The 54,412-nt window shown below is 74.4% G+C and carries 55 protein-coding genes and 1 pseudogene (1 of these 56 cut by a window edge); 19 read left to right on the top strand and 37 right to left on the bottom strand.

The features are described from left to right. Together GEV43_RS00280 and GEV43_RS00275 are read left to right on the top strand one after the other, a co-directional pair. A protein-coding gene (locus GEV43_RS00280) for an exonuclease SbcCD subunit D (RefSeq protein WP_160818991.1) crosses the window boundary here: on the top strand, positions 1-1,089 show its 3' portion. 54 nt of this gene lie to the left of the window's left edge; 1,089 of the gene's 1,143 nt are visible here — the last part of the coding sequence; its start codon lies beyond the left edge, outside the window; it ends in the stop codon at positions 1,087-1,089. After that, positions 1,086-4,121 (top strand): AAA family ATPase, encoded by a 3,036-nt coding sequence (locus GEV43_RS00275; protein ID WP_160818990.1) that lies wholly within the window; start codon positions 1,086-1,088, stop codon positions 4,119-4,121. The genes GEV43_RS00280 and GEV43_RS00275 overlap by 4 nt, the downstream gene beginning before the upstream one ends. A gap of 132 nt (positions 4,122-4,253) precedes the next feature. On the opposite strand, the gene GEV43_RS00270 is transcribed toward GEV43_RS00275, so the two are convergent. Then, on the bottom strand, positions 4,254-5,732 hold the full coding sequence (locus tag GEV43_RS00270; RefSeq protein ID WP_160818989.1) for an MFS transporter: 1,479 nt from the start codon (positions 5,730-5,732) through the stop codon (positions 4,254-4,256). A gap of 110 nt (positions 5,733-5,842) precedes the next feature. Here GEV43_RS00270 and GEV43_RS00265 point away from each other — a divergent pair, with 110 nt between their 5' ends. Next, a complete protein-coding gene (locus tag GEV43_RS00265) occupies positions 5,843-6,556 on the top strand; it encodes a TetR/AcrR family transcriptional regulator C-terminal domain-containing protein (protein ID WP_160818988.1) in 714 nt (237 codons plus the stop codon). On the opposite strand, the gene GEV43_RS00260 is transcribed toward GEV43_RS00265, so the two are convergent. Further along, a complete protein-coding gene (locus tag GEV43_RS00260; RefSeq protein ID WP_160818987.1) occupies positions 6,469-7,347 on the bottom strand; it encodes an SAM-dependent methyltransferase in 879 nt (292 codons plus the stop codon). The two genes, GEV43_RS00265 and GEV43_RS00260, sit on opposite strands and share 88 nt — an antisense overlap. Before the next feature lie 119 nt (positions 7,348-7,466). Then, positions 7,467-7,838, bottom strand: a complete 372-nt coding sequence (locus tag GEV43_RS00255) for a PH domain-containing protein (RefSeq protein ID WP_160818986.1) — start codon at positions 7,836-7,838, stop codon at positions 7,467-7,469. Positions 7,839-8,602: 764 nt separating this feature from the next. Here GEV43_RS00255 and GEV43_RS00250 point away from each other — a divergent pair. After that, positions 8,603-9,352, top strand: a complete 750-nt coding sequence (locus GEV43_RS00250) for an iron-containing redox enzyme family protein (RefSeq protein WP_160818985.1) — start codon at positions 8,603-8,605, stop codon at positions 9,350-9,352. Positions 9,353-9,413: 61 nt separating this feature from the next. Next, positions 9,414-10,307: a DMT family transporter gene (locus tag GEV43_RS54470; protein ID WP_160818984.1), complete on the top strand. Its 894-nt coding sequence runs from the start codon at positions 9,414-9,416 to the stop codon at positions 10,305-10,307. 61 nt (positions 10,308-10,368) lie between these two features. On the opposite strand, the gene GEV43_RS00240 is transcribed toward GEV43_RS54470, so the two are convergent. After that, complete coding sequence (locus tag GEV43_RS00240) at positions 10,369-11,547, bottom strand: acyl-CoA dehydrogenase family protein (RefSeq protein WP_160818983.1); 1,179 nt, start codon at positions 11,545-11,547, stop codon at positions 10,369-10,371. Between the two features lie 255 nt (positions 11,548-11,802). Here GEV43_RS00240 and GEV43_RS00235 point away from each other — a divergent pair, with 255 nt between their 5' ends. After that, entirely contained in the window at positions 11,803-12,924 is a 1,122-nt protein-coding gene (locus GEV43_RS00235; RefSeq protein WP_309239360.1) for a CoA transferase, read from the top strand. Further along, a complete protein-coding gene (locus GEV43_RS00230) occupies positions 12,921-13,589 on the top strand; it encodes a GntR family transcriptional regulator (RefSeq protein WP_160818982.1) in 669 nt (222 codons plus the stop codon). Before GEV43_RS00235 ends, GEV43_RS00230 begins: the two co-directional genes overlap by 4 nt. A gap of 10 nt (positions 13,590-13,599) precedes the next feature. Here GEV43_RS00230 and GEV43_RS00225 read toward each other — a convergent pair whose 3' ends face one another. The 3 genes from GEV43_RS00225 to GEV43_RS00215 are packed head-to-tail and all read right to left on the bottom strand — an operon-like array spanning position 13,600 to position 15,584. Continuing rightward, positions 13,600-14,613 carry a sigma-70 family RNA polymerase sigma factor gene (locus GEV43_RS00225; protein WP_160818981.1) on the bottom strand — a complete coding sequence of 338 codons (1,014 nt, stop codon included), beginning with the start codon at positions 14,611-14,613 and terminating at the stop codon, positions 13,600-13,602. Between the two features lie 25 nt (positions 14,614-14,638). Continuing rightward, complete coding sequence (locus GEV43_RS00220) at positions 14,639-15,085, bottom strand: hypothetical protein (RefSeq protein ID WP_160818980.1); 447 nt, start codon at positions 15,083-15,085, stop codon at positions 14,639-14,641. A gap of 46 nt (positions 15,086-15,131) precedes the next feature. After that, positions 15,132-15,584 (bottom strand): VOC family protein, encoded by a 453-nt coding sequence (locus GEV43_RS00215; RefSeq protein ID WP_160818979.1) that lies wholly within the window; start codon positions 15,582-15,584, stop codon positions 15,132-15,134. Between the two features lie 215 nt (positions 15,585-15,799). On the opposite strand from GEV43_RS00215, the gene GEV43_RS00210 reads away from it, so the two are divergent. Continuing rightward, a complete protein-coding gene (locus GEV43_RS00210; RefSeq protein ID WP_160818978.1) occupies positions 15,800-16,189 on the top strand; it encodes a DUF6221 family protein in 390 nt (129 codons plus the stop codon). Between the two features lie 13 nt (positions 16,190-16,202). On the opposite strand, the gene GEV43_RS00205 is transcribed toward GEV43_RS00210, so the two are convergent. Together GEV43_RS00205 and GEV43_RS00200 are read right to left on the bottom strand one after the other, a co-directional pair. After that, complete coding sequence (locus GEV43_RS00205) at positions 16,203-17,165, bottom strand: hypothetical protein (RefSeq protein ID WP_160818977.1); 963 nt, start codon at positions 17,163-17,165, stop codon at positions 16,203-16,205. Positions 17,166-17,208: 43 nt separating this feature from the next. Next, positions 17,209-18,171, bottom strand: coding sequence for a LysR family transcriptional regulator (locus GEV43_RS00200; protein WP_160818976.1), 963 nt, complete (start codon positions 18,169-18,171; stop codon positions 17,209-17,211). A 107-nt stretch (positions 18,172-18,278) separates the two neighbouring features. On the opposite strand from GEV43_RS00200, the gene GEV43_RS00195 reads away from it, so the two are divergent. Further along, positions 18,279-18,770: a cupin domain-containing protein gene (locus GEV43_RS00195; RefSeq protein ID WP_160818975.1), complete on the top strand. Its 492-nt coding sequence runs from the start codon at positions 18,279-18,281 to the stop codon at positions 18,768-18,770. 25 nt (positions 18,771-18,795) lie between these two features. Here the strand turns inward: GEV43_RS00195 and GEV43_RS00190 are convergent, their stop codons facing one another. From GEV43_RS00190 to GEV43_RS00180, 3 genes are all read right to left on the bottom strand, one after another. Next, the gene (locus GEV43_RS00190; protein WP_160818974.1) at positions 18,796-20,352 is read right to left on the bottom strand and encodes an oxygenase MpaB family protein; all 1,557 of its coding nucleotides are present in this window, start codon (positions 20,350-20,352) and stop codon (positions 18,796-18,798) included. 1 nt (position 20,353) lies between these two features. Next, a complete protein-coding gene (gene uppS, locus GEV43_RS00185) occupies positions 20,354-21,217 on the bottom strand; it encodes a polyprenyl diphosphate synthase (RefSeq protein WP_241682714.1) in 864 nt (287 codons plus the stop codon). 149 nt (positions 21,218-21,366) lie between these two features. Further along, the gene (locus GEV43_RS00180; RefSeq protein ID WP_160818973.1) at positions 21,367-22,119 is read right to left on the bottom strand and encodes an MBL fold metallo-hydrolase; all 753 of its coding nucleotides are present in this window, start codon (positions 22,117-22,119) and stop codon (positions 21,367-21,369) included. 495 nt (positions 22,120-22,614) lie between these two features. Here GEV43_RS00180 and GEV43_RS00175 point away from each other — a divergent pair, with 495 nt between their 5' ends. Together GEV43_RS00175 and GEV43_RS00170 are read left to right on the top strand one after the other, a co-directional pair. Next, positions 22,615-24,264: a hypothetical protein gene (locus tag GEV43_RS00175; protein ID WP_160818972.1), complete on the top strand. Its 1,650-nt coding sequence runs from the start codon at positions 22,615-22,617 to the stop codon at positions 24,262-24,264. 413 nt (positions 24,265-24,677) lie between these two features. Beyond that, complete coding sequence (locus tag GEV43_RS00170; protein ID WP_160818971.1) at positions 24,678-25,121, top strand: DUF6623 family protein; 444 nt, start codon at positions 24,678-24,680, stop codon at positions 25,119-25,121. Positions 25,122-25,385: 264 nt separating this feature from the next. Here GEV43_RS00170 and GEV43_RS00165 read toward each other — a convergent pair whose 3' ends face one another. The 5 genes from GEV43_RS00165 to GEV43_RS00145 all read right to left on the bottom strand — a co-directional run bounded on the left by GEV43_RS00165 (position 25,386) and on the right by GEV43_RS00145 (position 27,986). Then, positions 25,386-26,267: a hypothetical protein gene (locus tag GEV43_RS00165; RefSeq protein WP_160818970.1), complete on the bottom strand. Its 882-nt coding sequence runs from the start codon at positions 26,265-26,267 to the stop codon at positions 25,386-25,388. Continuing rightward, entirely contained in the window at positions 26,264-26,797 is a 534-nt protein-coding gene (locus GEV43_RS00160; RefSeq protein WP_160818969.1) for an RNA polymerase sigma factor, read from the bottom strand. The genes GEV43_RS00165 and GEV43_RS00160 overlap by 4 nt, the downstream gene beginning before the upstream one ends. Before the next feature lie 115 nt (positions 26,798-26,912). Then, a complete protein-coding gene (locus GEV43_RS00155; RefSeq protein ID WP_160818968.1) occupies positions 26,913-27,233 on the bottom strand; it encodes a co-chaperone GroES in 321 nt (106 codons plus the stop codon). A gap of 67 nt (positions 27,234-27,300) precedes the next feature. Next, complete coding sequence (locus GEV43_RS00150) at positions 27,301-27,648, bottom strand: hypothetical protein (protein ID WP_160818967.1); 348 nt, start codon at positions 27,646-27,648, stop codon at positions 27,301-27,303. 5 nt (positions 27,649-27,653) lie between these two features. Next, positions 27,654-27,986 (bottom strand): hypothetical protein, encoded by a 333-nt coding sequence (locus tag GEV43_RS00145; protein ID WP_160818966.1) that lies wholly within the window; start codon positions 27,984-27,986, stop codon positions 27,654-27,656. Between the two features lie 159 nt (positions 27,987-28,145). Here GEV43_RS00145 and GEV43_RS00140 point away from each other — a divergent pair, with 159 nt between their 5' ends. Further along, positions 28,146-29,060: a helix-turn-helix transcriptional regulator gene (locus GEV43_RS00140; protein WP_241683150.1), complete on the top strand. Its 915-nt coding sequence runs from the start codon at positions 28,146-28,148 to the stop codon at positions 29,058-29,060. Further along, positions 29,003-29,248 (top strand): DUF397 domain-containing protein, encoded by a 246-nt coding sequence (locus GEV43_RS00135; protein ID WP_309239359.1) that lies wholly within the window; start codon positions 29,003-29,005, stop codon positions 29,246-29,248. Before GEV43_RS00140 ends, GEV43_RS00135 begins: the two co-directional genes overlap by 58 nt. Before the next feature lie 59 nt (positions 29,249-29,307). Here GEV43_RS00135 and GEV43_RS00130 read toward each other — a convergent pair whose 3' ends face one another. From GEV43_RS00130 to GEV43_RS00105, 6 genes are all read right to left on the bottom strand, one after another. Continuing rightward, on the bottom strand, positions 29,308-30,216 hold the full coding sequence (locus GEV43_RS00130; RefSeq protein ID WP_160818963.1) for an NAD-dependent epimerase/dehydratase family protein: 909 nt from the start codon (positions 30,214-30,216) through the stop codon (positions 29,308-29,310). Further along, positions 30,213-30,989 carry a serine protease gene (locus GEV43_RS00125; RefSeq protein ID WP_160818962.1) on the bottom strand — a complete coding sequence of 259 codons (777 nt, stop codon included), beginning with the start codon at positions 30,987-30,989 and terminating at the stop codon, positions 30,213-30,215. The genes GEV43_RS00130 and GEV43_RS00125 overlap by 4 nt, the downstream gene beginning before the upstream one ends. A 53-nt stretch (positions 30,990-31,042) precedes the next feature. Next, the gene (locus GEV43_RS00120) at positions 31,043-31,999 is read right to left on the bottom strand and encodes a DMT family transporter (RefSeq protein ID WP_160818961.1); all 957 of its coding nucleotides are present in this window, start codon (positions 31,997-31,999) and stop codon (positions 31,043-31,045) included. 162 nt (positions 32,000-32,161) lie between these two features. Then, a complete protein-coding gene (locus GEV43_RS00115; RefSeq protein ID WP_160818960.1) occupies positions 32,162-32,932 on the bottom strand; it encodes an SDR family oxidoreductase in 771 nt (256 codons plus the stop codon). 9 nt (positions 32,933-32,941) lie between these two features. After that, positions 32,942-34,435, bottom strand: a complete 1,494-nt coding sequence (locus GEV43_RS00110; protein ID WP_160818959.1) for an NAD(P)/FAD-dependent oxidoreductase — start codon at positions 34,433-34,435, stop codon at positions 32,942-32,944. Between the two features lie 183 nt (positions 34,436-34,618). Continuing rightward, positions 34,619-35,269 (bottom strand): response regulator transcription factor, encoded by a 651-nt coding sequence (locus tag GEV43_RS00105; RefSeq protein WP_160818958.1) that lies wholly within the window; start codon positions 35,267-35,269, stop codon positions 34,619-34,621. 97 nt (positions 35,270-35,366) lie between these two features. Here GEV43_RS00105 and GEV43_RS00100 point away from each other — a divergent pair, with 97 nt between their 5' ends. Beyond that, entirely contained in the window at positions 35,367-36,239 is an 873-nt protein-coding gene (locus GEV43_RS00100) for an aldo/keto reductase (RefSeq protein WP_206681027.1), read from the top strand. 5 nt (positions 36,240-36,244) lie between these two features. Here the strand turns inward: GEV43_RS00100 and GEV43_RS00095 are convergent, their stop codons facing one another. Beyond that, positions 36,245-36,658, bottom strand: a complete 414-nt coding sequence (locus GEV43_RS00095) for a VOC family protein (RefSeq protein ID WP_160818957.1) — start codon at positions 36,656-36,658, stop codon at positions 36,245-36,247. Positions 36,659-36,901: 243 nt separating this feature from the next. Here GEV43_RS00095 and GEV43_RS00090 point away from each other — a divergent pair, with 243 nt between their 5' ends. Continuing rightward, positions 36,902-37,465 carry a PadR family transcriptional regulator gene (locus GEV43_RS00090; RefSeq protein WP_160818956.1) on the top strand — a complete coding sequence of 188 codons (564 nt, stop codon included), beginning with the start codon at positions 36,902-36,904 and terminating at the stop codon, positions 37,463-37,465. A gap of 15 nt (positions 37,466-37,480) precedes the next feature. Here the strand turns inward: GEV43_RS00090 and GEV43_RS00085 are convergent, their stop codons facing one another. Together GEV43_RS00085 and GEV43_RS00080 are read right to left on the bottom strand one after the other, a co-directional pair. Further along, positions 37,481-38,185, bottom strand: coding sequence for a maleylpyruvate isomerase family mycothiol-dependent enzyme (locus tag GEV43_RS00085; RefSeq protein ID WP_160818955.1), 705 nt, complete (start codon positions 38,183-38,185; stop codon positions 37,481-37,483). Between the two features lie 67 nt (positions 38,186-38,252). Then, the gene (locus GEV43_RS00080) at positions 38,253-39,677 is read right to left on the bottom strand and encodes an APC family permease (protein WP_160818954.1); all 1,425 of its coding nucleotides are present in this window, start codon (positions 39,675-39,677) and stop codon (positions 38,253-38,255) included. 164 nt (positions 39,678-39,841) lie between these two features. Here GEV43_RS00080 and GEV43_RS00075 point away from each other — a divergent pair, with 164 nt between their 5' ends. Both GEV43_RS00075 and GEV43_RS00070 read left to right on the top strand, forming a co-directional pair. After that, positions 39,842-40,498: a TetR/AcrR family transcriptional regulator gene (locus tag GEV43_RS00075; RefSeq protein WP_160818953.1), complete on the top strand. Its 657-nt coding sequence runs from the start codon at positions 39,842-39,844 to the stop codon at positions 40,496-40,498. Next, entirely contained in the window at positions 40,495-41,610 is a 1,116-nt protein-coding gene (locus GEV43_RS00070) for a P1 family peptidase (protein WP_160818952.1), read from the top strand. The genes GEV43_RS00075 and GEV43_RS00070 overlap by 4 nt, the downstream gene beginning before the upstream one ends. Before the next feature lie 48 nt (positions 41,611-41,658). On the opposite strand, the gene GEV43_RS00065 is transcribed toward GEV43_RS00070, so the two are convergent. Then, positions 41,659-42,156: a diacylglycerol kinase family protein gene (locus GEV43_RS00065; protein WP_241682713.1), complete on the bottom strand. Its 498-nt coding sequence runs from the start codon at positions 42,154-42,156 to the stop codon at positions 41,659-41,661. Beyond that, the gene (locus tag GEV43_RS00060) at positions 42,102-42,770 is read right to left on the bottom strand and encodes a diacylglycerol kinase family protein (protein WP_241682712.1); all 669 of its coding nucleotides are present in this window, start codon (positions 42,768-42,770) and stop codon (positions 42,102-42,104) included. Before GEV43_RS00060 ends, GEV43_RS00065 begins: the two co-directional genes overlap by 55 nt. A 185-nt stretch (positions 42,771-42,955) precedes the next feature. Here GEV43_RS00060 and GEV43_RS00055 point away from each other — a divergent pair, with 185 nt between their 5' ends. Further along, positions 42,956-43,903: an alpha/beta hydrolase family protein gene (locus GEV43_RS00055; RefSeq protein ID WP_160818951.1), complete on the top strand. Its 948-nt coding sequence runs from the start codon at positions 42,956-42,958 to the stop codon at positions 43,901-43,903. Positions 43,904-43,997: 94 nt separating this feature from the next. Here GEV43_RS00055 and GEV43_RS00050 read toward each other — a convergent pair whose 3' ends face one another. Genes GEV43_RS00050 through GEV43_RS00040 form a run of 3 tightly spaced genes read right to left on the bottom strand, consistent with a single transcriptional unit; the run spans position 43,998 to position 46,472 of the window. Continuing rightward, the gene (locus GEV43_RS00050) at positions 43,998-45,014 is read right to left on the bottom strand and encodes a cation diffusion facilitator family transporter (RefSeq protein WP_160818950.1); all 1,017 of its coding nucleotides are present in this window, start codon (positions 45,012-45,014) and stop codon (positions 43,998-44,000) included. Then, complete coding sequence (locus GEV43_RS00045; protein WP_160818949.1) at positions 45,011-45,400, bottom strand: helix-turn-helix transcriptional regulator; 390 nt, start codon at positions 45,398-45,400, stop codon at positions 45,011-45,013. The genes GEV43_RS00050 and GEV43_RS00045 overlap by 4 nt, the downstream gene beginning before the upstream one ends. A gap of 25 nt (positions 45,401-45,425) precedes the next feature. Continuing rightward, positions 45,426-46,472: a DUF6777 domain-containing protein gene (locus GEV43_RS00040; protein WP_160818948.1), complete on the bottom strand. Its 1,047-nt coding sequence runs from the start codon at positions 46,470-46,472 to the stop codon at positions 45,426-45,428. 163 nt (positions 46,473-46,635) lie between these two features. On the opposite strand from GEV43_RS00040, the gene GEV43_RS48985 reads away from it, so the two are divergent. Further along, on the top strand, positions 46,636-48,135 hold the full coding sequence (locus tag GEV43_RS48985; RefSeq protein WP_241682711.1) for a serine/threonine-protein kinase: 1,500 nt from the start codon (positions 46,636-46,638) through the stop codon (positions 48,133-48,135). 39 nt (positions 48,136-48,174) lie between these two features. Here GEV43_RS48985 and GEV43_RS00030 read toward each other — a convergent pair whose 3' ends face one another. The 6 genes and pseudogenes from GEV43_RS00030 to GEV43_RS00005 form a co-directional block, all read right to left on the bottom strand. Beyond that, a complete protein-coding gene (locus GEV43_RS00030; RefSeq protein WP_160818947.1) occupies positions 48,175-49,002 on the bottom strand; it encodes a hypothetical protein in 828 nt (275 codons plus the stop codon). Positions 49,003-49,147: 145 nt separating this feature from the next. Continuing rightward, complete coding sequence (locus GEV43_RS00025; RefSeq protein WP_160818946.1) at positions 49,148-50,368, bottom strand: VWA domain-containing protein; 1,221 nt, start codon at positions 50,366-50,368, stop codon at positions 49,148-49,150. Next, positions 50,365-52,506 (bottom strand): annotated as a pseudogene (locus GEV43_RS00020) (DUF5682 family protein); the annotation flags it as partial. The pseudogene GEV43_RS00020 and the gene GEV43_RS00025, both read right to left, overlap by 4 nt. A 31-nt stretch (positions 52,507-52,537) precedes the next feature. Then, positions 52,538-53,164 carry a DUF5682 family protein gene (locus GEV43_RS47775; RefSeq protein WP_206681026.1) on the bottom strand — a complete coding sequence of 209 codons (627 nt, stop codon included), beginning with the start codon at positions 53,162-53,164 and terminating at the stop codon, positions 52,538-52,540. After that, positions 53,164-53,664: an AAA family ATPase gene (locus GEV43_RS00010; protein WP_160818945.1), complete on the bottom strand. Its 501-nt coding sequence runs from the start codon at positions 53,662-53,664 to the stop codon at positions 53,164-53,166. The genes GEV43_RS47775 and GEV43_RS00010 overlap by 1 nt, the downstream gene beginning before the upstream one ends. Beyond that, positions 53,661-54,245, bottom strand: coding sequence for an AAA family ATPase (locus tag GEV43_RS00005; protein ID WP_160818944.1), 585 nt, complete (start codon positions 54,243-54,245; stop codon positions 53,661-53,663). The genes GEV43_RS00010 and GEV43_RS00005 overlap by 4 nt, the downstream gene beginning before the upstream one ends. Positions 54,246-54,412 lie beyond the last annotated feature (167 nt).

Genomic DNA, 54,412 nt, shown 5'->3' with positions numbered 1-54,412 from the left:
GACCTCCTGCGGGCGCAGGCCGAGTTCGTCGACCACCTGGTCGAGACCGTCCGGAAGGAACGGGTCGGCTGCGTGCTCGTCTCCGGCGACGTCTACGACCGCGCGCTGCCCGCCGTCGACGCCGTCAAGCTGTGCGACGAGGCGCTGGCGCGGCTCGCCGAGCACGCCCGGGTGGTGCTGATCGCGGGCAACCACGACTCGGTGCACCGGCTGGGGTTCGGGTCGGCGCTGATGGACGAGGCGGGCGTGCACGTCCGGACGTCGTTCGCCGCGGTCGGCGAGCCCGTCGTCGTGGACGGCGCCGCGATCTACGGCATCCCCTACCTGGAGCCCGAGCTCGTCCGCGAGGGCTGGAGGCTGGACGAGCGCAGCCACGCCGCGGTGCTGACGGAGGCCATGCGCCGCGTCCGCGCCGACCTCGGCGCGCGGCGCGGCTCCGGGCTCCGCTCCGTCGTGCTCGCGCACGCCTTCGTCACCGGGGGAGAGGCGAGCGACAGCGAGCGCGACATCTCGGTGGGCGGCGCGTCGTACGTCCCGGCCGGCGTGTTCGAGGGCGTCGACTACGTCGCGCTCGGCCACCTGCACGGCCGCCAGCGGATGACCGACCGGGTGCGCTACTCCGGCTCGCCGCTCGCCTACTCGTTCTCGGAGGAACGGCACGTCAAGGGGTCGTGGCTCATCGACCTGCGCGACGACGGCGCGCTCGGCGCCGAGTTCGTCGAGGCGCCCGTGCCGCGCCGCGTCGCCCGCATCGAGGGCGACATCGAACGGCTCCTCACCGATTCCGCGTTCGACGCCTACGAGGACCACTGGCTCCAGATCACGCTGACCGACGCGCGCCGCCCGGCCGGCGCGATGGAACGGCTCCGCGCCCGGTTCCCGCACGCGCTCGTGCTCGGCTTCGACCCCCGCGGCGGCGAGCGCGACGGCGGCGGCCGGAGCTGGTCCGAGCGCGTGCGCGGCCGGTCGGAGCTCGACGTCGCCGGCGACTTCGTCGCCGAGGTCACCGACGGGCCCGCGTCCGAGGCCGAGCGCGGGCTGCTCCACGAGGCGTTCGAGGCGTGCCGGCGCAAGGAGGCGATGGCGTGAGGCTGCATCGGCTGGAGATCACCGCGTTCGGGCCGTTCTCCGGCACCGAGGTGATCGACTTCGACACGCTGTCCGACGCCGGGCTCTTCCTCATCCAGGGCCGTACGGGCGCGGGCAAGACCAGCGTGCTCGACGCCGTCTGCTTCGCCCTCTACGGCCAGGTCCCCGGCGCGCGCAACGCGGTGAAGGGCCTGCGCAGCGACCACGCCCCGGCGGGCCTCGCGCCGCGCGTGGTGCTGGAGACCACCATCCGGGGGCGGCGGCTGCGCGTGACCCGTTCGCCCGCGTGGGAACGGCCCAAGCTGCGCGGCAGCGGAACGACGGGCGAGCACGCCAAGGTGCTGCTGGAGGAGTACGCGGACGGCGAGTGGACCGGGCTGTCGGCGCGGCTCGACGAGGCCGGCGACCTGATCTCGCGGCTGCTCGGCATGAACGCCACGCAGTTCTGCCAGGTCGCGCTGCTGCCGCAGGGCGAGTTCGCGGGCTTCCTGCGGGCGGGCGCCGAGGAGCGCCGCAAGGTCCTCGAACGGCTCTTCGCCACCGAGGTGTTCACCCAGGTGGAGAAGTGGCTGGCCGAACGGCGCGCCGCCACCCGCCGCGAGGCCGCCGAGCTGAGCGCCGCCGCGTCCTCGATCGCCGACCGCATCGCCGAGACCACGGGCGCCGACGCGCCCCGCGAAGCGGTCCCGCTCGTTCCCGAGCCGCGCCAGGGGGGCGCCCAGGGCCGTCCGGCGGAGACGCCGCTGGAGGCCGTTGACGAGCTGCCCGCCTGGGCCGCGGAACTCGCGGGCGAGCACGACGCGATCCTGGCCGTCACCGAAGGGCTCCGCGCCGACGCCGAGGCGGCGGTCGAGACCGCGCGGGCCGACGCCGAACGCGGCCGCGACCTCGCCGAACGGCAGCGCAGGCACGCCGACGCCGTGGCCCGCCGCGAGGCCCTGCTCGAACGCGCCGAGGAGCGCTCCCGGCTCACCTCGCGGCTCGACACCGCCGCGCGCGCCGACCGCGTCGTGGCGCTGATCCGCCAGTCCGGCGAACGCGAGGACTGGGCCCGGCAGACCCGCCGCCGCGCCGACCACGCCCGTTCCGAGGTCGGCTCGCTCGTCCCGCCCGGCGCCGCCGAGGACGTCCTCGCCAAGGCCGAGCAGGACCGCCGCAGGGAGATCGCGGTGCTGGAGGCGCAGCGCGGCAAGGTCGAACGGGTCCGCCGCATCGACGCCGAACGGGCCGGTCTCGCGCGCGAGGCCGAACGGGCCGCCGCCGAGGAGGCGCAGCTCGCCGACGCGCTGAGCGAGCTGCCCGCGCTGGTCGAGGCCGACCGGCGGGCGCTGGAGGACGCCCGGCTCGCCGCGGCGGGGCGCGCCGGAGCGGCGGCGGCCGTGGCCGACGCCGAGCGCCGCGCCGACGCCGCGCAGCGCCGCGACCACGTCGAACGGCTCCTCGCCGGGGCCGAGGAGGCGCAGCGCGACGCCGTCGACGCCGCGCAGGCCGCGCGCGACAGCGCCCAGGAGCTGCGCCAGGCCCGGCTGGACGGGATGGCCGCCGTCCTCGCCGAGGAACTCGTCGCGGGCGAGCCGTGCCGCGTGTGCGGGTCGCGCGAGCACCCGGAGCCCGTGACGTCCCTCGCCGTCATCCCGACCGAGGAGCAGCTCGAACGGGCGCAGGCGGAGTACGAGCGCGCGCAGGCCGTGCGGGAGGCCGCCACCGGCGAGGTCGAGTCGCGCCGCACCGAGCGCGACGGCCTGCTGGAGACCGCCGGAGACACCGCCGTCGAGGCCCTGGTGGACGAGCTGGAGCAGGCGCGCGACGCGCTGGCGGCGGCCGAGGCGCGGGCCGCCGAGGCCGAACGGCTCGAAGCCGCCCTCACCCGTACCGAACGGGAGCTGGAGCAGAAGCGCGACCGCCGCGACGAGGTCGCGCAGTCCCTCACCGAGGTGCGGACCAGGGACGCGGAGCTGGACGGCGAGCGTACGCGGCTGCGCGCCGAGCTGGACGAGGCGCGCGGCGGCGATCCGACGCTGGAGGCGCGGGTCGAGCGGCTGGACCGGGAGGCCGCGGCGCTCGCCGAGGCGGTCGAGGCGCTCCGGCTCGCCGAACGCGCCGCCGCCGAGCACGCCGAGGCCCGCGACCGCGCCGCGAAGGCCGGCGAGGCGGAGGGCTTCCGCTCCGCCGACGACGTCCTGGCCGCCGCCATGGCCGACGAGGACCAGGCGCGGCTGCGCGACCGGGCCCGCCGCTTCGACGACGAGGAGGCCGCGATCCGCGACCTGCTCGGCGACGCCGCCCTCGCGGCCGCGTCCCGGGAGCCCGCGCCCGACCTCGCCGCGCTGGAGGCCGCGCTCGCCGCGGCCGAGGCGACCCACCGGGGCGTCGCCGGGGCCGCCGACCGCGCCCGCCAGAGGCGGCGGCGCCTGGCCGAGCTGCGCGAGCGGCTGGCCGCCGCCGTGCGCGACTGGCGTCCGGCCGCCGAACGCCACGAGGTGGCCGAACGGCTCGCCGGGCTGACGTCCGGCAAGTCCCCCGCCAACCGGCGCAACATGTCGCTGTCGGCGTACGTGCTGGCGGCGCGGCTCGAACAGGTCGTCGCCGCCGCCAACGAACGGCTCGACCGCATGTCGGCCAAGCGCTACTCGCTCGTCCACACCATCGACAAGGCGGCCGGCGACCGGACGAAGGGCAGCGGCGGCCTCGGCCTGCGCGTCGCCGACGCCTGGACCGGCCTGGAGCGCGACCCGGTGACGCTGTCGGGCGGCGAGTCGTTCATCACCTCGCTGGCGCTCGCGCTCGGCCTCGCCGACGTCGTCACCGCCGAGGCGGGCGGCGCCGAGATCAACACCCTGTTCGTGGACGAGGGCTTCGGGACGCTCGACGAGGAGACCCTCGACGAGGTCATGGACGTCCTCGACGCCCTGCGGGACGGCGGCCGGGCCGTGGGCATCGTCAGCCACGTCGCCGAGCTGCGCGCCCGCATCCCCGCCCAGCTCCGCATCACCAAGCAGCGCGCGGGCTCGACCGCCGCCGTCTCGGTCTGACACGCCCGTTCCGCGCGGGCCCGCGCTCGCGCGCGTACGGCGCCGCCCCGGAAACGGCGGATCGCTCGCTTCCGGGGCGGGACGTCCGGACCGCCCCGACGATCGGGTGGATCGTCCGACGGTCCGGTTCGGTCAGGGGACGGGCGCGGGTTCCTCCTCCTTCTCGTTGGCGCGCCGCCGTTCGGCGCGGGACAGGGCGAGCGGCAGGGTGACGCACGCGGCGGCGACGAGGATGCCGAACGCGACGGCGAGCGCGGTGGTGTAGCCGTGCACGGCCGCGGCGGTGGGCGTGCCGTGCTCGGACGCCAGGTACGACGCGGCGGCGCTCGCGGCCACGGTGTTGAGCAGCGCGGTGCCGAGCGCGGCCCCGAGCTGCTGCGCCGCGTTGTACGCGGCCGACGCCGCCCCGATCTCGTGCCACTGCATGCCCGCGGTGGCGAGGCTCGCGGTCGGCGGCATGACGCAGCCGAGGCCGAGCCCGGTGAGCACCAGCGCGGGCGTCAGGTACAGCGGCAGAACGTGCTCGCTGCCCGCCGTCAGCCGGGTCAGCAGGAGCATGCCGAGGGCCGCGGCGATGAGGCCCGGCAGGATGAGCGCCATCGGCGCGACGCGCCCGTGCAGCTTCCCGGCGATGAGCGTGGAGCCGACGAGCGCGGCGGCGGCGTTGATGATGAGCGTCAGGCCCGCCTCGACGGGGGAGTACCCGAGGACCGTCTGCGTGTAGTAGCTCATGAACAGGTAGAAGCCGAACATCGCGACGAACATCAGAGTGATCGACACGAACGCCCCGGCCCGTCCCCGGTGCAGCAGGATGCGCATCGGCAGCAGCGGGCGGGACGCGCGCAGCTCGACGGCGACGAACGCGGCCAGCAGGACGATCCCGCCCGCGAGGAGCCCCAGCACCTTCGGCGAGTCCCAGCCGTGCGGCTCGGCCTGGTTGAACGCGTAGACCACCGCCGCGAACCCGCCCGCGCTGAGCAGGGCGCCAGGGACGTCGAGCGCGCCGCCGCTCTCGCGGATGGGCTCGTCGCGGGGGACGAGCGCCGTCCCGGCCACGGCGAGCAGGGCGATGGGGACGTTGATGTAGAGGCACCAGCGCCAGCTCGCGTACTCCGTCAGCAGCCCGCCCGCGACCAGGCCGACCGCCGAGCCCGCGGCGCCGACGGCGGCGAACACCCCGAACGCGCGCCCGCGTTCGCGGGTCTCGGTGAACGTGGTCGTGAGCAGCGACAGCCCGGCGGGCGCGAGCGCGGCGGCGAACACCCCCTGGAGGGCGCGCGCGCCGAACAGCATCTCCGCGTTCACCGCGGCGCCGCCGATCGCGGACGCGGCGGCGAAGCCGGTGAGGCCGATGACGAACGTGCGCCGGTGGCCGAGCGCGCCGCTGACCCGGCCGCCGATCAGCAGCAGCCCGCCGAACGCCAGCGCGTACGCGGTGATCGCCCACTGCCGGCTGCCGTCCGACATGTCCAGGGCGCGCTGCGCCGAGGGCAGCGCGATGTTCACGATCGTCCCGTCCAGGACCACCAGGAGCTGGGCCGCGCTGACCGCGATCAGCGTCCACCACCGGCGCCGACCGGAGGCCGCGGCCCCTTGGCTGGCTTCCATCATCCACCACCTGCCTAACAACGTTTGGGTTTCCCTAACAGTGTTCGAGACAGCGAACACGGTACTACACTGGGCCGACCGGGCCGGTCGCCCGGACGGCTGGACGGGGTGCGATGGAGAACGTGAAAGATGGCCGCGACCAGCGGAAAGACGGAATACGAAGTGTCTGGCTGCGCCCGCGGCGCACCGCCAAGGGGGAGCCGCCGCTGACGCTCGCGCGCATCGTCGAGGCCGCCGTCGCCCTGCTCGACGAGGAGGGCATCGAACGGCTCACCATGCGGCGGCTCGCCGAGCGGCTGGCCGTCGTCGCCCCGTCGCTGTACTGGCACGTCGACACCAAGGACGACGTGATCGACCTCGCCGTGGACGCGGTCTTCGGGGAGCCGCCGCCCCGGGCCGGGCGCGCGGGCCGCTGGCGCGACGACGTCACCGCGGTGCTCACCGCCTGGCGGGCCGCGCTGCTGCGCCACCCGTGGGCCGCCGGGGTGCCCGCCCGGCGGCGCCCGACCATCGGCCCGAACTTCCTCGCCTGGATGGAGTTCCTCCAGGCGACGCTCGTCCGCGCCGGGTTCTCCGGCAAGAGCCTGTCGGCGGCGACGTGGGCGCTCTACAACCACGTCATGGGGTCCGCGTCGGGCGAGGTCGCCCTGGACATCACCGACGAGGAGCGCCGCACGGGCCAGGAGCAGCTGCGCGCCGACCGCGACCGCTACCCGACCCTCGCCGCGAACGGCTACCTCTACGACGACGACTGGGACGGCAGCTTCACCACCGGCCTGGAGTACCTGCTCGACGGCTTGGAGGCGCGCCTCGAACGACCCGCCTGACCCGTTCGGTCAGCCCTTCCGGCCGACCCCGCGAGGAGCCAGCCGGTGGCGGGCTCGTGGGGCCGGTCGGGACGCCAGTCGGGGGCGTTGACCACGCCGGGCTCCACGAGGTCGAGGCCGTCGAAGAAGCCCGCGATCCGTTCGGGCGAGCGGAACGACACGACCACGCCGTTCTCCTTGATGAGCGCGTCGCTGACGGCGCGCTCCTCCGGGGTGAGCGCCGCGTCGGTGAAGTCGCAGACCACCAGGAAGCCGCCCGGCGCCAGCGCGTCGCGGAAAGCCCGCACGACCGCCTCCGGGTCGTCCTCGTCGAGGATCAGGTCGAGCACCGCCGTCATCAGCACGCCGACCGGACGCGAGAAGTCGATCAGCCCGGTGACCTCGTCGTCGCCGAGGACGCTCTCGGGGCGGCGGGCGTCGGCGCGGATCGCGGTGACGCCGGGGAGCGCGTGCACGAGGGACTGGAAGTGCACGACCGCGACCGGGTCGTGGTCGACGTACACCACGCGCGCCGAGGGGTCGGCCTGGTGCGCCACCTCGTGCACGTTGCCCTTGCCGGGCAGTCCGCAGCCGATGTCGAGGAACTGGCGGACGCCCTCGTCGAGCAGGTACCGCACGGCCCGGCGCATGAACTTGCGGTTCTCCCGGGGCAGCAGCCGGGCGGCGGGGAACGTCCCGAACGCCTGGAGCGCCGCCTCCCGGTCGGCGGAGTAGTTGTCCTTGCCGCCCAGCGAGAAGTCGTAGATCCGGGAGGCGGCGGGGCCGCCGAAACCGAGGTCGTGCTCGTTCATGATCGTCCCCTCGACATGGGAGCAGGGGGTGGGTCGAGGAAGGCTCATCCTAGTAGACCGACGATCACGGAGTGCGGTTCCCGGATCATCTCCCCGTGATCACCGTCACCGCGCCGCGGTCAGTGCGAGATGTACTGGAGGATCACGTTGTGCACGTGGTGGGCCTTCTGCTCGCCCCGGAACTCCACGACGTAGGTCTGCGTGCCGACGTGCACGGCGATCGATCCGGACGAGAAGTACGACCCGGCCCACGACTTGTTGCTCAGCACGCTGACCGAGGAGATCTTCGAGTACGGGATGCTGGTCAGCGCGACCTTCTTCCCGACGAAGCTGTTGTCCTGGACGATCACGCGCCGGTCGGTGAGCCCGATGAACCCGGTCCCGGTGCCGACCGCGTCGTACACGGCGATGATCTGCTCGCCCGGCAGCAGCCCGCTCTCGATCTGCTTGAGCTGCCCGGACCTGTCGTGCGGAACGGAGTTCCTGCCCATGCGGCGCGCCTCCCGACGGCTTGAAACCTTCCCAAAGTCCGACGCACCACCCCAACGGAACGTTCCGCCCGCCCCCCGCCCAGAAACACCCAAACACCTGCCCACGACGCTACGGACCGCCGCGTCCCAGCCTGATCCTGCGCACGTCCACGTCCCGCGCGGCCGACTGGGGGATCGACGTTTGTGCGCCTTCACGGGCCGTGGGGCTGACTGGGGGGCGGTGTCTGCCCGTCCGGAGTGCGCGCGGCTGACTTGGGGAGCGGCGCTTGTGTGCGTTCACGGGCCGCGCGGGTGACTGGGGGAGCGGCGCCCGCGGTCTGCGCGACTGACTCACGGAGCGACGCCGGCGCGGGCCCAGCGTCCGCGCGGCTGACTCAGGGAGCGGCGCCTGTGCGTGTCCGGGGTCCGCGCGGCTGACTCGGGGAGCGGTGCTTGCGTGCGTCCGCGGCCCGCCCGGCTGATTGGAAAGGACGGTGCCTGTGCGCGCCACGGGCCGTGGGGCTGACTGGGGGAGGGGTGGGGGTTGACCGGTTGGCTGACCGGGGTGGTCGGGGACGGGGCTGTTCAGGGTGGGGGCGGGGGTGGGGGGAAGGGGCGGAGGTGGTTTCGGTGGGCCGGATTGTCAAGATCGCTGCGCGCCGAAAGGGGCCCGGTTTGGAATTCCCGGGCCGGAGGCGCGCCTAGGGGTTCTGTGGCGTCCCGAACTACTGCAAGCTGCTTGCAGTAGCGACCGAAGGGCACGTGTCCGGCTCCCAAGGAGGATCATGTCCGTCCAGCAGACCCTGGCCCCGTCCTACCTCGACACCGTCCGGGACCTCGCCGCCACCGTCCACGAGCACCCGGCGCTCGACAACGAGTTCTACCGGCTCTGGATGTCGGGCACGCTGCCGTACCCGCAGGTCGAGACGTTCGCGCGCGAGTTCTACGCGCGGACGGTCAACACCTCGGTGATGGTGGCGCTGTCCGTTCTGCACACCGAGGACCTCGCGGCGCGCGTCGAGTGCGTCAAGAACCTCTACTCCGAGTACGGCAACGGCGACCCCGAGAAGGCGCACCTGCTCCTGCTGGAGCGGTTCCTCACCGACCTGCTCACCCGGCTCCGGGGCGCCCCGTTCACGGTGGACGAGCTGCGCGCGAGCGAGCCGCTGTCCACGACCAAGGCGTTCGGGCAGGGGCAGCGCGCGCTGTTCACCGACCCGGACCAGCGCGTCGTGCAGGGCGCGCTGCTCGGCCAGGAGCACCTGGCGTACTCGATGCTCGTCCGCCTGTACGAGGGGGTGCGCAACTACAAGCACCTCTACGGCGAGGACGAGTTCCACGAGGAGTGCGAGTACTTCTACGTGCACATCGGCGAGGCCGAGAAGGAGCACAAGGCCGAGGCGATCGTCTCCGCCGCCGCGGTCTGCCGTTCCGACGACGACCTGGCGCACGTCCGGCAGGGCTTCGACGGGTTCCTGACCCTGACGGCCGGCTACTGGAAGGGCGTCCACGAGGCGATGCTCTCCGCGTCGTGACGCGTCCCGCGGCGCCGGGCCCCGTACCGGGTCCGGCGCCCGGACCGGCGGCGGCCCGTCCGTGACCGTCGCCGACCGGCGCGAGGCGTTCGCGCCCGCCCTGGTCGCGTTCCAGATCACCAGCCTCCAGGTGGGCGCCGCCGCCGCGACGCACCTGTTCGACCGGATCGGCACGTGGGGGACGGTGTCGCTGCGCGTCATCCTCGCGGCGGCCGTCCTCGCCGCGCTCCCCGGGCGGCGGCTCGGCACGGTCGGGCGGCGGCACCTGCCGGGCATCTGCGCCTACGCGGCCGTCATCTCCGGCATGAACTTCGCGTTCTTCGCCGCCATCGACCGGCTGCCGCTCAGCGTCGCCACGACCATCGAACTGCTCGGCCCGCTCGTGGTCGCGCTGGCGTCCGCGCGTGGACCGCTCGACGCGGGTTGGGCGCTGCTGGCGATGGCCGGGCTCGGGCTGCTGACCGTGCCCGGCGAACTCCCGGCCGCCGGGCTCGCGTTCGCCGCGGCGGCGGCCGTGCTGCGCGGCGCGTACGTGCTGCTGACGCGCCGCCTCGGCCGCGACTTCCCCGACCGCACCGGCCTGGTCGCCGCGATGATCCTGAGCGCCGCGCTCTGGGCGCCCGTCGCGGCGGGCCAGGTCGGCGGACGGCTGCTGGACGGACGGGTGCTGCTGCTCGCCCTCGCCGTCGGACTGTTCTCCTCGGCGCTCCCGTACAGCCTCGACCTGCTGTGCCTGCGGTACGTCACCGCGCACACGTTCGGGATCCTGCTCAGCCTCAGCCCCGTCATCAGCCTCGCGGTCGGCTACGCGGCGCTCGGCCAGGAGCCCGGCCCCGCCAGGCTCGCGGGCATCGCCCTGGTCGTCGCCGCGTCCGCCGGCGCGGTCCACGCCAACCTGACCCGCCGCGCGACCGACCCCCCGCGCCGACCGGAGCGGCCGGAGCAGCCGCGCTAGCTGCCTTGGTCGGGCTGGACGGGTTGGTCGGGCCGGGGTTGTGTGCGGGTGGTGGTTCGGGTCAGGCGAACGCGGGGTGGCCGGTGAGGGTGCGGCCCAGGACCAGGGTGTGGATCTCCGAGGTGCCCTCGTAGGTCAGCACCGACTCCAGGTTGACCGCGTGCCTGATCACCGGGTACTCCAGCGTCACGCCGTTCGCGCCGAGGATCGTCCGGCACGTCCGGGCGACCTCCAGGGCCTCGCGGACGTTGTTGAGCTTGCCCGCGCTGATCTGCTCGGGCGTCACCTCGCCCGCCTCCTTCAGGCGGCCGAGGTGCACGGCGAGCAGCATCCCCTTGCCGACCTCCAGCGCCATGTCGGCCAGCTTCTCCTGGGTGAGCTGGAACGAGGCGAGCGGGCGGCCGAACACCTCCCGGTCGCCCGCGTACGCGATGGCGGTCTCCAGGCAGTCCAGCGCGGCGCCGAGCGCCCCGAACACGATCCCGAAGCGCGCCTCGTTCAGGCAGCCGAGCGGGCCGCGCAGCCCGCGCACCTCCGGCAGCATCGCGTCGGCGGGCAGCCGTACGTCCTCCAGGACCAGTTCGCTCGTCACGCTCGCCCGCAGGGAGAGCTTGCGCCCGATGTCGTTCGCGGAGAACCCGGGCGTCCCGGCGGGGACGAGGAACCCGCGCACGCCGTCGTCCGTGCGGGCCCAGACCACGGCGACGTCGGCGACCGACCCGTTGGTGATCCACATCTTGGTGCCGTTCAGGACCCAGTCGGCCCCGTCGCGGCGGGCCGAGGTGCGCATTCCGGCCGGGTCGGAGCCGTGGTCGGGCTCGGTCAGGCCGAAGCAGCCGATGTGCTCGCCGGTCGCCATGCCGGGCAGCCAGCGCTGCTTCTGCTCCTCGCTCCCGTACTTCCAGATCGCGAACATCGCGAGCGACCCCTGCACCGACACCAGACTCCGCAACCCCGAGTCGGCGCCCTCCAGCTCCAGGCAGGCCAGCCCGTACGCGACGGCGCCGAGCCCGGCGCAGCCGTACCCCTCCAGGTGCATCCCGAGCAGGCCGAGCGACCCGAACGAACGGGCGAGGTCGCGCGCGGGGATGCGTCCCTCCTCGAACCAGCCGGGCAGGTTGGGACGGAGCTCCTCGTCGCAGAGCCGGCGCACGGTGCCGCGGATCTCGCGCTCCTCGTCGGTGAGCAGTCCGTCCACGGCGAACAGCGTGGACGGGTGCACGGGGGTCGGGTTCGTCATGGTGGGCCACCTCATTGGAGGACGTATTTTGGATCCAGTATTGATTATCCGAGATCTCGCGTCTAGTGTCCGATCCCGGGACCGGCACCCGAGGGAGCGGAGATCAGCGTGGACCTGCCGAACGCGGCGGACGGCCCTCGGGCCGCGGGGGGACGGGACGCGGCGAGCGGATCGGGTGCCTCGGGTGCGCCGGGCGGAACGGGCGCCTGGAGCGCCCCGGGTGCCTCGGGCGGTGCCGGTGGGGCGCTGGCCGGGGTGTTGGTCGCCGACTTCAGTCGCGTTCTCGCCGGGCCGTACGCCACGATGCTGCTGGCCGACCTCGGCGCCGACGTCGTCAAGGTCGAACGGCCCGGGGCCGGGGACGACACCCGCGCCTGGGGCCCGCCGTACGCGGACGGCGAGAGCACCTACTTCCTCGGCCTCAACCGCAACAAGCGCTCCATCGCGCTCGACCTCGGCGACCCCGCAGACCTGGAGGTGGCCCGCGCCCTCGTCGCGCGCGCCGACGTCCTCATGGAGAACTTCCGGCCCGGCACCATGGAGCGCCTCGGCCTCGGCCCCGACAGCGCCCGCGAGCTGAACCCCGGCCTGGTGTACTGCTCGATCACCGGGTTCGGCGCGGGCAAGGGCGCGGACCTGCCCGGGTACGACCTGATCGCGCAGGCCGTCGGCGGGCTGATGAGCGTCACCGGCGAGCCGGGGAGCCCGACCAAGGCCGGGGTCGCCCTGGTCGACGTGGTCACGGGCCTGCACGCCGCGCTCGGCGTCCAGGCCGCGCTGCGGCACCGCGACCGCACCGGCGAGGGCCAGCGGGTCGAGGTGTCGCTGCTGTCCTCGCTGCTCTCGGCGCTGACGAACCAGGCGTCCGCGCACGTCGCGGCGGGCGCGGTCCCCGAGGCGATGGGCAACCGGCACCCGAGCGTCGTCCCGTACGAGGTGTTCGAGACCGCCGACCGGCCGATCGTCATCGCGGTCGGCAACGACCGGCAGTTCCGCGCCCTGTGCGCCGTCCTCGAACGGCACGACCTCGCCGACGACCCCCGTTACGCCAGCAACGCGGGACGGGTCGCGGACCGCGAGACCCTCGTCCCCGCACTCCGCGAGGCCCTCGCGTCGCGCGGCGCGGACGCCTGGTTCGAGCTGCTCACCGCGGCCGGAGTCCCGTGCGGCCCGATCAACGACCTCGCCGCCGCGTTCGAGCTCGGCGAGTCCCTCGGCCTGGACCCCGCCGTGCCGCTGCGCGACCCGCGCCGGGACGCGCCGGTCGGCCAGGTCGCGAACCCCGTGCGGCTGAGCGCGACCCCCGCCGCCTACCGGCTCGCGCCCCCTCGGCTCGGCGAGGACGACGCGTGGGTCCGTGAGATATTGGCCCAATGACCTCGCCCGGGAGACGCAGGCCGCCCACGGCGCAGCAGTTCGTCCTCGGCGAGCTGCGGCGCGCGATCACCACGGGCAGGCTGCGTCCGGGCGCGCCGATCCGGCAGGACGCCCTCGCCGAGGAGCTCGGCGTCAGCCGCGTCCCGCTGCGCGAGGCGCTGAAGACCCTCCAGGGCGAGGGCCTGGTCACCTACCAGGCGCACCACGGCTACTCCGTCGAGGAGCTGTCGCTGGACGACCTGCGCGAGGTCTACCGCATCCGGCAGCTCCTGGAGGAGGAGGCCGCGCGCCAGGCCCTCGTCCGCCTCACCGGCGACGACCTGGCCGCTCTCGGCAAGGCGCAGCGGGAGGTCGAACGGGCCGACGCCGCCGGGGACGTGCTGGAGATGGCCGAGGCCAACCGGCGCTTCCACACGATCCTGTTCGAGTGCGCCGGGATGCCGCGGCTGACGCGGCTGATCGGCACGCTCTGGGACTCCACCGACGCGTACCGGTCCATCTACTACGGCGAGGCGCTCAACCGCGCCCGCGTCATCGCCGAGCACCGCGCCCTGCTCGAACTGCTGCGCCGCCGCGACGCCGACGCGACCGTACGGCTCCTGGACGAGCACCGCGCGCACGCGGTGACCGCCCTCGAACAGCTCATGGACGCCCCCGAACGCTGATCCCGGCCGGTCACGGCAGCGAGCCGGGCAGCCCGAACAGCGTGAAGTGCTCGGCGCCGACGAACGAGGTGACCCCCGCGATCCGTTCGCCGCGCAGCTCCAGCACGTTGATCGACCAGGGCAGGTACGGCCCGGCGGCGTCCCTGCGGAGGTAGGCGGCCACCGCGGCCTGGCCGTTCGCGGCGACCTCCAGGTGCCGCCACGAGCCGCAGCTCGTCAGCGGGACCCGGACGGCGAAGTCGGTGACGGCCTCCAGCCCGCGGTACCAGTGCGGCAGCGGCGGCATCGACCACGTGACGTCCTCGGTCAGCAGCGCGACCAGGGCGTCCGCGTCGCCGCGCTCCAGCGCCCCGGCGTAGTCCCCGACGATCTCCCGGACGCGCGCGTCGCCGACCTCCCGCAGCGTCCGCTGCTGGCCCGCGGGCGGGACCCTCTCGGCGACGAGCCTGCGGGCCCGCGCCAGCGCGGAGTTCACCGACGTCGTGGACGTCTTCATCATCTCGGCGATCTCGGCGGCGGAGAAGCCGAGCACCTCGAACAGCAGCAGCGCCGCCCGCTGGTTGCCCGGCAGGTGCTGGAGCGCGGCGACGAACGCGATCTCGACGGACTCGCGCTGCTCGTACCGCGCGTCCGGGGCGGCGGCCCCGCCGAGGCCCGCGTCCGGGTAGGGCCCGAGCCAGGCGACGTCGGCGGGCGCGGCGTCGCCGACCACCGCGCGTTCGCTGGACGGTCCGAGGTCGACGGGCAGCGCCCGCCGCCCGCGCGACTTCACCAGGTCCAGGCAGGTGCGGGTGGCCACGGTGTAGAGCCAGGACCGCAGCGAGCTGCGCCCCTCGAACCCCGCCATGCCCCGCCACGCCCGTACGAGCGCGTCCTGGAGCGCGTCGTCCGCGTCATGCGACGAGCCCAGCATCCTGTAGCAGTGCGCGTGCAACTCCCGGCGCAACGGCTCGACGAGCCGGGTGAACGCGGCGTCGTCCCCCTCGCGCGCCCGGACCAGGTCCTGGGAAGAAACGTCACTCACACCACCCGATTCTGCCCCATACGTGTCAGCGGGCGGCGGTGAGCACGGCGGCGGCCACGGCGCCGTAGGCGGCGTGGGGGATCAGGTCGGACGCCCAGTCCGAGGCCGTCCATCGGCGCGGGTCGGTCAGGCCGAGCACCGTCATGGGCGCGCTCGAACCGGCCATCGCGAGTGCCGTCAGGGCCAGGGCCGCGGCGGGCCACGGGAGGCGGCGCGGGGCCAGCAGGCCGTAGGCCAGTCCGGCGCCGACGCCGGTTCCGTAGCCGAGCAGCGGGCCGAGGCCCGCCTTGCGGTTCTCGGCCGCGTCGCCCTCGCCGAGGTCCACTCCCGCGGCCGAGGCGAGGCGTTCGACGCTCTGCTCCGGCGTGCTGCTGGCCGGGCGGGCGCGTACGGCCATGTCCAGGTACGTCACGGCGTTCAGCGCGCTGGTGCCCGCGGCACCGGCGGCCAGTCCCCATAGCAGTCTGCTCATATGGCGGCGTTACCCGTTCCGGCGGCGATCACCCGCGGCGCGGGCGTCAGCCGCCTCCGGCGGGCGGGTCGGCGAGGACGCCTTGGAGGAGGCCGGTGGACTGGCCGACCTCGATGAGGTAGCCGTCCGGGTCGCGCATGTAGCAGCGCAGCTCCGCCTTGCGGTCGATCGGCGGGGTGAGGAACTCGGCGCCCTTGGCGCTCCACTCCCGGTAGCAGGCCTGGATGTCGGCCACGCGGATGTTGAGGAAGCTCGACGTGGTGGACGGGTCGTCCGGGGTCCGCAGGGTGACGTCCGGCTTGTCGGGCGTGGGGCCGCCGCCGGGGTTCATGATGAGCCAGCCGTTGGCCAGCTTGATCATGCAGGGGTTCTCCTCCAGCACGACCTCGCCGCCGAGGACGTCCCGGTAGAACGCCCGCGAGCGGGCCACGTCCGCCACCGTGAGGAAGTGCGTGAGCAGTATTCCGGTCTCGGGAGCCGGCAGGTCTTCGCGCCGCATGGCTTCCCCCTTCTCGCTTGTCCGTCCGAGCGCGGGCCGGGGGGAACGCCGGGAAGCGCCGCCCGAACGAGGCGCGGACCCGGCTGTCACCAGGGACGTTCCCCACAGGTGCGGAGCGGAACCACCGGCGCGGTCATCGCGGGCGGTGCGACGTGATGGACGCCGCATCGCCGGAAGGGGTCCGATTCCTCCCTTCCACGCGGCAGGATGGCGGGATGAGCGATCTCGTGGATTTCCTCAAGGCGCGGCTGGCCAAGGACGAGCAGATCGCTCGGGCCTGCTCGGGGACGTCCTGGACGGTGTCGGCGCCCGGAACGGTCAGCGCCGACGACGCGCGAGCCGAGGACGGCCGGGCGTTCGTGGCCTCCGTGGAGAACGAGGCGTACGCCGAGCACATCGCCCGGCAGGACCCGGCACGCGTGCTCCGGCAGGTCGCGGCCGTCCGCCTGGTCGTCGAGGAGCACGAGAAGCAGGCGTGGGTGATGGAGCACGGGTCGCGGCGGGAGACGGCCCAGGCCGCGCACGCGGCGCGCGAGACCGTCCTCAGGCTGTTGGCGTCGGCCTACGCCGACCATCCCGCCTACCGCGAGGAATGGCGGCCCTGAACGACGGGTCCGTTCAGGGGTGGTCGTCGGGCGTGTGGAGCGCGGACGGGTGGCCCTCGCCGGTCTCCGGGTCCCGTTCGGCGGCCGGGTCCGGTTGGGCGGCGGGGTTCTGCGGCCCTGGTTCGCCGAACCAGGCGACGGCGACGGCGCCCGCCACCGCGAGGAGGAACCCGACGACCGCCAGCCAGGCGAGGCCGGGACGGGAGGCGTCCCCGAGCCACAGCACGCCGATGATGCCGGGGACGACCGTCTCGCCCACGACCAGCGCCGCGGTGGCCCCGTTCACCGACCCGATCTGGAGCGCGACGGTGTGCAGGTACATGCCGCCGATCCCGGCGACGACCAGCGCGTACAGGGCGGGGTCGGCGAGCAGGCGCGGCAGGTCGACCGGGTCCGCGCCGTGCAGGATGCGGACGGCGACGCCGACCACGCCGAAGCCGACGCCCGACAGCAGGCCGGCCAGGACGGCGGCGCGCGCCCCGATCCGGCGGACGAGCAGGGTCCCGCCGACGATGAGCAGGACCGAGAGGCCGAGCAGCCACCAGTGGGACGCGATCGGGGTGTCCGGGTGGCCCTCCTCCCCGGCCGCGCCGGCGAGCAGCACCAGCGCCGAGCAGACCACGCCGATGGACGTCCACTCCCGGCCGCTGAGGCGCAGGCCCAGCATCCTGATGCTCAGGATCGCGGTGATCACGAGGTTGGCGCTGATCACGGTCTGCGACAGGAACAGCGGCAGCAGCCTGGCGGCGAGGGCGCCGAGCGCGAACCCGACGAAGTCCAGCACGCTGCCGACCATGAACTCCCAGGTGACGACCGCGCGGGCGGTCGAGGAGAGGCTCGGCCCGCCGTGCCCGGTGGTGCTGCGCGCGTCCGCCGCGTGCCGCCGCGCCGACTTGCGCGAGCCGACCGCCTGGAGCACCGAGCCGGTGCCGTAGCAGACCGAGGCCGCGACGGCCGCCCCCAGACCGATGATCACCGGTCGCCCCCTTCCGCGCGTGATCGTCCGCGATCAGCCGAGCCTACGCGCCCCCCGACGTGGGACGTCCCGCCGCGGGTCCCGGTTCGTCCCCGCCGCGGGACCGCCGGGGCCCGGCGGCCTCCGGCGCCCGTGCCGCGAGAACGAGGTCGATCAGGGCCTGGGCGGCGCCGGTGGGCGGACGGCCCGCGGCGACGACGGCGTACAGGTCGCGCCGCAGCGGCGGGTCGATCGGCACCGCGCGCACCCGGTCGGCGGCGGCGCGGACGGCCATCGGGGGCAGCACGGCGACGCCGAGGCCGTGCCGGACGCATTCGAGCAGGTACTGCATGTTCTCGGTCTCGCAGCTCACGCGGCGGGCGAGCCCGGCGGCGGCGCACGCGGCGTCGATCTGGGCGCGCAGCGCGGAGCCGCGCCGGTACTCGACGAACTCGCGGTCGCGGAGCCCCGGGTCGTCCAGCCCGATCGCCGTCCGCCCCGCGAGGGGGTCGTCGTGCCGCACCGCCAGCCCCAGCCGGTCCCGCCCGAGGTGGACGGGGCGCAGCCGGGCGCGGTCCACGGGGCCGTCCACGAAGGCGATGTCGAGCTCGGCGCCGGCGACCGCCCGTCCGAGGGCCGGGGCGGTGTCGTGGGTCAGCCGGAGCGTGACGTCCGGATGCGCGCGGTGGAAGGCGGCGAGCGAGGCCGCCAGGTCGACGCCGCCGAGGGTCTGGATCGCGCCGACGTGCAGGTGGCCGTGCAGGACGCCCCGGACGCCGGCGACGGCGTCCCGGCCCTCCTCGGCCGCGGCCAGCGCCCGCCGCGCGGACGGCAGCAGGGCCCGCCCGGCCGGGGTCAGCGCGACGCGCCGGTTGTCGCGCACGAACAGGGCGTCGCCCAGCTCCCTCTCCAGCGCGCCGATGGACGCGCTCAGGCTCGACTGGACGACGTGGACCCGCGCCGCGGCGCGGGTGAAGTGCAGTTCCTCGGCGACCGCGACGAAATGCGCGAGCTGGCGCAGCTCCATGGATCGACCCTACCGATGATGATCATTGTGAGGATCCGTTGGACCGATCGTGGGCCGCCGTACGAGGCTGGGACCAGGAGACCGACGAACGAAGAGGAGCATCCGCGATGTCCATCCCTCCGGCCGCCTCCGGGACCGTGGTGGTCCGTTCGGACGAGGCCGAGCGCCTGCCCTCGATCGGGCACGTGCTGCTCGCGGACGCCGGAGCCACCGGCGGCGCGCTGAGCACCCACCGGGTCGAGCTGGGACGGGGCGCCGCGGGCGCGGTGCCGCACCGGCACGCCCTGTCGCACGAGCTGTTCTTCGTCTTCGACGGCGCGCTCGACGTGCTCGCCGACAACGAGGTCGTCACCGCCCGCGCCGGGGACCTGCTGGTCGTCCCGCCGGGCGTGCCCCACGCGTTCGGCGCGCACCGCGACTCCGCGGCCCAGGCGCTGATCGTCATCACGCCCGGCGTCGAGCGCTTCGACTACTTCCGGCAGGTCGTGCGGGTGCGCGACGGCAGCGCGCCCCGGGACGCGCTGCTCGCCGCGCAGGACCGCTTCGACACCTACTTCCTGGACAGCGCCGTCTGGGACGCCGCCCGTTCCGCCGAGTAGCCGTGCTTCCGGCGTCGCGGCGGGGTCACGCGTTGGTGAGCAGCCCGTCGTAGGCGGTGGACCGGTGGCGTCCGGACATGAAGTTGATGAACTCGCTGGTGAAGGCGCTGCGCGAGAGCCCCTCGCCGGTCGCGGCGAGCTTCTGGTCGAACCCGGTGCTGAACAGGGTGCGGAACTCCTCCGCGCTGATCGTTCCGTCGCCGTCGGCGTCGGCGGTCCGGAACAGGATCTCGGCGGCCCTGACCAGGGCGGGCCCGGTGACCGCGGACGCGCCCGCGGCGTACTCGTGGCGGGTGACCACCCCGTCGCCGTCGGTGTCGAGGGCCGCGAGCAGCTCGCGCCACCAGTCGCCGAACGCCGCGAACAGCAGCCGTTCCGGCTCCTCGTCCAGGTCGAGCCGGGTGGCGATCTCGCGGGCCATGGCGGCCAGGTCGGGCCACGACAGCAGGCCGTTGCCGGTCTGGTCGAGGACCTCGGAGAAGAACCGCTCGGCCGACCGCACGGCCGCGGCGTCGCCGCCGTGCCCGGACGGGTCGTGCTGGAGCGTCCTGGACATGGCCTGGAGGAGCGCCGAGCCGGTCCGCTGCGCCTGGCTCTGGAGCGCGCCGCTCTTGGCGAGGTGGTGGAGCAGGGGCCGGGCGTTGCCCGCGTGGTGGAGCACGGCGCCGAACGGCCTGGAGGCGGAGCCGTGGCGGTCGGCGGAGTCCGCCCGGCGGGGGTCGAGGAAACCGGTGATCAGGTCGCCGCGCGTCCACGCGTCGGGAAGCACGCGCGTCGCGATCCCGGCCACCAGGTAGGCGCCGTGCATCACCAGCCCGGCGCCAGGGGGAGGGGCGAGGCCGGCCTGCCGCCGGTAGCTCTCGGGGAGCGACGCGACGGTGATCGCGGTCGCCGTCGGCCCCACGACCGCCCGGATCGCCGCCCACAGGGCGGGGTGGTCGCGGAGGAACGGAGGCGCGGGCACCTCCGCGAACAGGCGGTAGAGGATGGCGTGCACCGACTCGTTGCTCTCCAGGCCCTGGGCGAGCATCGTGTCGTAGTAGCTCCAGAACTCCTGGAGGGACGCCGGCAGGCGCGCCTCCTGGCCTCCGGGTCCGCCCTGCCCGTTCTGCCCGTCCGGCTTCTCCAGGAACGCCAGGAACGAGCGGAACTCGGCGTAGAGACGCTCCTCCTCGCCGGCGCTCATCGCGTGGCCGTTCAGCTTGCGCATGGTGACGGTCGACTCGAACAGCGTCGCCACCACCCACGCGCGCGCCTCGGGATCGGTCCCGCTGTAGGCGCGGCCCTGCGGGTCCGTTCCCGCGATGCGGGCGTGCAGCCGGGAGAGCCGGGCCGCCTCGCGGTCGCGGACCGGCGCGTCGCCCTCGACGAGGCGGTGCACGCTGCCCAGCGTGTTGCTCAGCCTGCGCCAGGGATGGGCCAGGAACGTCGAGTGCTCGGCCAGTGCCGCGCCGACCTGCGGGTGCGCGGCCTCCAGCACGGTCGCCCGGACGACCGCGAGCCCCCAGCGCATCTCGCCGACGTGCCGGCGCAGCAGCGACCCGAGTCCGACCGCCTCGGCGTAGTCCATCTCATCGTTCATTTCAGATCCTTTCCATCCGGACGGGAACCTGGACATCGCCGAAACGGCGCCGACGGCTCCGGTAGATGCGCAGGCACTCCCAGAACTGCGCCGCGTCGAAATCCGGCCACAGAACGGGCGGGAAAACCCACTCGGCATAGGCGACCTGCCAGAGCATGAAATTCGAGATGCGCTGCTCGCCGGACGTGCGGATCACCAGGTCCACCTCGGGCGTGTCAGGGCAGGGCAGGTGGGCCGCGAACGTCTCCTCGGTGACCTCGTCGGCCGGCACCGCGTTGAGAATGAGCGAACGGGCCGCCTGCACGATGTCGCGCCGTCCCCCGTGGTCGAACGCGATGGTCAGCGTCATCCCCGTGTTCCGGCGCGTCAGGTCGGCCAGCTCGTCGATGTCGCGCACCAGCGACGGCGGGATCCGCGCGTCGGAATGGCCGAGGAAACGGCACCGGATTCCCCGCGCGTACAGCATGACGGAGTGCTTGCGGATCGTTCTCTGGACGAGCCGCATCAGGAAGTCGACCTCGGTGTCGGGGCGGCGCCAGTTCTCGGTCGAGAAGGCGAACAGGCTGAGCCATTCGATGCCCGCGCGGTGCGCCGCCTCGATGACGTCGATCACCGCCGCCTCGCCCGCCGCGTGCCCCGACGAGCGCGGCAGCGACCGCTGCGCGGCCCATCGCCCGTTGCCGTCCATCACACACGCCACATGCCGCGGCAAACCCGAGATCATTCCGGCCTCCGTGAGCTGAATTCCACCTCCGTCATTCTTTTGCGGCGAGACCGTCCGCAGTAACTCCCGACCGCCCAGACAAACGGGCCGCCGGGCCAACATGAACTCACCCGCGCAACGGTCGCAGGCCCGCGTGGTCATGTGAGAAGCGGGCATCGGCGGACCGGTGGACCGGTGGGCGAGTGGCCGGGTGGGGCGCGGTGCGGGCGAACACCCGATTCGGAGTTTCTTTTCGCCTGAAGTGTTTATATGTCGGTCTATTGCAGGTGATTAGCGGGTGCGCGCGGCGTTCAGGAGCCGATCGTGGTGAGCGAGCCGCTGGGGTCGAGGCTGAACCGCTGCCCGTCCGAGGGGAACCGGATGTTCGGCCGGCTGGAGACGGGGACGTCGTCGCTCAGGTGGGTGGGCAGCAGCCGCAGGTCGGGCCACTGGTCGGCCAGCGCCTCGACCTCCTCCAGCCCCATGTGCCCCAGCCTGCCCTGCCCGGGGAAGGTGGTGTCGATCGCCAGGACGGCGCTGTCGGCGGCGAGCCGGTCCACCGCGGGGCAGTGCGCGGTGTCCCCGGTGTAGCCGAGCCGGGCGCCGGGCTCGTCGGTGACGTGGTAGCCCAGCGCCGGAACGGTGTGCTGGACGGGGAGGGCGCGCACGGAGTACCCGCGGCCCGACCACTCGCCGCCCTCCTCGCCGAACTCCACGAACTTCGGCGGCACCTTGTCCTTGATGCCGGGCCAGGTGCCCGGATAGGCCAGGTCGAAGAGGCGTCCCAGGCGTTCGGCCAGGCCGGACGGGCCGAGCAGGACGAGTTCGCTGTCGCGGGGGTGCGCCAGGCCCTGTTCGAGGAACAGGAAGACGATGTCGAAGAAGTGGTCGGCGTGGAAGTGCGTGACCAGGCAGACGTCGATGGCCGAGATGTCCAGCCCCGCCCGCCGCATGGCCTTCATCGACCCGTTCGGCGTGTCGATGAGCAGCTTGCCGTCGACCAGGGCGGACGCGCTCAGGCGGTCGCTGAGGATCGAGCCGGTCCCGATGAACTGGAGCTTCACGGGTTCTGTGCCTCTCTGGAAAGTTGACGGTCGAACGCGGATCCGTTGCCCATCGGCTCTTTCCATTGATTCCGATTTCCTACACCGGCCGCCGAAGAGATCTAGCCGTTATCTCCTCCGCGTTGGCTTCGGATCTACCGCCGGTGCGCCGATAAATATCCGTCAAGCCGAACATCGGCGCATATTGGTTCGCTCCGGTGCCGGTGCCGGTGCCGGTCCCGGTGACGCGTCCCGCCGTGCCGGTCGAACGGGACGTGCGCGCCGTCGGCGTCCCGACCGGCCGCCGGGGTGGGTGGGGGTTGTGTGGAGGTGCTTGTTTGTGGATGATTGCTGGAGTTTTCGAGCAGGAACACGCAGACCGGGAGCGCGCGACGCCGGGGCCTGCGCGCGGCCCGTGCCGGCCTCGGCCCGTGCCGGCCTGTGCGGGGCCGTCGGAGGAGGGGACTGAACGATGACCAGACTCGTGTTCGTGGAGCCGGGGCGGGTGGGCCTGTCGTGAAGCGGCTCTGGGCGGCGGTGTCGGGGCTGCTGGTCCTGTTCGCGCTGGCCGGTGCGGTACCGGCGGACGCGGCGGCCGGCAGCGTGCGGGTCCGGCCGGGGGACGACTGGACGCTGCCCGCGTGGACCCGTCCCTCGGCGAACTCGGGGTTCTTCTCCGAGAAGGCGGCGCCGGCGCAGCACGTCGATCTGCGGGGACTGGACCTGACCTGGCGGCAGCTCCAGCCGGGCGGCCCCGGGCGGGTGCGCGCCGACACCGCGGGCACCGCGCAGGACATGAAGTTCCGGCCGCTCCGCGAGCAGCTCGCGCAGAAGGGCCCGTTCTGGATGAGGGTCTTCGCCAGCGGGACGACCTGGGCGCCGAAATGGGTGGCCGACCAGTGCCGGGTGAAGAGGATCGGCCCCGACTACGACGGGCAGTACCACCTGCCGATCTGGAACGAGTGCGTCTGGGGACGGCTCCTCGGCCTCTACAAGAAGCTGTTCGTCGATTCGGGGCTGCGCGCCGATCCCCGGCTGCGTTTCGTGTACGTTCCCGGGGCGTTCACGTGGGCCGAGTTCGACTACGACATCATCAGCGCCGCCGCGAAGAAGGGACTGACGTTCGAGAAGTACCGGTCCTGGTACTCGCACGCCTGGCGCGATCTCGCGGCGCTGTTCGGGCCGTACCGCACCAAGCTGGTGTTCACCGGCGAGGACTACCCGTGGGGGCCGTGGGGGTCCAAGACCGACCTGTTCGCCAAGCGCGCGGTGGACGCGGGCCTGGGCATCCGCACGGGCATCACCGAGGAGTTCAACTTCCATCTGAACGAGGCCCCGGCGTACGGCAGCCGCGTCGAGCCCGACGGGCACATGACGGTGAACGAGAACCTGCCCGTTCACGACGGACGGCACGTCGTGGCCACCGAGAACGAGTGCTACAACGACTGCGGATACACGACCGACGACCCCTACTACGCCGTTCGCCAGTCCAATCTCAAGGCACTGCAATTGCGAACGAACTGGGTCTACGTCGTGCCTGGCCCGTCCTACATGAAGCAGTACTCAGGCCATTGGGAATGGGTGCGTGCGAGCCTGGGCAAGACCGCGCGGAACTCTCCCGACGCGTGGGCGGCGCTCCGCGACGCCGAGGACACCTCCTGGCGCGACAAGACGGGACCGTTCACCGGGAAGCGCGCGTGGGCGGCCCGGCCGTGGGTGCGCAACCTCGAACGCTGGCTCGTCCAGCGGGACGCCGGGCCCGACGGCAAGGCCCGCCGGTCCACGGCCGACGTGCACCGCAACGTCTTCTCCGAGGAGAACGGCACCGCCTACGAGGGGCTGCGCACCGACCGGGCGCACGGGCAGACGTCGCTGTACTTCGACCTGGACGACAGGTTCCGGTCCCGCCGCGACCGCGGCCCGGTGGAGATCAAGGTGACCTACCGCGACGCGGGCCGCGGCTCCTGGCGGATCGAGTACCAGGGCGGACGCGGACCGGACGTGCGGCGCACGGGCGACGGCACATGGAAGACCGCCACGGTGCGGCTGCCCCGCCCCGTGTTCGCCGACCGCATGAACGGCGGCACGGACTTCCGCATCGCCACCGGGAAGGGCGACGACCTGGACGTACGGTTCGTGCGCGTCGTCCGGCAGCACAAGCCCTGATCGCGGCCGGTGATCCGGACGGGGAGCGTGCGAGCCGGGAGCACGGCGGCCCGGGAGACCTCCGGGCCGCCGCGCCGTCCACGCCGGTGCGACCGAAGCGCGGCCGAGGTGCGGCCGGGGTGCGGCCGGGGTGCGGCCGGGGCGCGGCCGAAGCGCGGCCGAGGTGCGGCCGGGGCGCGGCCGGGGCGCGGCCGAGGCGCGGCCGGGGCGCGGGCCCTCCGTCCCGGAGGTGATCGTCCGCCTCGGGCCAGCGAGGCGCCTGCGTTCCGCCGCCCGCGCCGACGTGATCACTTCGTGAGCGGCCCGCTCGCCGCGACTACGCATTTCTGATGAGGCCAACGCCCGGACGGCCTCCGATAATCGCGGCAACGGACCCGGTGCGGGGATCCGCGATCGATTCGGGAGGACGGGAAATGGCCAAACTCTATGCTTCGTGGGCGCACGGCAACGTGGTCGTCGCGGAAAGCGCGCCGGGCCAGCCGGTGCGCCAGGGATTCGGCTCGACCTTCAGGCTCCCCAAGGGACAGGGGAGCTGGTTCCACGCCCCCATCCCGACCCCGGTCCTCGTCGAGGACCGCCGCGCGACGCTCGGGAAGGTCATGGTCCTGTTCGACGCGCGCGGGACCGCCGCCCTCACCGCGGTCCACGTCTTCGACGGGCCGAACCGGGTCAAGAAGTACGAGAACCTCAGCGTCAAGGGCGACTACGCCCACGGCATCAGCGACAAGAACCAGTGGAACGTGAGCCGCGACGGCATCGCCTGGGGCGTCGGCGTCACGATGTTCTTCACCGCCGGAGCGGTGGACAGCGAGATCTTCTTCTCGACCATCGGCGCCGATTTCTACCACAACATCTGACGGCGTCCGCGCCGGGCGGCCGGTCTCTCCCCCGCGTCTTCACGAGAGGCCGGACCGCACGATGACGGGGGCTGCGGCCCGGCCCCGCTACTCCGCAGTGTCCGCCACGTCCCGTCGCGGGGCCACCGTTCCGGGGGACCACGTCCGGCCGCCGCGCCGATCCCCGCCTGCGGTAATCCCCGGGGCCTCCCTCCGCGTCGTCCGCATCGCGCGATGCGGACGACGCGGCCGGGCGAACGGACCGTACGCGGCCGCAGGCGGCCGTCAGGGGTTCTGCGCCGGGTCCGGCCGCGGGTCGCCGGGGGCGGGCAGGACCATCAGCGTGACGGTCGTGGAGCTGTGCGTCCACGCCGTGCCCACCCGGCGACCGCCCGCCGGACGCCAGGACGGGGCGGCCCGGTACATGCCGCCGGACCCGTCGGGGTTGACCGTTCCGATCGCGTAGTCGGCCTTGAGCCCGGCGCGCCGCAGGACGGCCACGGCGCCGGCGACCGTCCGCCGGGGCAGGCCGAGCCGCGCGAGGGCCGGGTCCTTCCGGCCCCAGTGGGCGTTGGCGTACGGCTCGCCGGGGCGGGCCTCGCGGCCGAGCTCCAGCCACAGCCGGTCGCGGCCGACCTCGCCGCTGATCCGCACCCGCAGCGGGCAGGCGCCGGACCGGGCCCGGCAGCCGTCGTCGAAGCTCCACACCGTGGGGCCGCCGTGCCTGGACGCCGACTCCCCGCCCATGGCCACGATCGTCCGCTCGCTGCCCGGCGTGACCGGGACGATCGACAGGCGCACGTTCAGCCCCATCTTCCTGAACGCCTCGGTGAACCTCCTCTGCTCGGCGTACGCGTCCTTGACGCTGACCTCGTAGACGCCGTCCGTGCGCTGGATCTCCACGGCGGCGTTGGCGTACGAGCGCAGCCGCTCCGGCGCGGCGACGTTCACGCCGATCAGCGCCGCGGCGGCGAGCGCGGCGGTGGCGGCGGAGGCGAGCGCGAACCGCCGCGCGCGCCGCCGGGTCCGCCGCGGCGCGAGCAGGGGCGCGGCGGCGATGATCTCGGCCAGCAGCCCCCGCCCGCCCGGCCCGCCCGGCGCGGTGCCGACCTCCTCGTCGCGGACGCGCGCCAGCCGCGCCACCAGCTCGTCGACGGGAACGGTCATGTCAGGCTCCTCTCGTCTCGAAGCCGCGGAACGGAGGCGACGCCCGCGTCCCGCAGCGCACGGGCCATGCGCTTGCGGGCGCGGTGCAGCCGGATGCTCACCGCGTTGCGGGAGACGCCGAGGACCGTGGCGATCTCGGCGTTGCCGAGGCCCTCCCACGCGACGAGGGACAGCAGCTCGCGGTCGGCCTCCGGCAGCGAGCGGAACGCCCGCGCGACCGCCGAGCCGTCGTCGGCGGGCCGCACGACGGTCGCGGACAGCGCGGCCAGTTCGGCGCGGAGCGCGGCGGTCCTGAGCGCGCGCCGGCTGGCTCCGCGCCGCTGGTTGGCGAGGACGCGGCGCGCCGTCCCGTACAGCCACAGCCGCGCCTCGTCGCCCGGCGGCAGCTCGGACGCGCGCCGCCAGGCGGTCGCGAACGTCTCGGCGACCACGTCGGCGGCGTCGTCGGGCGAATCGCAGCGGCGCAGGGCGTAGCCGATCAGCGCCTGCTGGGTCCGCGCGTAGAGGGCGGCGAACTCGTCCTCATCCATGCCGGCACCTCAGCAAAGTACTGCCTCCTTCCGGACGGGCAGGGGAACGATGTCGCCCGTACATGTCCGGAAGGGCCGGATTCTTTCACCGGGCTCCCACGCCCGTGAGGAGCCGTCAGAGGTAGAGGCCGGTGCCGTGCTCGGGTCGTTCGTTGGCCACGGCGTGCAGGTCGCGCTCGCGCATGACCAGGTAGTTCTCACCCTGGATCTCGACCTCGAACTGGTCTGAGGGGTGGAACAGGACGCGGTCGCCGACCTTGACGGTGCGGACGTGGTGCCCGACGCCGCAGACCTCGCCCCAGACGAGGCGGTTGGACTGCTCGACCGTGGCGGGGATGACGATCCCGCCGGTGCTGCGGCGCTCCCCGCTGTCCTTCTCGACCTTGATCATGACGCGGTCGTGGAGCATCTGCACTTCGAACTTCGCCTCGGACACGCTGGGAGTTTATCCGCCTTCGGGGGTCATGGCGGACCCCGAGCCCGCGATGGTCTCCGCGGGGGGCCTACCCGGGCCGGTGCGACTCGGCGTGCTCGCGGGCCTCGTGCGCCATGTCCCCGATCAGAAGGCGCGCGTCCTCGCGGACCTCCGCCACGGAGGCGGGCAGGTAGCCGTGGGCGAGCATGAGCCGCTCCATGACCGGGTGCACCGTGTGCCAGGCCGTCCACAGGCCCCGCGCGATCGGCTCGGCGGGCGCGCCGGCCAGGGCGCGCTGCGCCCGGTCGGTCGTGATCGCGCAGACCGCGTGGCAGAGCGTCATGCGCCGTCCGCGCACGCGCCACGCCTGTTCCCATGCCGCGACGGCGACGGGGACCAGGGCCCCCGGCCGCGCGGTGCGCGCGTCGTCGTCCATCGGCCTTACCTCCTTCTCATGCCGGCGACGACGAGCCGCGCCGTCGCGATGGTCTCCCGCACCGGTGCGAGCCGCTCCGCGCCGCCGTCCGGACGCCGCGCGACGTACCACCAGGCCCCCTCCACGCGGAGGTACGCGCACCCGAGGGTCATGGACCCCCGGCCGTCCAGGCGGGCCACCGACAGCGCCGGATACCCGCCCGACGCGACGAGCACACAGGCGAGGTGCCGGGCGGCCGTCAGTTCGACTTGCAGGGCTCTGAGCGCTTCGAGGCGTTCCGAATGGACGGGAGCCAATACCCCGAGCATGGCGTCCGAGGCGTCAGCGGTTTCGTCCATCCGAACACCGGATATGTCGGACGCCGTGCGACCGGCCGGCCGGGACGGCAGAATTGCCGCCGCGCGCCGCGCGCCGTGAACTCCCATCGCGCTCACCTCACCGGGCGGATGTTTTCCGTTACCGGCTGCAATTCTGCTCCCGGTGGCGGTACCGTGGCCATGGTTCTGGGAATTCCGGTCATCAAAAGGGATCATGAAATGACGTCCGTACCGCGACCGCGCACGCTGCACCAATCCTCGTACGACCAGTACCGGGACGCGCCGAGGCAACTGGACCCGGCGCGCTCGCTATGGGACCTGATCGCCGTAGAACTGCGCAGGCAGATCTACGTGCAGAGTGCGTCGCAGGCGCGCGTGGCCGAGATTCTCGAATGCACGCGGTCCTATGTGAGCCGCCTCGTGAACGGGACACGTCACCTATCTCCGGCGCACGCGGGCAGACTGGACACAGCGTGGAAATTGCGCGGATTATTCGCTCATCTCGTGGCCCACGCACACGCTCGCCCGGACGACGACTGGCTTCCGTCTCTCGCCGCGTACGAGGCACGGGCCACCCGCATACGAACGTGGGACGTGAGCGTGATCCCCGGGCTCTGGCAGACGCCGGACTACGCCCGTGCGACGTTCGAACGCGCATACGCGGCCGGGCTCATCTCGGACGTGGACAGCGCGCTGGCCGCACGGCTGGAGCGTCAGGAGGCCGTGTGGGACCGGGCCGACCCGCCGCGCATGTCGGCCATCCTGTCGTGGGCCGTTCTGGAGACGCCCGCAGGGGGAGCGGAGGTCATGCGAGGCCAACTCGCGCACCTCCTGGCCCTCGCTGAGCGGCCCGGTGTGAGCGTTCGCGTGGTCGGCAAGCATCAGGGCTGGCACGTCGGCCTCGACGGCGCCTGCCAACTCCTCACCGTGGGAGGCGATGTGGCGTTCGCGGAAGCGCCCGGCATGGGACGGGTGGTCCTGGATTCGGAGCGTGTGGAGCGGTATGCCCGGCGCATCGAAAGCGTGGGCGACCTAGCATGGACCACAGCCGACAGCCGAACCGCGATAACGAAAGCGATGGGCACCAGCGAATGATCGTTGAATGGCGTAAGGCGTCCCGGTCCACGTCCGAGGGCGGGGCGTGTGTCGAGGTGGCGCGGTTCCCGGGCGCTGTAGGCGTACGGGACAGCAAGAATCCCGGAGGAGACCGGATCACACTCCCCGTGTCGGCGGCGCGGGAGTTGGCCGCCCGCATCAAGTCCGGCGGGCTGGACATGCACTAGCCAGGAACTCGGAAGCCCCGTTCGGAGAGGTGGAGGTGCCTCTCTGGGCGGGGCTTTGTTCATGTGGTCAGGGCGGACCAGGAGCTTTCGATGATCTCCGCGAGGTCCGAGTGTTGGGGGCGCCAGCCGAGGTCGCGGTGGACGGCGGCGGCGTCGCAGAGGAGCAGGGGCGGTTCGGGCTGCGGCGGGTTGTGGACGGTCGGGATCGGGCGGCCGGTGACGCGTTCGGCCTCCGCGACCACCTCGGCGACGGACGCGCCCCGGCCGCTGCCGACGTTGTAGACGCGGTCGGCGCCGGGTTCGGCGGGCAGGGCGAGGACGAACGCGGCGGCGAGGTCGTCCACGTGCAGGTACTCGCGGACGGCCGTGCCGGGGCCGTTGATCTCCAGGTGCGAGGCGCGGCCCGCGGCGACGAGCAGGGCCTTCGGGATGAGGCGGGTCTCGTCGGGGTCGCCGCGGCCGTCCACGGAGCCCGCGACGTTGAACGTGCGCAGCACCGTCGCGCCGATCGCGCCGGTGCGGGCGTGGAAGCGGACCGCGTGCTCGGCGGCCAGCTTGGACGCGCCGTACGGGCTGGTCGGCGCGGGCGTCTCGGTCTCGGGGATCGGCTGGCGCTCCGGCGTGCCGTACACCGCGGCGGTCGAGCCGTACACGACCGAGCAGCCGGGCGGCAGGACGGCGAGCAGGTTGACGGTGCCCTGCACGTTCGCGGCGAAGAAGCCGAGCGGGTCGGCGAACGACGCGCGGACGCGGGTCAGCGCCGCGAGGTGGCAGACGCCGTCGTACGGCTCCAGGACGGCGCCGAGCGCGACCGGGTCGAGCAGGTCGCCGATGACCGGGCGGACGCCGGGCGGCAGCGTGCGGCCCGCGTCGCGGACCAGGCCGCTCACCTCGTGCCCGGCGGCGGTCAGGCGCCGCGCGACCGCGTAGCCGACGTAGCCCGCGGCGCCGGTGACCAGGACCTTCACGGGAGGGAGGCGACGCGCGCGTACACGCCGGGATAGCCGCGGCGGGCGCAGCCGTACGCCCAGGACGTCAGCGCGGCGAGGCGGCCGTTGACGAGCAGGGGGCCGCCGCTGTCGAACTGGCAGGTGTCGGCCTTGGGCGACCCCGCGCAGAGCATGTCGGACGGGTCGAACGAGCCGCCGTAGGCGCGGGCGCAGGCGGCGTTGCCGGGGAGCGGGACGGCGGCGGCGCGCAGGCGGGTGTTGAACAGGTCCTTCTCGGAGGTCGTCCCCCAGCCGGCGACCTCGCCGGTGCGGGCCGCGCCGGGGGAGCCGAGCGGGACGGGGCGGCGCGCGACCTTCCTGGACAGCGTCAGGACCGCCAGGTCGTGGTGGCCGACCGTCTCGTCCTTGAACTTCGTCTCGCGGTAGGCGGGGTGGACGCGGACGGACCGCACCGAGACGGTCTCGCCGCCCTTCCGGCCGAGGTCGCCGCGGCCGAACGTCACGTTCAGCAGTCCCGGCACGGCCTTGAACATCGACGCGCAGTGCGCGGCGGTCAGCACCTGGTCCGGCCTGATCAGCGCGCCGCCGCAGAACTGCCCGGCGGGGCGGAGGACGAACAGCGGCGACCCGACGGCCGCGAGCCACGGGTACCGGGCCGCGTCGGCGGGCGCGCCGCCGACGACGGCGGACGCGGGCGGCGCGGCGGTGAGCGCGGCGAGGAGCGCGAGCAGGGAGAGGCCGAGCGCGCCGAGGAGCGTCCGGGGAACGGCACGGCTTGGGGGGAGGGCCATTCCGGCAATGTAGGCGATGGCGGCGCGGGGCGCACGCGCCGCGCGGACCGGGATCAGGTGGTGGGGCGGACGCCCTCCTGCCCCGGGGCGCGGCTCGGCGCCTCGGGGGCGGGGGCCTGCCGCTCGTACCGGGGGAACGTCACCAGCGCGACCAGGGCCAGCACGAACCCGCCCGCGCGCAGCATGAACGGCAGCGACTCCGACGGCCAGTCCTCCCCGAACAGAACCGAGCTGCTCACCACCAGGTAGGTGCGGCCGATCACGGTCAGCACGGTCGCGACGATCGCGATGCGGCAGCGCTGGAGCGCGACCTGGAGCTGCCCGAGCGCGATCGCGGCGAGCCCGACCGTGAGGTAGGGGTAGGGCGACTCCAGGACGGCGCGCAGGCTGCCGGTGTTCTCGTACACGATCGAGATGCCGCGGATCCCGGCCTCGGCGAGCCCCGCGCACGCGCCCGCGCCGATCCCGTACGCGACGCCGGCGAGCTTGCGGGCGTGCCGGCCGTGCGCGCGGCGGTCCCCGACGAGCCAGACGAGCCCGGCGACGACCACGGCGGGGGCGATCACGGCGAGCATCTTCCACGGCGCGGCGAGGGTGCCGGTGAGGCTCGGGTCGGCGCGCAGCCCGCGCTCGGACCCGGCGGACAGGCCGATCAGCACGGTCGCGAGGACGAACAGCGCCACGCTCGCCCACTCCCGGGGGCTCAGCCGCTCGCCGAGGAACCACACCGCGTACCCGACCAGGAACACCAGGCTGACCGCGAAGATCGGCTGGGCGACGGCGAGCGGCATCGCCGTGAACGCCACCACCTCGTACCCGAGGCCGAGGAACAGGATCAGCCCGCCGCCGAGCCAGACCGGGCTGGTGAGCATGTGCCGCGCGACGTGGAAGGGGCGGCTGCCGCGCAGCGGCGGCATCCGGGCGGCGGCCGCGCGGAAGACGAGGAACGCGGTGTAGTAGGCCGCGGTCGCGAGCAGCGCGAGGGCGGCTTGGCCCAGGTCGTGACCCATCGGGGAGGACCCTCTCGGCGGAGTGGTGATGTCACGGGTCGGTACGCCCCCGCACCGACGATCTCTGTCACCCTGCCCTGTCCGACGCCCTGTGACAAGACCGTAACGTGCGTCCCGGCCCGTCCGGTGAGCGCGGGCGGATCGGCGCCCGCCGCCCGCCGGTCACTCGTAGCGGCGGCCCGCGCGGGAGGACAGCCTGCCGAACAGCGACGGCGGGACCATCCGGGTCAGCGCCACGACGGCCTTGTACTGGACGGACGGGACGCTCACCGGGACGCCCCGGCGCAGGTCGCGCAGCGCGGCGTCCACGACCGCGTCGCGGTCGAGCCACAGGAAGTCCGGCAGGCCGGAGACGTCCATCCGGGCGCGCTCGTGGAACTCGGTGCGGACGAACCCCGGGCACAGCGCCATGACCCGCACCCCGCCCGCGCCCGGACGCCCGGCCAGGTCGTTCGCGACGCCCTGGCTGAACGAGACGACCCACGACTTGGACGCGCCGTACGTGCCGCGCGACGCGAACGCCGCGACCGACGACACGTTGACGATCCCGCCCCGGCCCCGTTCGAGCATCCCGGGCAGCGCGGCGTGGGTGAGCCGCAGCACCGCCTCGCAGTGCACCCGCAGCATCGCCAGCTCGTCGTCCACCGGGACGTTCAGGAACGTGCCCTTGTGCCCGAAGCCGGCGTTGTTGACCAGCAGGTCCACGCCCGCGCGGGCGCGCTCCTCGGCGGCGGCGAGGCCCGCCTCGGAGGCCAGGTCGGCCGTCAGGGCCTCGACGCGGACCGCGTACGTGCCGCCCAGGTCGGCGGCGGCGCGGTCGAGGCGTTCGGTGTCGCGGGCGAGCAGCACGAGGTCGAAACCGTCGGACGCGAGGCGGCGGGCGAACGCGGCGCCGATGCCCGCGGTCGCGCCGGTGATGAGAGCGGTCGGCATGCGACGACTCTAGGCGAGCGGCGCGGGCTCCGACGCTCCGCGGCGCGCGCGGAAGTGGCGCGGGTCGGGGCGGCGCGTCGCGCGGCGGTAGGCGAACGTGAAGCCGGGCCAGTTGTTGACCACCTTCCCGTCGGCGGTCATGTACCAGCTCTCGCAGCCCGTCTCCCACACCGTCGAGCGGAGCCGTTCCCGCATCTCCCGCGTGAACGCGTCCTGCACGTCGGGGCGCACGTCGATCCAGTCCAGGCGCGCGCGGCGGACGGCGTCCACGCAGCCGAGCACGTACCGGAACTGGGACTCCAGCATGTAGATGATCGAGTTGTGGCCGAGGTTGGTGTACGGCCCGTAGAGCAGGAACAGGTTGGGGAAGCCGCTGACCGTGATCCCGAGGTGCGCCTGCGCGCCGTCGCGCCACGCCTCGTTCAGCTCCCGCCCGTCCAGGCCCGTGATCCGCATCGGGGCGAGGAAGTCGGTGGACGCGAACCCGGTCGCGTAGACGATCACGTCGGCGGCGTGCGCGGCGGTCCGCCCGTCCGCGCCGCGGGTCTCGACGCCGGACGGCGTGACGCGCGCGATCGGGTCGGTGACCAGCGTGACGCCGGGCCCGGCGAGCGCGGGGTAGTAGTCGTTGGAGCGCAGGATGCGCTTGCAGCCCATCGGGTAGCCGGGGACGAGCGCCTCGCGCAGCGCCGGGTCGGCGACCTGCCCGGCGAGGCTCCGCCGGAACGACCTCTCCATGATCCCCATCAGCCCGGGGTACTTGACGAACGCGACCGCCCGCGACTCGTGCGCCGCGTAGATCTTCGCGCGGCTCAGCCCGTACACCCCGGGGACGGTCCTCAGCACGGCCTTCTCCCAGGGCCGGTAGGGCCGGTCCGGCTTGTCGATCACGTACGGCGCGGACCGCTGGAACAGCGTCAGCGACTCCGCCCGCGCCGCGATCTCCGGGACGATCTGCACGGCGCTCGCGCCGGTGCCGACGACCGCGACCCGCTTGCCGTCCAGGTCCGCGCCGTGGTCCCAGCGCGAGGAGTGGAAGCTCGGCCCCGCGAACGTCTCGCGCCCCTCGACCGGCGGCAGCACCGGCCGGTTGAGCTGCCCGCACGCCGAGACCAGCACGCGCGCCTCCAGCTCGCCGCGGGTCGTGGAGATCCGCCAGAGCGCCCGCTCGGCGTCGAAGCGCGCCCCGGTGACCTCCGTCCCGAACCGGACGAGCGGCAGCACCCCGTACTTGCGGGCGCAGTTGCGCAGGTAGTCGAGGATCTCCGGCTGCTGCGGGTACCGCCGCGACCAGTCGGTCTTGCGCTCGAACGAGAACGAGTACAGGTGCGACGGCACGTCGCACGCCGCGCCCGGATAGGTGTTGTCCCGCCAGGTCCCGCCGAGCTCCCCGGCCTTCTCCAGGATCACGACGTCGCCGATTCCGGCCTCCCGGAGCCGGATCGCCATCCCGATCCCGCCGAACCCGCTACCGACGATCACCACGCTGTGACTCATGGCCATCCCGAACCTCGTTCTGCCGCGGTCGCGTCGAGCGTAGTGACCAAGAGGTCACTTGAACACCCGTCCGCCCCTCTGCCGGTTCCCGCCGCCGCATCCGGTCATGCGGTACGACCGTCCCGCCTTCCGGGCCCGGAGGGAAGGCCCGTTCTCCCGGCAGGTGCGGGGCGGCCGTGCCCGACGGGGTCAGGCGAGGCCGAGTTCGCGGGCGCGCAGCCCCGCCTGGAACCGGGACCCGGCGTCGAGGAGGGCGAGGATCTCGGCGACGCGGCGGCGGTAGGTGCGCAGGGACAGGCCGAGCTTGCGGGCCGCGGCCTCGTCCTTGAGGCCGTCGGCCAGCAGGTGCAGGATCTCGCGGCTCTGCCCGTTCAGCGCGGGCGGGCGGCTCCGGCGGAAATCGGCGAGGTCGGTCGCGGCGTCCCAGGTCGCCCAGAACAGCGTGCGCACGCTCTCCACCACGCCGGGGGCCCGGACGACGGTGTACTCGCGGGGGCCGTCGCCCGCCGGGCCCGCCAGGATCGCGACCTTCCGGTCGATGAGGATCGTCTCCTGCCGCAGCGGCGTCGCGCAGATCCGGATCTGGACGCCGTGCCCCGCGATCTCGATCAGGCGCCGTTCGGACTCCTCGTCGGCGAGGGCCCCGGGGTTGTAGAGCTTGAACGGCCTCGCACGGCGCGCGTGGAGGCCGGCGACGAGCCGTTCACGCGCCCCCGGCAGCGCCCAGGTGCTCTGGTCCGCGGCGGCGCAGGCGAACTCCTCGCGGGCGTGGAAGAGGTGCCCGGCGCGCAGGACCAGCTCCCGCTCGCCGCGCACGACCACGTTCCGCTGCGGATCCATCGCGCCCAGTCTGCGCGGCCCGGGGCGGGAGGTCAAAAGGTGGCAGCTTGCTGCCAGCGGGCGCGGCCGGGGACGCGCGCCCCGCACAGTGGGCGGCATGACGACGAAGATCGCGGCTGCGGCCGGGCACTGGAAGCTGGGCGGCGACCTGCCGGTCGCCCGGATGGGATTCGGCGCGATGCGGCTGCCGGTGCGCGACGCGGAGGGCGCCCCGAACGAGCGCGGCGACGCGCTCGCCGTGCTGGCGCGGGCCGCCGAGCTGGGCATCGACCACATCGACACCGCCGCGTTCTACCACCAGGGCGGACTGGCGGCGAACGAGCTGATCAAAGAGGCGCTGCACCCCTACCCGGACGGCCTGGTGATCGCCACCAAGGTCGGGCCGGGCCGCCGGCCCGGCGACCGGTACCCCACCTACGAGCTGGAGGCGGGCGAGCTGCGCGGGGAGGTCGAGCGCAACCTGGCCGAGCTCGGCGTGGACCGGCTCGACCTGGTCTACCTGCGCGTCGGCGGGCGGGCCGAGCCGGACGGCGCCCCGATCGGCGAACGGTTCGCCGTGCTCGCCGCGCTCCGCGAGGAGGGCCTGATCCGGCGGCTCGGGGTGAGCCACGTCACCGCGGCGCAGCTCGCGGAGGCGCAGCGGATCGCGCCGGTCGCCGCGGTGCAGAACCGGTTCGACGTCACCCTCCCGCAGGACACCGGCCTGATGAAGACCTGCGAGCGGGACTCGGTGGCGTACGTGCCGTACTTCCCGCTCGGCGGGTTCGGGCTGCCGGACGACGAGCGGGTGGCGGCCGTCGCGGCCCGGCACGAGGCGACGGCCGCCCAGGTCCTGCTGGCGGGACTGCTCGCGCTGTCGCCCGCAATCCTGGCCATCCCGGGCACGTCCTCGCTCGCCCACCTGGAGGAGAACGCCGCGGCGGCCGGCCTCGTCCTGACCGGGGAGGACATGGCCGACCTGCGGCGGTGAGGCCGTCAGTCGCGGTCGTGGTGGCAGACCGCCTCCAGCATGAAGCCGAACGGGTCGAGCCAGAACGTCGCGTAGTAGGGCGGCGGGTACTCCGGGAACTCCCTCGGCCCGTGCAGCACCTCGGAGCCGAGCCCCCGCGCCGCGGCGTGGACGTCGCGCACCGCCGTACGGGTCCGCACCATGAACGCCAGGTGCTGGAGCCCGGCGCGTTCGCGGGAGTAGCCGCCGGCCCCTGAGTCCCGGCCGTCCGAGGCCGGATAGAAGAACACGTACGTTCCGGGCTTGCCGCCGGCGGGGCGGTAGGCGAACTGGTCCTCGGCGTCCAGGTACCGCTCGAAGCCGAGGAGGGGCATCAGGGCCCCGTAGTACTCGCGGGCCGCGCCGAGGTCCGGGACGTTCAGCCCGATGTGCCCGAGCACGTCAGCCCGCCGAGCCGTTCGGCGTCCGCCGGGGCGGAGCGGGGACCTCGATCGGCGACCGTTGCGCTGCCATGCCGAGCAGGCTAGGCGCGGCCGCGTCCCCGCGCCACCCCGGCGTGGCCCCGGCCGGGCGTTGCCTCGGCCCGGCGTCGTCCCGGCCGGGCGTCGTCCCGGCCGGGCGGTGGCCCGGCGGGGCGACGCCTTAGCCTGAACGGAGCCAGACCGGCTGGAACAGGGGGAACGATGTCGGCGACGCGGTTGCTGGTGCTCGGCGGGGTCCGGCGGTTCGGGCGCGCCCACGGCTACGAGATCCGGCGCGAGCTGCTGTCGTGGGGGTCCAACGAGTGGGCCAACGTCAACCCGGGGTCGATCTACCACGCGCTGAAGCAGCTCACCAAGGAGGGCCTGCTGCGCGCCGAGGAGGTCCCCGACAACGAGGCGGGCCCGCCGCGCACCGACTACGAGGTCACCGCCGCGGGCGAGGCCGAGTTCCTCCGGCTGCTGCGCGAGGCGATCGCGACGGTGGACGTGCGGCGGCCCGAGCAGCTCTCGGCGGCGCTCGGGTTCCTCGGCGAGCTGCGCCGCGACGAGGCGGTCGCCCTGCTCCGCGACCGGCTGAAGGGCCTCGACGACTGGCGCGACTCGGTCACCCCGCACCTGGAGGAGGACGCCGCCGACCCGCTGAACGAGCTGCTCGGCTGGTGGGCGTTCTCCGCCCGCGCCGCCGCCGAGTGGACGCGCGGCCTGATCGAGCGCCTGGAGGGCGGCGCGTACGTCATGGCGGACGAGCGCGCCACCACCGCCTGAGCGCGGTCGCCCCGGTCAGGCGAGGGCGATCAGGGCGCCGCGCAGGGACGCGTCGAGCGGGTGGCCGGGCGGCAGCCGGTCGACGGTGGCCTGCACGAAGTCGTACGCGGTCAGGTCGGCGGTCCGGTCGCCGAGCCGCACGCGGAACCCGTCCGACAGCTCCTCCACCTCGACGGGCGCGTTCCGCTCGTCCAGCGCGAACAGGCCGACGCGGGCGCGCCAGGCGGTGCGGGCCCGCGCCTCCGCGTCCGGGACCTGCACGCCCATGTCGTCGCCGTGCGTCGCGTACTCCGAGCAGTAGTGGAACGTCTGGAGGCCGACCGGGTACGGGCCCGCCATGGTGGCCAGCTCGGCGTCCGCGCCCGCCTCGCGCATCCGGCGGCGGGTGTCGCCGTTCTCCTCGCGCCACTCCTCGACCACCTCGGCGACGGGCAGCGGGCGGCGGGTCCGCACGCACCACTCGTTGAAGCCCCCGAGGTCCTTCACGCCCTCCCGCTCCAGCCGCGCGAACAGCCCGTCGAGGTCGCCGTCCAGGCAGGCGTGGTTGTAGAGCTCCTCCCCGGCGAGGTGGGCCAGCACGTCGCGGACCGACCAGCCCTCGCAGCGGGACGGCCGGTCCCAGTCCTCCGCGGAGAGGCCGGAGAAGAACGCGTCCAGCCGGTCGGCCTCGGCGTCGAAGATGTCGAACGGGTCCAGCCCGCTGAGGATCTCGGCAGTCATGGGGGTAGGCGTGCCCCGATCCGGGCGGATGTGAACCCGTCCGCCCGCCGTCCGCCCGCCGCCCGGGTCAGGGCGGCGGGGAGACCGCGTCGTCGTCGGCGGCGCCCTTCAGCTCCCAGCCGCCGCGGCGGCGCAGCACCAGCACGAAGTACGCGGCGGACAGCGCCACCACCAGGGCGGTCACGCCGAGGCTCGGACGGCCGATCTCCTCGTCCCGGGCGTTCTGGTAGATCACGTAGCCGAGCGCGGCGAGCGCCGCGACGGGCGCGGCCGGGAACCACGGCATCCGGTAGCGGGCGTGCGCGGTCGTCCCGTTGCGGCGCCCGGCGATCACGGCCAGGCACAGCGCCGCGTACACCGCGACGAGCGACGTCCCGGTGACGACCAGCAGGAACTTCTCGTCCAGGAAGCACGCGGCGGCGCTCAGCACGCCGGTGAGGACCGTCGCGACCCACGGCGTGCCGAAGCGCGGGTGGACGGAGGTCAGCGCGCGGTCCACCGGCTTGGTCCAGGTGCCGTCGCGGCCGGAGCTGAACACCAGCCGCGAGGTCAGCAGCATGATCGCGATGACGGCGTTCAGGATGGCCAGCGCGATCGCGAGGCTGATCACCGTGTTGAGGGTGTCGCCGCCGCGCGCGGTGATGAAGTAGTCGAGCATGTTGTCCGCGCCGAACAGCGCGTTCAGGTCGGGCGCGCCGAGCAGCACGGCGGTGACCGGGACCAGCTCGGCCGCGACCGTGATCCCGAGCGCCCACAGCACGGTGCGGGCGATGGCGCGGTGCGCGTCGTGGGTCTCCTCGCCGAAGTAGACCGCCGACCCGTAGCCGTTGTAGGAGAAGATCGCGACGGCGGTCGCGGCGGCGACGAGCCCGGCGGAGGCCGCCGTCAGGCCGGAGTCGCCGGCGACGACCGGATGGGCGATCAGGTCGGTCACGGGCCGTTCCACGTGCAGGAACCCGAGCGCGGCGAGCACGACGAGCGCGGCCATCTCGATCGCGAGGAAGATCCCGGTGACGACGGCGTTCACCTTGATGTCGAAGATCGCGACCACGGTGGCCGCCGCGACGGTGCCGGCCGCGACGACCGGGCCGTCCAGCCCGTCGAACAGCACGCCGAGGTAGGTGCCGACGCCGAGCGCGATCACCGCGAGGATCAGCAGCTGGGTGATCATGATGAGGCCGAGCACGACGAAGCCCGGCAGCCGGCCGAGGGTGCGGCCGACGATCGCGTACTCGCCGCCGGACAGCGGGTACGCCGAGGCCAGCTCGGCGTAGACGAACGCCATGAAGACGCCGACGACGCCCGCGGCGGCGAAGCTCCAGAACGCCCCGGTGCCCGCCTGCGCGATCACCCCCGGCGCGATGATGAACACCGACGACGCGGGCGTGGTCGCCGACAGCACGATGAGCAGCGCGCCGAGCATCCGCAGGCCCCGGTGCAGCCCGGGGGGACGGTGGGCGGCGGCCGGGGGATCGACTTCGGGAGCGGCCATGACGGGCACCTCCTCGCAGCGGTTCTTTGAACGAGTATCAAAGAACGCCCGCCGACGCGGTACAAGACCGGGCCTGGTAACAAGTCTGTCTCGGGTTTTCGATGCTCCCTCGCGCCGCGAGACCTAACTTGCATTGTCTGAAAGATCTTCAGACAATGTGGGACATGGCCCGCCCCAGCCGCGCGCACGAGCGCCGCGCCGAGCTCGTCGCCGCCGCCCGCCGCGCCGTGGTCGAGCGCGGCATGCTCGGGCTGCGCCTGCGCGACGTCGCCGACCGCGCCGCGATGTCGTCCGGATCGGTGCTGTACTACTTCCCGACGCTGGCCGACCTGCTGCGCGAGGTGCAGCGCGAGGCCGTCGACCGGTTCTGCGCCGCCCGCGAGGAGGCCGTCGCCCGCGAGCCCGGCCCGCGCGGGCGGCTCGCCGCGATGATCCGCAGCGGCCTGCCGTCCGGCCCCGGCGACGAGCTGTGCGTGCTGCTGTACGAGCTCGGCACCGTCGCCCGGCGCGACGCCGCGTACGCCGCCGAGCACATCCGGCTGTACGAGCGGCAGGCCGGGATCTACACCGCGATCCTGGAGGCGGGCGCGGCGACCGGCGCGTTCGCCCTGACCCGCGACGCGGCCTCGATCGCCCGCAACCTCGTCGCGCTGGAGGACGGCTACGGCCTGCACATCGTCAACGCGGTGCCCGCGGTGGACGCCGCCCAGGCGCGCCGCCTGCTGTTCGCCTGCGCCGCCGACGCCACCGGCCGCACCCCGGAGGAACTGGCCGCCCCGGAACGTCCGGGCGGCCCGGAGGATCGGAGAGGCAACCCATGACCCGCGCGCGCACGTTCGGCCTGCCGCTGCCCGGTACGCCCGGCCCGCACAACGCGATCACCGACGTCCCGGGCGTCGAGGTCGGCTACACGACGCTGATCGAGGGGGACGGCCCGCTGCGCGCCGGGCGCGGACCCGTCCGGACCGGCGTCACGGCGCTGCTGCCGCGCGGCCGGTCCGGCGCGGCGGCCCCGTGCGCGGCCGGGACGTACACGCTGAACGGCAACGGCGAGATGACCGGCTCGCACTGGATCGCCGAGACCGGCGCGCTGACCATGCCCGTGCTGATCACCAACACGCACGCGGTCGGGCCGTGCCACCGCGGCGCGATCGAGTGGTCGCTGCGCACCCGCCCGGAGGGCGCGCGCGAGTGGATGCTGCCCGTCGTCGCCGAGACCTGGGACGGCTACCTCAACGACATCGACGGCGACCACGTGCGGCCCGCGCACGCGGTCGCGGCCCTCGACGCGGCCCGCGGCGGCCCGGTCGCGGAGGGCTCGGTCGGCGGCGGCACCGGCATGAACTGCTACGGGTTCAAGGGCGGCAGCGGCACCGCCTCGCGGGTCGTCGGGTACGGCTCCGACTCCTACACCGTCGCCGCGTTCGTCCAGGCCAACTTCGGGTCGCGGCGCGAGCTGACCGTGTGCGGCGTGCCGGTCGGCGCGTCGATGACGGGCGACGACCCGATGGCGGAGACCGACTGGCTCGGGCTCGCCGGGGCGGGCTCGGTCATCGTCGTCGTCGCGACGGACGCGCCGCTGCTGCCCGGCCAGTGCACCGCCCTCGCGCGCCGCGTCCCGCTCGGCCTCGCCCGGACGGGCACCGTCGGGCACCACTCGTCCGGCGACATCTTCCTCGCGTTCTCCACGGCGAACGAGGGCGCGCTGACCAGCGGCTTCCCCGTGGGCGAGCCGGGCTACGAGCACCTGCGGTTCGTGCCGTGGAACCGGATCGACCCGTTCTACGAGGCGGTGGTCGAGTCGGTCGAGGAGGCCGTGCTGAACGTGCTGCTCGCCGCCGAGACCATGGTCGGCCGCGACGGGCACCGCTCCCCGGCGCTGCCGCACGACCGCCTGAAGGCCCTGCTGGCGGCGCGCGGCGTGGATCTCTAGGCGGCGCGGGCGGGGCGGGCGTTCGGCGGCGCGGGCGGGCGGGGCGGCTCAGGTGTCGACGAACGACTGCGGGACGATCACCCTCAGCGCGTTGCCGAGCAGCCGGATCGACACCGGCGTCATGCCCCTGACCTCGCCGTCCACGTCCACCGGCAGCGGCGGGTCGGTCTCGATCTCGACCGCGCCCGTGGTGAGGAACGCGTTCTCGGAGAGCGTGCGCCACGGCCCGGTCAGCACGTGCCGCGCGGTCGCGGACGCCAGCCGCAGCCGCCGCTCGTCGCCGAGCTTGTAGACCGCGAGGAGGCGGTCGTCGGGGCTGGCGTCGCGCGCGATCCGCTGCCCGCTGTGGTGCGCGCCGTTCGCCACGTTGAGCTGGTGCGTGGCCACCTCGTGCGTCTCGCCGCCGATCCGGATCCGCGCGCGGAACGCCTCGTGCCGCGGCAGCAGCCGCGCCGCCGTCAGCGCGTACGCGGGACGCCCGAGGAGCCGCTTCAGCCCGTGCGGCACGTGCTCGGCCACCCGCACCGACAGGCCGAGGCTGACCATGTTGGCGAAGATGTGCCGCACGTCCTCGCCGCCGGCGGGCGCGCCCGCGACCGCCTCGGCCGCCGTCGCCCCGTCCACCGGCGCGGCGCCGGGGCCGGGGGAGCCCGGCGGCTCCGCGTCGCCGTCGCCGTCGCCGGTCCCGGCCTTCGCCTCGGTTCCGGTCGGGGGACGGTGCTCTCGAACCAGCCCACGTCGACGTCGGCCACCTTGCCGTCCCGCAGGGTGCGGACGGCGCCCGCGAGGTCGAGGGGGAGCTCCAGGCTGCGGGCGAAGTTGTTGGTCGTGCCGAGGGGCAGGACGCCGAGCGCGACGTCGCGGTGGGCGAGGTGGGTGACGGCCTCGGCGACCGTGCCGTCGCCGCCGCCGACCACGACCAGGTCGGGCTCCAGGGCGAGCGCGTCGGCGAACAGCTCGCGCAGCCGGGACGGGTCGTTCACCGGGAAGACCTGGGCGAACTCCAGCCCGGCCTCGCGCAGCATCCGGCGCGCCGTCCCGTACAGGCGCCTGCCGCGGCGCGAGCGGACATTGACCAGCAGGACGGCTCGGCCGCCGTCCCGGATCGCGGACTGAAGTTCCGGCTTGCTGCGCATCACGACCGGCCCTCTCCCCTCCATCCGCGCCAGGCTACCCGGCCCGCCGTCCGGAACCCGGAACGGATATTTTATAAAGCGGTTACTCTGCGTTGAAACCGCGCTCGAAGTGGGGACATTACCTGAAAGAAGGCAACGAAACCCCGGGCGGAGAAATGTGGCGGCGCGGCGCGGTCGGAGTGGGATTGATAACAGGGGTCACGGCTCTTATGGCGTCCATTGCGGCGGGCGGTCCCGCGGCGGCGAGGGCGCCGAACGCCGACGACGGGGCGACGGTGGTCGGCGAGCGCCGCCGGGGGCCCCGCGTGCTCGACCTCGCGGTCCGCTCGCCCGTCCTCGCCGACGTCGCGCACGTGCGGCTGCTCGTGCCTCCGGGCTGGTCACGGGACGCCTCCCGCACCTGGCCGGCGCTGTGGCTGCTGCACGGCGGCCCCGGCCCGAACGACCACACGGCCTGGACCGCGCACACCGACCTGGAACGGCTCACCGCCGAACTCCAGATCATCGTCGTCATGCCCGACGGCGGATCCTGCGGCAATTACACCGACTGGTGGAATCGCGGCGGAGGCGGCCCGCCGAAGTGGGAGACGTTCCATCTCACCGAACTCCGGCAGATCCTGGAACGCGGCTACCGCGCGGGCACGCAGCGTGCCATCGCGGGCAACGGCGCGGGCGGCACCGGCGCGCTCGCCTATGCGGCCCGGCACCGCGGCCTGTTTCGGGCGGCGGCGTCGTTCAGCGGCGCCCCGCACACGCTGCACCGCGACCCGCGCGCCCTCGACGTCGCCGACGTCGTCGAGCTGTCGGTCGCCGTCGCCGACCCGGACGCCGACTGGACCGACGTCTGGGGCGACCCCGAGCGGCAGCGGATCGTCTGGCGCCAGCACAACCCGTACGACCTCGCCGACCGGCTCTCCGGGGTCCGGCTCTACATCGCGTCCGGCGACGGGGAGCCGGGCCCGTACGACCCGGCGCCGGGCACCGACCCCGACGTCCTGGAGTCGCTCGCCCGCACGGTGACCGCCCGGTTCACCGCCAAGCTCGACCAGCTCGGCATCCCCGCCTCGACGCACCTGTACCGGGGCACGCACACCTGGCCGTACTGGCGGCGCGAGCTGCGCGCCGCGCTCCCGCTGCTGGTGTCCGAGCTCGCCTGACCGGCCCGGGTCCCCGCCGGTCGAACACGTGAGGGTGCGGCGGGGGCCGGGCCGGTCCGGCGGCGCGCCGGGCGGGACCCGCCGGGCGGGGCCGTCAGTGGTCGCAGGGGGCCGAGCCGATGTGCCGGTGGGGCTCCTCGGCCGCGGCGACGTGGCGGGGGCCGTGCGGGTCCTCGCAGTGGAACTCGTCGTTCACGTGGTCGACCTCGATCGTCGTGTGCGTGATCCCGTACGAGGTGCGCAGCAGCTCCTGGAGGTCGCGGCGGACGGCGTGGCAGTCGCCCTTCGGCTCCACCAGCACGTGCGCCGACAGCGCCGGGTAGCCCGAGCTGACCTCCCAGACGTGCAGGTCGTGCACCTCCTGCACGCACGGCCGCTCGGCGAGGCGCCCGCCCAGCTCGGACGGGTCGATGCCGGACGGCGCGGCCTCCATGAGCACCCGCCCGGCGTCGCGCAGCAGCCCGTAGCCCGCCTTCAGCATCAGCGCCGCGACCACCAGCGACGCGATCGCGTCGGCCCGCGCGAACCCGAGCGTCCACACCGCGAGCCCGGCGACCGCGGTGGAGATGAACGCGTACAGGTCGTTCAGGATGTGCTGGAACGCGCCCTCGACGTTCAGGCTGCTCCGGTTGGCCCTGCTGATCAGCCAGGTCGCGGCGATGTTCACGGCGACCCCGGCGAGCGAGGTCCAGAACACGAGCGGCCCGTTGACGTCGGGCGGGTCGACGAGCCGGCCGACGCCCTCGTAGACGAAGTAGGCGGCGAGCAGGAGCAGCGTCAGTCCGTTCAGCTGGGCCGAGAGGATCTCCGCGCGGCGCATCCCGTAGGTGAAGCCGCCCTTCGGCGGGCGCGCCGCGATCCGCATCGCGACCAGCGCGAGGACGATCGCGACCGCGTCGGTCAGCATGTGCGCGGCGTCGGTGACCAGCGCCAGCGACCGCGCGACGACGCCGATGACCACCTCGCCGGACATGTAGGCGAGGATCAGCGCGAGCGCGCCGGTCAGATACCGGCGATCGGCCCCCGCCGAGACCCCGTGCCCGTGGCCGTGCCCGTGCCCCTGCCCGTGGCCGTGCCCCTGCCCCGGCACGTCCTCCCGATCCCCGCTCATGTGGCTTCCTCCTGGTGGCCGACGTGGGCGAGGGCGAGATCGAGCAGCATCCGCACGTGCGAGTCGTCCAGCCGGTAGTAGGCCATGCGGCCCGCCCGGCGGACGCGGACGACGCGGTTGGCGCGCAGCAGCCGCAGCGCGTGCGAGACCGCCGACTCCGAGTGCCCGCAGGACGCCGCGATGTCGCACACGCACATCTCGCCCCCCTCCAGCAGCGCCGTGATCACCCGCAGCCGGCCGGGGTCGGACAGCAGCCCGAACACCTGCGCCAGCTCCGTGACGGTCTCCGCGTCCGGCATCGACGCGGTGACGACGGCGACCTTCTCAGGATCGACCACGCGGACGGCGCACGCCTCGGCGGGGGTGACATCTGAAGCACTGCTCATATGAGCAAATGTAGCGCAGGTGTGCTCAGAAGGGCGACCCGGGGCCCGGCCGGCCGCTCGGCGGGCCGAGCGAGGCGGGCGGCGGCCCGCCCGTCCCGGGGCCCATCGACGCAGGTGGGGGCCCTTCGCCAGCGGGCGGCGCCGGCGACGCGGGCGGCGTCTGGCCGTACCCAGGGGCGCCCGGCCCGTCCGAGGGGACGCCCGGGTCGCCCGGGTCGCCGCCGCCGGGCGTACCGCCGAGGCTCGGGGACGTGCCGGCGCCCGGCTCCGAGTCGCCGGGCAGCGGGGTGGCCGGGCCGCCGCTGCCGGGCTCGGCCGACCCCGAGTCGCCGGGGGACGGGCCGTCGGTCGGCGCCGCCTCGGTCGGCGGCAGCGTGCCCGCCGGGCCGTCGTCGGCGCCCGTCGTTGCGCGCGGGCGGCCGAATCCGATCGTCGCGTCCGGATCGACGAGAACGAAAACGGCGACCGCCCCTTCGCGTTCGTTCCTCGGCTCGATCCTCGTGACCCTCCGCCCGCCGAAACCGTCCCATGAAGCGCCGGTGTAGCTCGCGTTCCGCGTCGAGATCTTTTTCTGCGGACGGGTCAGCGGATTTCCGCAATTGCACTTCACCGCCGGCTCGCCGTATTCATTGATCAGCACGCCCATTCCCGCTTGGAGGACGGCCGGGCCGCCGGTCGCCTTCCCGTCGCGGTAGCCGTGGTTGGTCACCAGGGTGTCGGTGCGCAGCAGCACCGGCGTCAGCCGCGCCACGAACCGCGCGATGCCGCCGGGCTCGATGCCCTGCGCGCCCGCCCACGCCCGCGCCTTGTCCGGATTGGCCTGGAGGAACGCGACCAGCCGCCGCGGGTCGCAGCTCGCCGCGCGCCGCGTCCCGCCGTAGAGGCCGGGCGAGTCGCCCCGCCGCGTCCCGCCCGCCCGCCGGCCCGGCTCGATCCGGCGCTGGTCGGTGTTCGACATCAGCGTGTACGGGTCGGGCCCCGGTGTCCCCACCGTCAGCCGGGTGATCGTCGCCCCCGCGTCGCCGCATCCCGCCACCGTCGCCGCGGCGGCCAGCACGGCCGCGAACGGCACGGCTGAAACCCTCGCCCCGCCAATTCTGGAATTGATCTTAAACATGCGTCATCCCCCGTTCGGGACCGGCCGAACCTATACTCTTTGATGCCATGGCGGCGCGTTTTGTGCCCGGTCGATTCCTCGTAATTTTGTTACCGACGCCGTTCCCGGGGGAGCGCGTATGACCAGCCCGCTCACGCCCGCCGACCCGCGACGCCTCGGCGGCCACACGGTCCTCGCCCGCCTCGGCTCCGGCGGCCAGGGCGTCGTCTACCTCGGCCGCGACCCGTCCGGCGGCCGGGTCGCGATCAAGCTCCTGCACGCCCGGACGCTCGGCGACGCCCGCGCCCGCGCCCGGTTCGTCCGCGAGCTGGCGCTGCTCCAGCGGGTCGCGGGGTTCTGCACCGCCCGGATGCTGGACGCCGACATGGCGGGCGACCAGCCCTACATCGTCAGCGAGTTCGTGCCGGGCCCCTCGCTGCGCGAGCTCGTCCGCGCCGAGGGCCCCCGGACGGGCGCCGGACTCGACCGGCTCGCGGTCGGCACGGTGACCGCGCTCACCGCCATCCACCGCGCGGGCGTCGTGCACCGCGACTTCAAGCCGCAGAACGTCCTGATGGGACCGGACGGCCCCCGCGTCATCGACTTCGGCATCGCCCGCGCCCTCGACGCGGGCTCCACGGTCACCAGCCAGGTCGTCGGCACGCCCGCGTACATGGCGCCCGAGCAGGTCGCGGGGTCGGCCGTCGGCCCGTCCGCCGACCTGTTCGCGTGGGCCGCGACGCTGCTGTTCGCCGCCACGGGCCGCGACCCGTTCGCCGGGGGCCCGCTGCCCGCCGTCCTCTACCGCGTCCTGCACGAGACCCCGGACCTCACCCCGCTCCCGCCGCAGATCGCCGACATCGCCGAGTCGTGCCTGGCCAAGGACCCGCGGCGCCGCCCGACCGCCGAGGAAGCGCTCATGCGCCTCCTCGGCGGGCGCTCCCCGCGGCACCCGTCCGACCTGGCCCTCCCCAGGCCCGAACTGCCTCCCGCGCCCACCGCCGGTACGGTCCCCTTCCCCGCCGACCCGGCGGAGGCGAGCGGTGGCGGGACCGTTCTCCCTGCCGCCGTTCCCGGCCGTGCCGATGCCGTGTGGACGCCCACCGAGACCGCGCGGACCTTCCCGTCCGAGAGTGCGCCGGGCGCGGCGCCCGCACCGGCCCCCGCAGCGAACGAGGCGCGAGGCGGGAACGCTCCGGGGCCTCCCGCACCTCCGGTGCCTCCGGCGTGGCCGGAACCGGCCGGGGCGCGGCCGGACGTACGGCGGGAGCTGGGGCGGGGGCCCGCGGTGTTCGCCGGGCTCGTCCTGGCGGGGGTGCTCGCGGCGCTCGACGTCGTGGCGCTCGCGTTCCTCATCGCGCTCCCGCGGCTCAGCGAGGGGCGGCGCGGTGAGCTGCTGCCGGTCGTGGCGTCGTCGTTCGCCGTGCTGGCGGTGGTGACGCTGGTCGGCGTCGTGCTGGCGTGGCGGGGGAGCCGGGGCGCGGCGTGGACGGTGATGGCCGCGCGGACCGTCCGGGTGGCGATGTGGGGGGCCTGGAGCGTCCTGGTGCCCGTCCAGGCGTCGGCGCTGGTGATGCACGCGGCGCTGTCGGGGCTGGTCGTGGTGCTGCTCGCGGCGGGGCTGCGGGCGGCGCGGTGAGCGCGGGCCCGCCGCCGGTGGGGCGGCGGGCCCGCACGGTCACTTGACGTGCCGAGGGACGACGTGCGTGCTCGTCCTGTCCTTGCCGACCGCGTTGCGCATCACCCCGGGCCGCCGCGCGGTCGCCGTGATCCGGACCGTCGCGGTCCGGCCGGGCTTGAGCGACCCCGTCCAGGTGAGCTTCGGCGGGCGGAAGCCGTAGGCGGCGTGGCCCGTGCTCGCCGTGATCCCGTCGATGTGCGCGTGGCGCGCGATGTCGGACAGGTCGTCGGTGAACGTGGCGTCCGGCAGCGCCGTCCCCCCGGCGTTCCGCAGCCCGAGCCGCTCCCCGGTCACCGGGACGGTGGTCACGCCCTGCCGGATCGGGCGGCCCGCGACCGTGGGCGCGGTGACGGAGTTCTGCGTGATGGGCGCGTGCGGCGGCTGGCACTGCGCGAACGTGTGCATCGTCGGCACGTTCAGGACGGGCGGCCCGCCGGGGACGAGGCTCACGTTCACGTCGTTCGGGTCGCTGACGCCCCGCCACGAGCCTCCGGCCGTGTCGCCGGTGACGCTGCCGGACGGGACGGCGATCGTGACGTACCGGCCGACGCCGTCGGGGTCCTCGCCGTAATCGGCGTTCACCTGGCCGGTGTCCGCGCCGATGGACGCCTGCCCCCACGACCCGTTGAAGCCCGGCCGGCCGAGACCCGGGACCGGCGTGACGTCGAGCCGCACGCCGGTGCTGGTCGCCGAACCGCCCGCCCGCCGCTCCCCGGGCCCGGCGCTCGCCAGCACGACCGAGGTCGCGGCGACGGACGCCAGCAGGACGGAGATCGCCGCGGCCAGCAGCGGTATCCGGAACTTCCAGGTGTTCGCCAGGGACATCCGTGGTCTCCCACTCGGGATCGGTCCGCGCGGGAGGACACGGGCGTGGTCGTCGGCCGCCGGAGGCGCCGCCCCCGGCGGGCCCAGCCAACCCCGGCGCGCCGCCGTGCCGCGCGGGGACGCGCCGGAGTTTGCCCAAGCAGGATCAGCCGGTCTCGCGTTCCGCCCAGCGCCGCAGGTCGCGGCGCTCGACGGCCGCCGCCATCAGGTCGGGGAACGCGTCGGGCGTGCAGCCGAACGCCGGGACGCCGAGCTCGGCGAGCGCGGCGGCGTTCTCGTGGTCGTAGGCGGGCGCGCCCTCGTCCGACAGCGCGAGCAGCACCACCACCTGGACGCCCGCGGCGGTGAGCGCGGCCACCCGCTGGAGCATCTCGGCGCGGACGCCGCCCTCGTACAGGTCGCTGATCAGCACGAGGATCGTGTCGGCCGGGCGGGCGACCAGGCCCTGGCAGTACGCGAGGGCGCGGTTGATGTCGGTGCCGCCGCCGAGCTGCGTGCCGAACAGCAGCTCGACCGGGTCCTGGAGCTGGTCGGTGAGGTCGACCACCGCCGTGTCGAACACCACCAGCGACGTGCGCAGCGACCGCACCGACGCGAGCACCGCCCCGAACACGCTCGCGTACACCACCGACGCCGCCATCGACCCGCTCTGGTCGACGCACAGCACCACGTCGCGCTTGACGGCCCGCTGCCGCCGCCCGTAGCCGATGAGCCGCTCGGGCACGAGGGTGCGGTGCTCGGGCAGGTAGTGGCGCAGGTTGGCGCGGATCGTCCGCTCCCAGTCGACGTCGGACGGCCGCCGGGGGCGCGGCACGCGCGCCGACCGGTCCAGCGCGCCGCCGACCGCCGAACGGGTCCGCTGCGCGAGCCGCCGTTCCAGGTCGCGGACGACCCTGCGGACCACGGCGCGCGCCGACTCGCGGGCGCGGTCGGGCATGACCTTGTTGAGCGAGAGCAGCGTGCCGACCAGGTGCACGTCGGGTTCGACGGCGTCGAGCATCTCCGGCTCCAGCAGCAGCCGCGTGAGGTCGAGCCGTTCGATCGCGTCCTTCTGCATGACCTGCACGACCGTGGACGGGAAGTACTCGCGGATGTCGCCGAGCCACCGCGCGACCGACGGCGCCGAGTCGCCCAGCCCCGCGCTGCGGCGCCCCGGCCGCGAGCGGTCGCGCTCGCCGGGCCCCGAGCCGTACAGCTTCTCCAGCGCGGCGTCCATCCGCGCGTCGTCGCCGTCCAGCGCGCGGCCCGTCCCGTCGGACGCCTCGCCGCCGAGGACGAGCCGCCACCGCCTGAGCCGCTCGTCGTCGGCGGCGGCGTTGGTGGCGTCGGCGGCGTCCGGGACGGGGCGGGCGGGGTCGGTGGTCATGGCGTCTCCCAGCCGAGGATGTCGAGGACGGCCGCCGCCGCGGGCGCGGCCCGGCGCGGGTCGAGGCGCTCGCCGGGACCCGGCTCGCCGGGCCCGGCCGCCGCGGTCGCGGGACCGAGGCGGCGGGCCCGCTCGCCGATCGCGCGGCGCTCGGCGGCGGCGTACTCGCCGAACGTGCGGCGCAGCAGCGGCAGGACGTCGGTGAACGAGTCGTTCGGCAGCCCCGCGATCCAGCCGTCGACCAGGCGGAGCAGGTCGGCGTCGTGCACGAGGATCAGGCCGCCGCCGGACAGGAACCCCTCCACCCACGCGGCGGCGCGTTCGGGCGCGGCGCCGACGGACACCGCGCGAGCCATCCGGTCGGGGACGTCGCGGAGCCGTCCGGCGTCGTGGAGCAGGCGCGTCAGGCGGCCCTCGACGAGCCCGTGCAGGCCGTCCGGCCGCGACACCAGCCCCTCCAGCGCGCGCTGCCACCGCGCCGCGTGGCCCTCGTCGGCGAGCAGCGCGAGCGCGCCGTGCACCGCGTCCACGTGGCGCAGCGTCTCGCGGGCCGCGTCGTCGTCCAGCCCGGCCACCGCCGGGGGCAGGCCCACGCAGATCCGCACGACCAGGCCGTCCACGACCGTGCGCAGCGGGCCGGTCGCGGTGCCGCGCACGTCCCCGTACCGCAGCGCGCGGACGAGCGCGGGCATCGCCGCCATCAGGTGCGCCACGTCGGTGTCGACGGCGGCGCGGTCGGAGATCGCCCGCATCACCGCCGGGAGCGCGCCGCCGAGGTCGGCGAGCAGGCAGCGCTCCGCGACGGACGTCAGGTCGGACAGGGCCGCGGCCTGCTCCGCCATCGCCTCCGCGCGGGCCGACGCGGCGCCCCGCACGGTCGTGCCCCACGCGCTCGCCTCGATCAGCTCGACGTCGAACTCCGGCCGCCACGCCAGCGTCCACGTCTCCCGGAACGTCCCCTTGGAACGCCCCGGATCGCGCGGCACGCCCCAGTCGACGTCGAGCAGCGCGAGCCGGTGCAGCAGCCTGCTCCGCGCGAGGTCGATCGGCCGGCGCAGGTCGAGGTCCTGCTCCTTGTCGAGCGCGGACGGCTTCAGCCGCAGCCGCCGCTGCTCGGCCTGGAGGTCGCGCTGGAGCGGCACCATCGGGGTCCGCTCGGGGACGGCGCCGAGCCGTTCGCCGACGACCATGCGCCGCTGGATCAGCTCCACCGGCAGGTCGGCGCCCTCGCACAGCACCGCCCGGGTCGCCTCGGTGACCTCGTCCAGCCCCGCGAGCGGCCGCCCGCGCAGCGCGGCGAGCGCGTCCGCGAGCCGTACGGCCTCGATCACGTGGGCGGACGAGACGTGCAGGTCCTCCTCGCGCAGCACCCGCGCCGCCCGGGTCAGCCAGCGCTCGACCGGCCGGTCCGGCGCGGCGAACAGGTGGTGGTACCAGCCGGGCGACCGCACCCCCGCCCCATAGCCGGAACGCCCCGCGAGCCGCCCGTGCGTCCACGGCACCCACGTCATCGCGACCTTGGTCTTGGGCAGTCCGCGCAGCGTCCGGTCGTCCTGCGCGGCCGGGACCTTCGCCAGCACCGCCGGGACGTGCCACGCCCCGCACACGACCGCGACCCGCTCGTACCCGTCCTTCAGCGCGCGGCGCAGGGTGCGGCGCATGTGCGCCTCGCGCTGCTCCTCGCGGACAAGATGGCCGGGCGGCAGCCCCGCGCCAGGCCGCTCCTCGGCCGCCGCGAGCTGCTCGCGCAACTCCGTCATGGCCTCGGCGATGGCCGGGAACGGCGACGGCCCCTCGCCGCGGTGCTCCACGACGTCGTCCCACCAGCGCTCGGTGTCGTCGTACCCGGCGGCCTTCGCCAGCCAGCCGAGCGGATCGAGCCGGATCCCCTCCACGACCTCAGCGACGCCCTCGCCTTCCGCGCCCTCTGCGCCTTGCGCGCTGTCCGCGCCTTCCGCGCCTTGACCGTCGGTCCCGTCCTGCTCGGGGGCCTGGAGCGGGACGAGCTGGTGCGCGGCGGGCAGGTCGCAGAAGCGCACGGGCACGCCCGCACCCAGCGCGTACCGGATCGCCTGCCACTCCGGACTGAACTCAGCGAACGGCCAGAACGCCGCCTGCCGCTCACTACTCCCGTCACCCCTGTCACCCCCGTCGCTCCCAGCCGTCCCGCTACCTCCCCTCCCGGCCCACCCCGGCCACGCGACTATCCCCGCCGCCCGCCGCACCGTCGCCGCGTCCCGCGCCACCGCCCGCCGCACCGTCGCCCGCCGTTCTGTCGCCCGCCGCACCGTCGCCGCGTTCCGCACCGTCGCCGCGTTCCGCGCCGTCGCCGTGGCCCGTGCTGTCGCCCGCCGCACCGTCGTTCGTTGCGCCGTCGCCCGTCGCGCCGTCGCCCGCCGGGCCGCCGCCGCGTCCCGCGCCGTCGCCCGTCGCGCCGTCCCGATCGCCTGTGCTGCCGCGATCGCCTGTGCTGTCGCTCGTCGGACTGGCGGCCGCCGTGCCGTTGCCGTTCGCGGAGGGTTGGCTCTCGGGAGCGTTCCGGTGGGGCGGGGGGGTGGAGCCGTTGGGCGCGGGTTCGGGTGGCAGGGGCGGGCGGCCCGGGGCGTACGCGAGCAGCGCGACGGGCGGGACCATGCCGGGGTCGGCGGCCAGCTCCACGAGCGGGTCGGCCTCGGGCGGCCCCTCGATCAGGACGGCGTCGGGCCGGAACTCCTCCAGCGCGCCGCGCAGCGCGCGCGCCGAGCCCGGACCGTGGTGGCGGATCCCGTACACGCGTACGCGGGGATCAGCCGCCATCAGGAGACCTCGCGGCAGGCGCGGTAGAAGTCGCGCCACTCGTCGCGGTCGCGCACCACCGTCTCCAGGTACTCCTGCCAGACCACCCGGTCGGACACCGGGTCCTGCACGACGGCGCCGACGATGCCGCCCGCCACGTCGGCCGCCCGCAGCACCCCGTCGCCGAAGTGCGCGGCGAGCGCGAGACCGCTGGTGATGACCGAGATCGCCTCGGCCGTGCTGAGCGTCCCGCTCGGCGACTTCAGCTTGGTGCGGCCGTCGCCCGTCAGCCCCGAGCGCAGCTCGCGGAACACGGTGACCACGCGGCGGATCTCCTCCAGCCCGGCGGGCGTCTCGGGCAGGTCGAGGGACGCGCCGATCTGGTCGACGCGGCGCGCGACGATGTCGACCTCGTCCTCCACGCTCTCGGGCAGCGGCAGCACGACGGTGTTGAACCGCCGCCGCAGCGCGCTGGACAGCTCGTTGACGCCCCGGTCGCGGTCGTTGGCCGTGCCGATCACGGTGAAGCCTTGACCGCCTGGACCTCGGTGCCGAGCTCCGGCACCGGCAGCGTCTTCTCCGACAGGATCGTGATCAGGCTGTCCTGGACGTCGCTCGGCATCCGGGTCAGCTCCTCGATCCGCGCGACCGCGCCCGTCCGCATCGCGCGCATCAGCGGGCTCTCGACCAGCGCTTCTCCGACGGGCCCTCGGCGAGCAGCCGCGCGTAGTTCCACCCGTACCGGATGGCCTCCTCGGCGTGCCGCCGTGCCCTGGACCAGCAGCGTCGAGTCGCCCGACACGGCCGCCGCGAGATGCTCGGACACCCACGTCTTCGCGGTGCCGGGCACGCCGAGCAGCAGCAGCGCCCGGTCGGTCGCGAGGGTCGCGACCGCGACCTCCATCAGCCGGCGCGGCCCCACGTACTTCGGGGCGATCCGCGAGCCGTCCGGCAGTTCGCCGCCCAGCAGGTACGTGGTGACGGCCCACGGCGACAGCCGCCAGCCCGGGGACGGGGCCGCTCGTCGTGCTCGGCGAGCCGGGCCAGCTCGTCGGCGTACTGCTGTTCGGCGTGCGGACGGCAGAACGGCGTCACTGGTCACTGGGTGAGCTCCTTCAGCATGTCGTCGCGGAAACGCAGGGTCTCGGTCAGCTCCCCGATGGCCCGCGCGGTGGCCGAGCCGGCCACCGCCCGGCCGGACCCCCCGACCGACCCGGACGCGTCCCCGGAAGGCGAACCCGAGACGGGTCCGGCCGCGCGACCGGCCCC

The sequence above is a fragment of the Actinomadura sp. J1-007 genome, assembly GCF_009793335.1.
GTDB lineage: Bacteria > Actinomycetota > Actinomycetes > Streptosporangiales > Streptosporangiaceae > Spirillospora > Spirillospora yumaensis.
Note: the sequence above shows the minus strand (reverse complement) of the source record. Positions and strands in the feature narration are given on the sequence as shown.

Coding starts and splice junctions, on each gene's coding strand:
- uppS (WP_241682714.1), bottom strand. CDS start 21,217: ATGACCACGCGGGCCTGCGACCGTTGCGCGGGTGAGTTCATGTTGGCC.
- GEV43_RS00030 (WP_160818947.1), bottom strand. CDS start 49,002: ATGTCCCTGGCGAACACCTGGAAGTTCCGGATACCGCTGCTGGCCGCG.
- GEV43_RS00145 (WP_160818966.1), bottom strand. CDS start 27,986: ATGGACGAAACCGCTGACGCCTCGGACGCCATGCTCGGGGTATTGGCT.
- GEV43_RS00080 (WP_160818954.1), bottom strand. CDS start 39,677: ATGGCCGCTCCCGAAGTCGATCCCCCGGCCGCCGCCCACCGTCCCCCC.
- GEV43_RS00115 (WP_160818960.1), bottom strand. CDS start 32,932: ATGCCGACCGCTCTCATCACCGGCGCGACCGCGGGCATCGGCGCCGCG.
- GEV43_RS00195 (WP_160818975.1), top strand. CDS start 18,279: ATGTCCATCCCTCCGGCCGCCTCCGGGACCGTGGTGGTCCGTTCGGAC.
- GEV43_RS00065 (WP_241682713.1), bottom strand. CDS start 42,156: ATGGTCAGCCTCGGCCTGTCGGTGCGGGTGGCCGAGCACGTGCCGCAC.
- GEV43_RS00200 (WP_160818976.1), bottom strand. CDS start 18,171: ATGGAGCTGCGCCAGCTCGCGCATTTCGTCGCGGTCGCCGAGGAACTG.
- GEV43_RS00220 (WP_160818980.1), bottom strand. CDS start 15,085: ATGAGCAGACTGCTATGGGGACTGGCCGCCGGTGCCGCGGGCACCAGC.
- GEV43_RS47775 (WP_206681026.1), bottom strand. CDS start 53,164: ATGGCGGCTGATCCCCGCGTACGCGTGTACGGGATCCGCCACCACGGT.
- GEV43_RS00050 (WP_160818950.1), bottom strand. CDS start 45,014: ATGAGCGGGGATCGGGAGGACGTGCCGGGGCAGGGGCACGGCCACGGG.
- GEV43_RS00085 (WP_160818955.1), bottom strand. CDS start 38,185: ATGACTGCCGAGATCCTCAGCGGGCTGGACCCGTTCGACATCTTCGAC.
- GEV43_RS00140 (WP_241683150.1), top strand. CDS start 28,146: ATGGTTCTGGGAATTCCGGTCATCAAAAGGGATCATGAAATGACGTCC.
- GEV43_RS00250 (WP_160818985.1), top strand. CDS start 8,603: ATGTCCGTCCAGCAGACCCTGGCCCCGTCCTACCTCGACACCGTCCGG.
- GEV43_RS00160 (WP_160818969.1), bottom strand. CDS start 26,797: ATGGATGAGGACGAGTTCGCCGCCCTCTACGCGCGGACCCAGCAGGCG.
- GEV43_RS00125 (WP_160818962.1), bottom strand. CDS start 30,989: ATGGCCCTCCCCCCAAGCCGTGCCGTTCCCCGGACGCTCCTCGGCGCG.
- GEV43_RS00120 (WP_160818961.1), bottom strand. CDS start 31,999: ATGGGTCACGACCTGGGCCAAGCCGCCCTCGCGCTGCTCGCGACCGCG.
- GEV43_RS00135 (WP_309239359.1), top strand. CDS start 29,003: ATGGACCACAGCCGACAGCCGAACCGCGATAACGAAAGCGATGGGCAC.
- GEV43_RS00230 (WP_160818982.1), top strand. CDS start 12,921: ATGACCTCGCCCGGGAGACGCAGGCCGCCCACGGCGCAGCAGTTCGTC.
- GEV43_RS00265 (WP_160818988.1), top strand. CDS start 5,843: ATGGAGAACGTGAAAGATGGCCGCGACCAGCGGAAAGACGGAATACGA.
- GEV43_RS00060 (WP_241682712.1), bottom strand. CDS start 42,770: ATGGAGGGGAGAGGGCCGGTCGTGATGCGCAGCAAGCCGGAACTTCAG.
- GEV43_RS00215 (WP_160818979.1), bottom strand. CDS start 15,584: ATGCGGCGCGAAGACCTGCCGGCTCCCGAGACCGGAATACTGCTCACG.
- GEV43_RS00110 (WP_160818959.1), bottom strand. CDS start 34,435: ATGGCCATGAGTCACAGCGTGGTGATCGTCGGTAGCGGGTTCGGCGGG.
- GEV43_RS00045 (WP_160818949.1), bottom strand. CDS start 45,400: ATGAGCAGTGCTTCAGATGTCACCCCCGCCGAGGCGTGCGCCGTCCGC.
- GEV43_RS00025 (WP_160818946.1), bottom strand. CDS start 50,368: ATGACCACCGACCCCGCCCGCCCCGTCCCGGACGCCGCCGACGCCACC.
- GEV43_RS00105 (WP_160818958.1), bottom strand. CDS start 35,269: ATGGATCCGCAGCGGAACGTGGTCGTGCGCGGCGAGCGGGAGCTGGTC.
- GEV43_RS00090 (WP_160818956.1), top strand. CDS start 36,902: ATGTCGGCGACGCGGTTGCTGGTGCTCGGCGGGGTCCGGCGGTTCGGG.
- GEV43_RS00165 (WP_160818970.1), bottom strand. CDS start 26,267: ATGACCGTTCCCGTCGACGAGCTGGTGGCGCGGCTGGCGCGCGTCCGC.
- GEV43_RS00270 (WP_160818989.1), bottom strand. CDS start 5,732: ATGATGGAAGCCAGCCAAGGGGCCGCGGCCTCCGGTCGGCGCCGGTGG.
- GEV43_RS00255 (WP_160818986.1), bottom strand. CDS start 7,838: ATGGGCAGGAACTCCGTTCCGCACGACAGGTCCGGGCAGCTCAAGCAG.
- GEV43_RS00190 (WP_160818974.1), bottom strand. CDS start 20,352: ATGAACGATGAGATGGACTACGCCGAGGCGGTCGGACTCGGGTCGCTG.
- GEV43_RS48985 (WP_241682711.1), top strand. CDS start 46,636: ATGACCAGCCCGCTCACGCCCGCCGACCCGCGACGCCTCGGCGGCCAC.
- GEV43_RS00055 (WP_160818951.1), top strand. CDS start 42,956: ATGGCGTCCATTGCGGCGGGCGGTCCCGCGGCGGCGAGGGCGCCGAAC.
- GEV43_RS00240 (WP_160818983.1), bottom strand. CDS start 11,547: ATGACGAACCCGACCCCCGTGCACCCGTCCACGCTGTTCGCCGTGGAC.
- GEV43_RS00260 (WP_160818987.1), bottom strand. CDS start 7,347: ATGAACGAGCACGACCTCGGTTTCGGCGGCCCCGCCGCCTCCCGGATC.
- GEV43_RS00070 (WP_160818952.1), top strand. CDS start 40,495: ATGACCCGCGCGCGCACGTTCGGCCTGCCGCTGCCCGGTACGCCCGGC.
- GEV43_RS00150 (WP_160818967.1), bottom strand. CDS start 27,648: ATGGACGACGACGCGCGCACCGCGCGGCCGGGGGCCCTGGTCCCCGTC.
- GEV43_RS00075 (WP_160818953.1), top strand. CDS start 39,842: ATGGCCCGCCCCAGCCGCGCGCACGAGCGCCGCGCCGAGCTCGTCGCC.
- GEV43_RS00210 (WP_160818978.1), top strand. CDS start 15,800: ATGAGCGATCTCGTGGATTTCCTCAAGGCGCGGCTGGCCAAGGACGAG.
- GEV43_RS00170 (WP_160818971.1), top strand. CDS start 24,678: ATGGCCAAACTCTATGCTTCGTGGGCGCACGGCAACGTGGTCGTCGCG.
- GEV43_RS00100 (WP_206681027.1), top strand. CDS start 35,367: ATGACGACGAAGATCGCGGCTGCGGCCGGGCACTGGAAGCTGGGCGGC.